The 57,671-nt window shown below is 59.3% G+C and carries 46 protein-coding genes and 1 tRNA gene; 31 read left to right on the top strand and 16 right to left on the bottom strand.

Translation table 11 applies throughout. From position 1 onward, the window contains the following. Window positions 1–28: 28 nt before the first annotated feature. The 9 genes from rsfS (at window position 29) to ABD837_RS15545 (ending at window position 11,076) form a co-directional block, all read left to right on the top strand. On the top strand, window positions 29–409 hold the full coding sequence (rsfS, locus tag ABD837_RS15585) for a ribosome silencing factor (protein ID WP_345056308.1): 381 nt from the start codon (window positions 29–31) through the stop codon (window positions 407–409). Window positions 410–672: 263 nt separating this feature from the next. Next, on the top strand, window positions 673–2,790 hold the full coding sequence (gene ftsH, locus ABD837_RS15580) for an ATP-dependent zinc metalloprotease FtsH (RefSeq protein ID WP_345056306.1): 2,118 nt from the start codon (window positions 673–675) through the stop codon (window positions 2,788–2,790). Window positions 2,791–2,922: 132 nt separating this feature from the next. Continuing rightward, window positions 2,923–3,582, top strand: coding sequence for a LutC/YkgG family protein (locus ABD837_RS15575; protein WP_345056303.1), 660 nt, complete (start codon window positions 2,923–2,925; stop codon window positions 3,580–3,582). 88 nt (window positions 3,583–3,670) lie between these two features. Then, window positions 3,671–4,453: a UDP-2,3-diacylglucosamine diphosphatase gene (locus ABD837_RS15570; protein WP_345056301.1), complete on the top strand. Its 783-nt coding sequence runs from the start codon at window positions 3,671–3,673 to the stop codon at window positions 4,451–4,453. A gap of 97 nt (window positions 4,454–4,550) precedes the next feature. Then, the gene (locus tag ABD837_RS15565) at window positions 4,551–5,450 is read left to right on the top strand and encodes a hypothetical protein (protein WP_345056299.1); all 900 of its coding nucleotides are present in this window, start codon (window positions 4,551–4,553) and stop codon (window positions 5,448–5,450) included. 107 nt (window positions 5,451–5,557) lie between these two features. Continuing rightward, complete coding sequence (locus tag ABD837_RS15560; protein WP_345056297.1) at window positions 5,558–6,724, top strand: zinc-dependent alcohol dehydrogenase; 1,167 nt, start codon at window positions 5,558–5,560, stop codon at window positions 6,722–6,724. A gap of 410 nt (window positions 6,725–7,134) precedes the next feature. Beyond that, window positions 7,135–7,518: a hypothetical protein gene (locus tag ABD837_RS15555; RefSeq protein WP_345056295.1), complete on the top strand. Its 384-nt coding sequence runs from the start codon at window positions 7,135–7,137 to the stop codon at window positions 7,516–7,518. 127 nt (window positions 7,519–7,645) lie between these two features. Further along, a complete protein-coding gene (locus ABD837_RS15550) occupies window positions 7,646–8,293 on the top strand; it encodes an NHL repeat-containing protein (RefSeq protein WP_345056293.1) in 648 nt (215 codons plus the stop codon). 161 nt (window positions 8,294–8,454) lie between these two features. Beyond that, a complete protein-coding gene (locus tag ABD837_RS15545; RefSeq protein ID WP_345056291.1) occupies window positions 8,455–11,076 on the top strand; it encodes a S8 family peptidase in 2,622 nt (873 codons plus the stop codon). Window positions 11,077–11,569: 493 nt separating this feature from the next. On the opposite strand, the gene ABD837_RS15540 is transcribed toward ABD837_RS15545, so the two are convergent. Continuing rightward, window positions 11,570–12,376 (bottom strand): M57 family metalloprotease, encoded by an 807-nt coding sequence (locus tag ABD837_RS15540; protein ID WP_345056289.1) that lies wholly within the window; start codon window positions 12,374–12,376, stop codon window positions 11,570–11,572. Window positions 12,377–12,904: 528 nt separating this feature from the next. Here ABD837_RS15540 and ABD837_RS15535 point away from each other — a divergent pair. Both ABD837_RS15535 and ABD837_RS15530 read left to right on the top strand, forming a co-directional pair. Further along, complete coding sequence (locus tag ABD837_RS15535; protein WP_345056286.1) at window positions 12,905–14,563, top strand: PSP1 domain-containing protein; 1,659 nt, start codon at window positions 12,905–12,907, stop codon at window positions 14,561–14,563. A gap of 37 nt (window positions 14,564–14,600) precedes the next feature. Next, window positions 14,601–15,098, top strand: coding sequence for a gliding motility lipoprotein GldH (locus ABD837_RS15530; protein WP_345056284.1), 498 nt, complete (start codon window positions 14,601–14,603; stop codon window positions 15,096–15,098). A gap of 141 nt (window positions 15,099–15,239) precedes the next feature. On the opposite strand, the gene ABD837_RS15525 is transcribed toward ABD837_RS15530, so the two are convergent. Next, window positions 15,240–15,434 (bottom strand): cold-shock protein, encoded by a 195-nt coding sequence (locus tag ABD837_RS15525; RefSeq protein WP_345056282.1) that lies wholly within the window; start codon window positions 15,432–15,434, stop codon window positions 15,240–15,242. Window positions 15,435–15,668: 234 nt separating this feature from the next. Between ABD837_RS15525 and ABD837_RS15520 the strand changes: the two genes are divergently transcribed. Continuing rightward, on the top strand, window positions 15,669–16,928 hold the full coding sequence (locus ABD837_RS15520) for a hypothetical protein (protein ID WP_345056280.1): 1,260 nt from the start codon (window positions 15,669–15,671) through the stop codon (window positions 16,926–16,928). A 287-nt stretch (window positions 16,929–17,215) separates the two neighbouring features. Here the strand turns inward: ABD837_RS15520 and ABD837_RS15515 are convergent, their stop codons facing one another. Both ABD837_RS15515 and ABD837_RS15510 read right to left on the bottom strand, forming a co-directional pair. After that, window positions 17,216–17,641 carry a hypothetical protein gene (locus ABD837_RS15515; RefSeq protein ID WP_345056278.1) on the bottom strand — a complete coding sequence of 142 codons (426 nt, stop codon included), beginning with the start codon at window positions 17,639–17,641 and terminating at the stop codon, window positions 17,216–17,218. 129 nt (window positions 17,642–17,770) lie between these two features. Then, window positions 17,771–17,989, bottom strand: coding sequence for a hypothetical protein (locus ABD837_RS15510; protein WP_345056276.1), 219 nt, complete (start codon window positions 17,987–17,989; stop codon window positions 17,771–17,773). 107 nt (window positions 17,990–18,096) lie between these two features. On the opposite strand from ABD837_RS15510, the gene ABD837_RS15505 reads away from it, so the two are divergent. Continuing rightward, entirely contained in the window at window positions 18,097–18,699 is a 603-nt protein-coding gene (locus ABD837_RS15505) for a DinB family protein (protein WP_345056274.1), read from the top strand. 97 nt (window positions 18,700–18,796) lie between these two features. Here the strand turns inward: ABD837_RS15505 and ABD837_RS15500 are convergent, their stop codons facing one another. Continuing rightward, window positions 18,797–19,543, bottom strand: coding sequence for a porin family protein (locus tag ABD837_RS15500; protein WP_345056272.1), 747 nt, complete (start codon window positions 19,541–19,543; stop codon window positions 18,797–18,799). A 165-nt stretch (window positions 19,544–19,708) separates the two neighbouring features. Here ABD837_RS15500 and ABD837_RS15495 point away from each other — a divergent pair, with 165 nt between their 5' ends. Together ABD837_RS15495 and ABD837_RS15490 are read left to right on the top strand one after the other, a co-directional pair. Further along, complete coding sequence (locus ABD837_RS15495) at window positions 19,709–25,948, top strand: alpha-2-macroglobulin family protein (protein ID WP_345056270.1); 6,240 nt, start codon at window positions 19,709–19,711, stop codon at window positions 25,946–25,948. 138 nt (window positions 25,949–26,086) lie between these two features. Continuing rightward, window positions 26,087–26,761 (top strand): hypothetical protein, encoded by a 675-nt coding sequence (locus tag ABD837_RS15490; RefSeq protein ID WP_345056268.1) that lies wholly within the window; start codon window positions 26,087–26,089, stop codon window positions 26,759–26,761. 243 nt (window positions 26,762–27,004) lie between these two features. On the opposite strand, the gene ABD837_RS15485 is transcribed toward ABD837_RS15490, so the two are convergent. Then, complete coding sequence (locus tag ABD837_RS15485; protein WP_345056266.1) at window positions 27,005–28,546, bottom strand: family 43 glycosylhydrolase; 1,542 nt, start codon at window positions 28,544–28,546, stop codon at window positions 27,005–27,007. A gap of 578 nt (window positions 28,547–29,124) precedes the next feature. Further along, complete coding sequence (locus ABD837_RS15480) at window positions 29,125–29,619, bottom strand: SixA phosphatase family protein (protein ID WP_345056264.1); 495 nt, start codon at window positions 29,617–29,619, stop codon at window positions 29,125–29,127. Between the two features lie 145 nt (window positions 29,620–29,764). Here ABD837_RS15480 and ABD837_RS15475 point away from each other — a divergent pair, with 145 nt between their 5' ends. Then, window positions 29,765–30,760: an HNH endonuclease gene (locus ABD837_RS15475; protein ID WP_345056262.1), complete on the top strand. Its 996-nt coding sequence runs from the start codon at window positions 29,765–29,767 to the stop codon at window positions 30,758–30,760. An 85-nt stretch (window positions 30,761–30,845) separates the two neighbouring features. On the opposite strand, the gene ABD837_RS15470 is transcribed toward ABD837_RS15475, so the two are convergent. Continuing rightward, window positions 30,846–31,379 (bottom strand): hypothetical protein, encoded by a 534-nt coding sequence (locus tag ABD837_RS15470; RefSeq protein WP_345056260.1) that lies wholly within the window; start codon window positions 31,377–31,379, stop codon window positions 30,846–30,848. A 203-nt stretch (window positions 31,380–31,582) separates the two neighbouring features. Here ABD837_RS15470 and ABD837_RS15465 point away from each other — a divergent pair, with 203 nt between their 5' ends. The 3 genes from ABD837_RS15465 to ABD837_RS15455 all read left to right on the top strand — a co-directional run bounded on the left by ABD837_RS15465 (window position 31,583) and on the right by ABD837_RS15455 (window position 34,258). After that, on the top strand, window positions 31,583–32,122 hold the full coding sequence (locus tag ABD837_RS15465; protein ID WP_345056259.1) for a hypothetical protein: 540 nt from the start codon (window positions 31,583–31,585) through the stop codon (window positions 32,120–32,122). A gap of 1,032 nt (window positions 32,123–33,154) precedes the next feature. Beyond that, complete coding sequence (locus ABD837_RS15460) at window positions 33,155–33,748, top strand: hypothetical protein (protein WP_345056258.1); 594 nt, start codon at window positions 33,155–33,157, stop codon at window positions 33,746–33,748. A 96-nt stretch (window positions 33,749–33,844) separates the two neighbouring features. Then, window positions 33,845–34,258 (top strand): hypothetical protein, encoded by a 414-nt coding sequence (locus tag ABD837_RS15455; protein ID WP_345056256.1) that lies wholly within the window; start codon window positions 33,845–33,847, stop codon window positions 34,256–34,258. Window positions 34,259–34,655: 397 nt separating this feature from the next. Here the strand turns inward: ABD837_RS15455 and ABD837_RS15450 are convergent, their stop codons facing one another. From ABD837_RS15450 to ABD837_RS15440, 3 genes are all read right to left on the bottom strand, one after another. Then, window positions 34,656–36,407, bottom strand: coding sequence for a GEVED domain-containing protein (locus tag ABD837_RS15450; protein ID WP_345056254.1), 1,752 nt, complete (start codon window positions 36,405–36,407; stop codon window positions 34,656–34,658). Window positions 36,408–36,869: 462 nt separating this feature from the next. After that, the gene (locus tag ABD837_RS15445) at window positions 36,870–38,147 is read right to left on the bottom strand and encodes a M43 family zinc metalloprotease (protein WP_345056252.1); all 1,278 of its coding nucleotides are present in this window, start codon (window positions 38,145–38,147) and stop codon (window positions 36,870–36,872) included. A gap of 318 nt (window positions 38,148–38,465) precedes the next feature. Continuing rightward, entirely contained in the window at window positions 38,466–42,437 is a 3,972-nt protein-coding gene (locus ABD837_RS15440) for a metallophosphoesterase (RefSeq protein WP_345056250.1), read from the bottom strand. A 198-nt stretch (window positions 42,438–42,635) separates the two neighbouring features. Here ABD837_RS15440 and ABD837_RS15435 point away from each other — a divergent pair, with 198 nt between their 5' ends. Continuing rightward, window positions 42,636–44,129, top strand: a complete 1,494-nt coding sequence (locus ABD837_RS15435) for a Pycsar system effector family protein (protein WP_345056248.1) — start codon at window positions 42,636–42,638, stop codon at window positions 44,127–44,129. Window positions 44,130–44,184: 55 nt separating this feature from the next. Continuing rightward, a tRNA-Arg gene (locus ABD837_RS15430) sits at window positions 44,185–44,258 on the top strand. Window positions 44,259–44,284: 26 nt separating this feature from the next. Here ABD837_RS15430 and ABD837_RS15425 read toward each other — a convergent pair. Beyond that, window positions 44,285–44,773: an HNH endonuclease gene (locus ABD837_RS15425; RefSeq protein WP_345056246.1), complete on the bottom strand. Its 489-nt coding sequence runs from the start codon at window positions 44,771–44,773 to the stop codon at window positions 44,285–44,287. Between the two features lie 47 nt (window positions 44,774–44,820). Here ABD837_RS15425 and ABD837_RS15420 point away from each other — a divergent pair, with 47 nt between their 5' ends. The 5 genes from ABD837_RS15420 (at window position 44,821) to ABD837_RS15400 (ending at window position 49,842) form a co-directional block, all read left to right on the top strand. Continuing rightward, window positions 44,821–45,408, top strand: a complete 588-nt coding sequence (locus ABD837_RS15420; RefSeq protein ID WP_345056244.1) for a hypothetical protein — start codon at window positions 44,821–44,823, stop codon at window positions 45,406–45,408. A gap of 50 nt (window positions 45,409–45,458) precedes the next feature. Then, window positions 45,459–46,592 (top strand): WG repeat-containing protein, encoded by a 1,134-nt coding sequence (locus tag ABD837_RS15415; protein ID WP_345056242.1) that lies wholly within the window; start codon window positions 45,459–45,461, stop codon window positions 46,590–46,592. A 43-nt stretch (window positions 46,593–46,635) separates the two neighbouring features. After that, window positions 46,636–48,981 carry a GH92 family glycosyl hydrolase gene (locus tag ABD837_RS15410; protein WP_345056240.1) on the top strand — a complete coding sequence of 782 codons (2,346 nt, stop codon included), beginning with the start codon at window positions 46,636–46,638 and terminating at the stop codon, window positions 48,979–48,981. A gap of 26 nt (window positions 48,982–49,007) precedes the next feature. Continuing rightward, entirely contained in the window at window positions 49,008–49,451 is a 444-nt protein-coding gene (locus ABD837_RS15405) for a hypothetical protein (RefSeq protein ID WP_345056238.1), read from the top strand. Between the two features lie 82 nt (window positions 49,452–49,533). Continuing rightward, window positions 49,534–49,842, top strand: a complete 309-nt coding sequence (locus tag ABD837_RS15400; protein WP_345056236.1) for a hypothetical protein — start codon at window positions 49,534–49,536, stop codon at window positions 49,840–49,842. Window positions 49,843–50,163: 321 nt separating this feature from the next. Here ABD837_RS15400 and ABD837_RS15395 read toward each other — a convergent pair whose 3' ends face one another. Continuing rightward, the gene (locus ABD837_RS15395; RefSeq protein ID WP_345056234.1) at window positions 50,164–50,853 is read right to left on the bottom strand and encodes a PA2169 family four-helix-bundle protein; all 690 of its coding nucleotides are present in this window, start codon (window positions 50,851–50,853) and stop codon (window positions 50,164–50,166) included. 259 nt (window positions 50,854–51,112) lie between these two features. Between ABD837_RS15395 and ABD837_RS15390 the strand changes: the two genes are divergently transcribed. From ABD837_RS15390 to ABD837_RS15370, 5 genes are all read left to right on the top strand, one after another. After that, the gene (locus ABD837_RS15390; RefSeq protein WP_345056232.1) at window positions 51,113–52,324 is read left to right on the top strand and encodes a helix-turn-helix domain-containing protein; all 1,212 of its coding nucleotides are present in this window, start codon (window positions 51,113–51,115) and stop codon (window positions 52,322–52,324) included. 128 nt (window positions 52,325–52,452) lie between these two features. Next, the gene (locus ABD837_RS15385; protein WP_345056229.1) at window positions 52,453–53,661 is read left to right on the top strand and encodes an acyltransferase family protein; all 1,209 of its coding nucleotides are present in this window, start codon (window positions 52,453–52,455) and stop codon (window positions 53,659–53,661) included. Between the two features lie 456 nt (window positions 53,662–54,117). After that, on the top strand, window positions 54,118–54,279 hold the full coding sequence (locus ABD837_RS25120) for a hypothetical protein (RefSeq protein WP_345056227.1): 162 nt from the start codon (window positions 54,118–54,120) through the stop codon (window positions 54,277–54,279). 183 nt (window positions 54,280–54,462) lie between these two features. Further along, window positions 54,463–54,978, top strand: coding sequence for a hypothetical protein (locus ABD837_RS15375; RefSeq protein WP_345056224.1), 516 nt, complete (start codon window positions 54,463–54,465; stop codon window positions 54,976–54,978). 33 nt (window positions 54,979–55,011) lie between these two features. Next, window positions 55,012–55,617: a hypothetical protein gene (locus ABD837_RS15370; RefSeq protein ID WP_345056221.1), complete on the top strand. Its 606-nt coding sequence runs from the start codon at window positions 55,012–55,014 to the stop codon at window positions 55,615–55,617. Window positions 55,618–55,815: 198 nt separating this feature from the next. Here ABD837_RS15370 and ABD837_RS15365 read toward each other — a convergent pair whose 3' ends face one another. The 3 genes from ABD837_RS15365 to ABD837_RS25015 all read right to left on the bottom strand — a co-directional run bounded on the left by ABD837_RS15365 (window position 55,816) and on the right by ABD837_RS25015 (window position 57,615). After that, window positions 55,816–56,319, bottom strand: a complete 504-nt coding sequence (locus ABD837_RS15365) for a DUF6896 domain-containing protein (protein WP_345056219.1) — start codon at window positions 56,317–56,319, stop codon at window positions 55,816–55,818. 168 nt (window positions 56,320–56,487) lie between these two features. Beyond that, on the bottom strand, window positions 56,488–57,219 hold the full coding sequence (bla, locus tag ABD837_RS15360) for a BlaB/IND/MUS family subclass B1 metallo-beta-lactamase (protein WP_425554350.1): 732 nt from the start codon (window positions 57,217–57,219) through the stop codon (window positions 56,488–56,490). Window positions 57,220–57,357: 138 nt separating this feature from the next. Next, entirely contained in the window at window positions 57,358–57,615 is a 258-nt protein-coding gene (locus ABD837_RS25015) for a DUF6000 family protein (protein WP_425554355.1), read from the bottom strand. Window positions 57,616–57,671: the final 56 nt, after the last annotated feature.

Genomic DNA, 57,671 nt, shown 5'->3' with positions numbered 1-57,671 from the left:
CTGTAAAGCTCACACATAACAAGACAATATGAAAAGTACGTTGGTCCGTCAGGATTCGGACACATTGGCAGATTTGGTCGTTCGCGGCATGCAGGACAAAAAGGCGTCCGACATCGTGGTCCTGAATCTGAAGGAATTAAAAAATGCGGTTGCCGATTATTTCATCATCTGCTCGGCTAACTCCGACACGCAGCTTGATGCCGTAGCCCGCTCGGTAGAAGAGGAAATCGAAAAAGTAACCGGCGAAAGCCCTTGGCAAACCGAAGGCCGCACCAACCGTGAGTGGGTGCTGCTCGACTATGTCGACGTAGTGGTACACGTTTTTCTGCGCGACCGCCGCAAGTTCTACGCCCTCGAAGAGCTGTGGGGCGATGCTGATATCAGCTACATCGAATCGGAGCCGGCATAGTTAGCGGCGCCCTGATGCATCGTACTGATTAAAGAACGTCATGCAGAGCGCAGCGAAGCATCTCGCGTGTCGCAGTAATCAAAATCGCTGAACGATTGAGTTACTTCCACCAGCGAGATGCTTCGCTGCGCTCTGCATGACGTTCTTTTTACTGCCACAAAGTAAAATAAACCCGTACCCATTGCGTCTTCGTTTTTGCCGAACATTTGTTTTCGGCGCGGTGTTTTGCTTCTACCTATCCTCGGTTTTAAGTAACTATTTTCATGTCGGATAAAAATCTGAATAACAACAAAAAGAAGAAGCCCCTGGCCCCGGTGCCCAACCCGCGTCCGGGTTTGCAGTTGTGGGTGCTGGCCGGCTTGCTGATATTCCTTTTCGGAGTGATGGTGGTCAACAACATGAACTCACCCGCCAAAATCAACCAGCAACGCTTCGAAGGCATGCTGGCGGCTGGCGAAGTGCAGGCCGTTACCATCATCAGCAACCAGAAAGTGGTGGAGGTAACGCTAAAAGAAGCGGGCCGCGCCAAATACAAACAGGAACTTACCCGTCGCTCGCCCTTTGGCGGCGATGGCGTTGGCTCGCAGTTCTACTTCCCGGTAGTGGACGCCAAGCTGTTCCAGGAAAACCTGGATGCGCTGCAAAAAGACGTGCCTGCCGCGCAACGCCTGCCCCTCAACATTGAGGAGCGGTCGAGTCCCGGCGATTACATCGGTACCTACGGCTTCATTGTGTTGATGATTGTCGGATTCTGGTTCCTGATGCGCCGCATGGGTAGCGCCAGTGGCCCCGGTGGCCAGATTTTCAGCATCGGCAAGAGTAAAGCGGCGCTGTTTGAGGGCGGCGATAAGGTGAAAATCACCTTTAAAGACGTGGCCGGGCTCGAAGAGGCCAAGGAGGAAGTGCAGGAGATTGTGGAATTCCTCAAGAACCCCGGCAAATTCACCATCCTCGGCGGCAAAATTCCCAAGGGTGCGCTGCTGGTGGGTCCTCCCGGTACCGGTAAGACCTTGTTGGCTAAAGCGGTAGCTGGCGAAGCTGACGTGCCGTTCTTCTCGCTTTCGGGTTCCGATTTCGTCGAGATGTTTGTGGGCGTCGGCGCGGCGCGGGTACGGGACCTGTTCAAGCAGGCCAAGGCTAAAGCTCCGTGCATCATCTTCATTGACGAGATTGACGCCGTGGGCCGCTCGCGTAGCAAGGGCTCGATGCCCGGCGGTAACGACGAGCGCGAAAACACCCTGAACTCGCTGCTGGTGGAAATGGACGGTTTCGGTACCGACTCCGGCGTTATTATTCTAGCCGCTACCAACCGTCCCGATACCCTTGACTCGGCCCTGCTGCGTCCCGGCCGTTTCGACCGTCAAATCAGCATCGATAAGCCGGACATCAACGGCCGTACCCAGATTTTTAATGTGCACCTGAAGCCGCTGACGCTGGGCCCCGATGTGGATGCCAAGCGCCTTTCGGCCCAGACTCCCGGCTTTGCCGGCGCAGAAATTGCCAACGTCTGCAACGAGGCGGCCCTTATTGCCGCCCGCCGCGACAAGAAATTCATCACCGACCAAGACTTCACCGATGCCATCGACCGCGTGATTGGCGGTTTGGAGAAGAAGAACAAAATCATCTCGCCCGGCGAGAAGCGCATAGTGGCCTACCACGAGGCCGGCCATGCCATCGCGGGCTGGTTCCTCGAGCACGTCGACCCGCTGGTGAAGGTGAGCATTGTACCCCGTGGGGTGGCGGCTCTGGGTTACGCCCAGTACCTGCCCAAGGAGCAATTCCTCTACAATACCGAGCAGTTGACCGACGAAATGTGCATGGCTCTGGGTGGCCGCGCCGCCGAGGAACTGGTGTTCGGAAAGATTTCGACCGGCGCGTTGAGCGACCTGGAGCGCATCACCAAGATGGCCTATTCCATGGTGACGATGTATGGCATGAATGCCAAGCTCGGCAACGTGTCGTTCTACGATTCGAAAGGACAGAACGAATACGGCTTCTCGAAGCCTTACTCGGAAGCAACCTCGCAGGTAATTGACGAGGAAGTCCGCACCATTATCGAAAATGCCTACACTCGTACCAAGGAACTCCTGACCGAGCGCCGCCACGAACTGGAGGTAGTAGCCAAAGAGCTACTGGAGAAAGAGGTGCTGCAACAGGAAGACCTGACCCGCCTCGTAGGAAAGCGCCCCTTCGACAACCAGACCAACTACCAGGCCCACATGGCGGGCACCGACCGTAGCGAAACCGCTTCGGAGGTGAAAGGCGAACAGGCCGCGGGCGGTAAACTCGGCAGCGACCTGCCCGACCTGAACCTGCCCGGCCTCGACGATAACCGCAACAACGAAGCGCCCACTGCCAGCGGCAGCGCAGTTGCCGGCTAGTAGCGCGACTTTCAGTTCACGTCTCCCGCCGCCTCCACGATTATCGTTCTGAGACGCGAACTGGAAAGTTCGCGCTACGAGAAGCCAGCCCTTTCGCGGGGCTGGCTTTTTTTATGTCCTTACTTTTGTGTTATGTCTGAATCTTCCCGCGATGCCGTGCTGGCCCGCATCCGCCAGGGCCTGGCGGCTGGCCCGGCTCCGCTGCCGCCCCGTCCTGACTTTGCGGCCCCCGTGCACCCGCCCCTAAGCAACTCCGACGTGGTGGTAGCCTTTGCCGAGCGGTTCCAGCAGATTGGGGGCGAGTTTCATTACTGCGAAACCCTGGTGGATTTGGCTACACAGCTGGCGGCTTTCCGCGAGCGGCAGCAGGTGGGTGCGCCTTACGTGTGGGAGCCCGATTTGCAGGCCGTGCTGCAGGCCGCCGGCGTAGCCTTTCGCGCCCAAGAAGATGATTTCATTGCCAACGCCGACCTCAGCCTGACTTCGTGCGAGGTGCTGGTGGCCCGCACCGGCAGCGTGCTGGTTTCGGCCGCCACCGGCAGCGGGCGGCGGCTGAGCATCTACCCCGACCAGCACCTGGTGCTGGCTCGACCCAGCCAGGTGGTGGCCGAAATCGGCGATGCCCTGCGCGTGATGCAGGAGCGCTACGGTGCTGCTATGCCCTCAATGGTGTCGCTCACCAGTGGCCCCAGCCGCACGGCCGACATCGAAAAAACCCTCGTGCTGGGCGCGCACGGCCCACGCCGCATTGCGCTGTTCTTGCTGGAAGAAGAAGACGCTACGCTTAATTAAGAATGAAGAATGAGGAATGAAAAATGAGTGGTTAACGCTCACCCTTTCAAATCTTCATTCTTCATTCTTCATTCCTCTATTAAACTGAATGAAGTCGCCCCATTTGCTTTCCGATGTTATTCTGCCGCCTGGTAAGCGGGTCTATTTTGCCTCTGACTTCCACCTCGGAGCACCGGATGCCGCGTCCTCACTGGCGCGGGAAAAGCGCATTGTGCGCTGGCTGGATGAGGCCGCCAAGGACGCGGCCGCCATTTACCTGCTGGGCGACATCTTCGATTTTTGGTTTGAGTACAAGCACGCCATACCACGGGGTTTCAGCCGCTTGCAGGGCAAGCTGGCCGAGCTGACCGATGGCGGCCTGCCCATTACCATCTTCACCGGCAACCACGACATGTGGATGTTCGGCTACTTCACCCAGGAAATGGGGATTCCGGTGCTGCGGCAGGAGGTGAGCCAGCGCATCGGCGACAAGATGTTCCATATCGGGCACGGCGACGGCCTGGGGCCGAAAGACTACAGCTACAAAGCCCTGAAGCAGGTGTTCACCTCCGGCGTGGCGCAGTGGCTCTTTGCGCGGCTGCACCCCAACTTCGGCATTGGCCTGGCCAACACATGGAGCCGCCGCAGCCGCATGCAGTCTGGCAAAGAAGACAGCAAGTATTTCGGCGACGAGGAGTGGCTGCTGCAATACTGCCGCGAGGTGGAAGCCCAGCACCACCACGACTACTACGTATTTGGCCACCGCCACCTGCCGCTGGATGTGGAGGTGCGCCCCGGCAGCCGCTACGTGAACCTGGGGGAGTGGGTCAATTATTGCAGCTACGGCGTGTATGATGGCAACGAGCTGGCCTTGCGGCATTTTGAGCAGTAGGGAAAGTGTAGAGACGCGACCCATCGCGTCTCCGGGACCGCTCCAGAGGCACCGTACGGTGCGGTCCCGGAGACGCGATGGGTCGCGTCTCTACATCATGCTCTTCCTGCTGCTTGCTGCCCACGCCCGGGCCCAAACCACCGTGCCATCCGCCGCCTCATCGGCGCCGGCTTCTAAGCAAACGGTAGCTCCTGTGCAGCCGGCTCTTCAACCGCCGCTTGATGCAACGGGTGCGCCCACGGTGGCTGCCTGGAAACTGCTGCGTGTCATCAAGCTGCCCAATTCCGGCGCGGCATCGCTCGACCGGCGCGGGGCGCTGTACGTAGCCGATGCAGACAACAACCTGCGCCAGTACGGCCCCGAGGGCCTTCTGCTGAATACGTACGCGCCCGCTCAACCCGGCCACGCGGCGCAGGTAGAGGCGTGGAACGTGACCAGCACGCTCATTTTCAACGACGACCGGCAGCAGCTGGTACTGCTCGACAGGTTCCTAACGCCCATCAGCGAGGTGCGGCTGGGCGATGTGCTCGACGGCACGGTGCGCGTGGCCACGCTGGCCCCCGACAACAACATCTGGCTGCTCGATGAGAGCACGCTCACGTTGCGCGAGTTCGACCCCAATACCTTGCGCGCGGTGCAGAATACGCCGTTGGATTTGCTTATTGGCCGCTCACGGCCCGACTTTCGGTTCATTCGGCAGTACCAGAACAACATCTACCTCGTAGACCGCAGCACGGGTGTGTACGTGTTCGACAACCTCGGAAATTATAAGAAGAAACTGCCCTTCCCGGGGCTGAGCATGGTTGGGTTTCGGGGCGACGAGCTGTACTTCCTCGAAGCTGGCGCTATTCGCTTCTTCCACCTCTACAACCTGACCGAGCGGCGTGTAGCCTTACCCGCCGGCGTTGAACCCGGCGCGGTGCGTCAAGTATTGGTGGGCGAAAGCCACGCGTATATTTTTACACCAATGGGAGTAACAGTATATCAGCTACAATAATAGCAGTACGGACGAGGCTCGTTAGCTGAGCAATTGCTCCCAGGTAACCTGCCGGAAAATGGGGCCGTTAGGAAAGGAAGTCATTTCCACTGCTTCACCCCAGCCTTATGAAAGCTCTCCGAATTCACGGCCCCCGTGATGTCCGGGTCGATACCGTTGACGACCCCGAAATCCACGAGTCGCGCGATGCCATCATCCGCGTCACCAGCACGGCCATTTGCGGGTCCGACCTGCACATTTACAACGGCAGCATTCCGCAGCCCACGCCCCAAACGCTGGGCCACGAGTTCATGGGCATTGTGGAAGAAGTGGGCAAAGGCGTCACCAACCTCAAGCGCGGCGACCGGGTAGTGGTGCCCTTTCCGGTGGCGTGCGGCCACTGCCTGTTTTGCAACCACGAATTGCCGGGCCACTGCGAAAACTCCAACCCCGACCACTACGGCCCCGAGGGCGGCCTGATGACCGAAAAAGGCGGGGCCCTGTTCGGCTACACCAGCCTCTACGGGGGCTACGACGGCGGCCAGGCGGAGTACGTGCGCGTGCCCTACGCCAACAACGGCCCCCGCAAAGTGCCCGATAACCTGACCGATGAGCAGGTCCTGTTTCTCACCGACATCTTCCCCACCGGTTACTCCGGCATCGACTGGGCCGGGGTGAAGGGCGGCGAAACGGTGGCCATTTTCGGGGCGGGCCCGGTGGGCATTATGGCGGCCAAATCGGCGTGGTTGCGCGGCGCCAAGCGCGTCATCATCGTCGATACCCAGCAGTACCGCCTCGACATGGCGAAGAAAGCGGCCAAGGCCGAAGGCATTCTCTGGGAAAGCAACAAGCAGGTAGTCGACGAAATTCGGAGCATGAGCGGCGGCTACGGCGCCGATGTGTGCGTGGAGGCCGTGGGCTTTGAGCCCGACCGCAACCTGCTCGACCGCGCCAAGGCCGTGGCCAACCTCGAAAAAGGCTCCGACAAAGTGCTGCTGGCTTGCATGAGCGCCGTGCGCCGCGGCGGCTTCGTTTCGGTGCTGGGCGTATATTCTTCGCCGTTCGACAACTTCCCCATCCACCAGCTCTTCGACAAGGGCATCATCATGCAGGCCGGGCAGGCACCCGCCCACAAGCACATCGACAAGCTGCTGCAGCACGTGGCGAACGGCGATGTGAAGCTCGACGACATCATTACCCACCGCCTGCCGCTTTCGCAGGCCCCGCACGGCTACGACATCTTCCGCCACAAAAAGGACGGCTGCGTGAAGGTGGTGCTGAAGCCCGGCGAGTAAGTCCCGCCCGGCTCGCCGGAGCTCCGGTTTACTTTGCGGTAACCAGATTTCGGCAAAGCTGAATTAAAGTTTGACGAATTCAAGTTTCGGGTTGGCGCATGTGAGCTCATTTCTGGCAAATCAGGGTTTCATTCTGGCACATTAACGCTCGATTCTGCTGAATCGGAGTTCCATTCGGGCACATTGGAGTTCCATTCCGGCACATTGGCGCTCAATTATGCTGAATCGGGTTCCTTTTTGGCGAATCCGGATTCAATTACAACAAGTTGGAGTTCGATTTTCCCAAAAAGGAATCCATTTTGGGAAAATTGGACTCTCAAAATGGTTTTGGCAACCCGCATAATAGGATGATAGAAGCGCGTTACTATTTAGGTGCTTGAGTTTCACATTCCCTTAAGCTCCTATCTATCATGGCTCGCAAACCGCGCGTTGTTATTCCCACCAATCCCGGCGAGCTGATGAAGCTCACCGGCCTCGTCTACGCCCAGCACCAGAAACTGGGGAACAAGTCGCCGCTCGTCATCCTCGATTCGCCCACCTGGGACGAGCTGGGGCCCGACGTAGAAGCAGCCGCGGCCACCCAGGCCCGCATCGAAACCCTGGAGAAGGAGCTGAAAAGCCTCTATGGCCAGCGCGACCCGCACCTGGCCACTTTCACCGACCTCGACCGCCGCTCGCGCGACGTTCTGCTGGCCAAGCACAGCGCCAACCCCGCCATCCTCGGCGACTATGGCTTCGACGTGATTGAGGCCGCCGCTCCCGGCACGGCCGGCACGAAACCGCCGAAGCTGTAGCGGCTTGGAACTGCTGAATGAAACGCCCCGGCCGGTTTGGTCGGGGCGTTTTGCGTTGGCGCGTGCGTATGACTCAGGGACGGAAGGGTAGCTATATTTGAACAGGCCTTGCCGTTACTTGTCCATCATGCAAAGAATACCCGCCCTCCTTTTGCTGGGCTTTGCCGGGGTAGCCGGTACCAGCGGAGCCATCATTTCCGAGATTTTTATGGGTATCGGAACTTGGCAGTCCCGCATTGCCATTGCCGACAGCACCTACGATACTGGAAAAAAAGCCAGATTCTATGGCCCCGCCGGGGTGGCCGTGGATGCTGCGGGCACTGTGTATGTAGCCGATACGGGCGACAATACCATCCGTAAGATTAGCCCGGCGGGAAGAGTCGGTACCCTGGCTGGTTATAAAGGCATCTCCGGTAATGACGACGGGATTGGGGCAGCAGCATACTTCGTTGGCCCCACGGATGTAGCCGTTGATGCCGCTGGTACGGTGTATGTAGCCGATACGGGAAATAACACCATCCGTCGGATTAGTCCAGCCGGTGAGGTAAGCACGTGGGCCGGCATTGCGCACACCGAAGGCAACCGCAATGGGACTGGCGCGGCGGCGCGTTTCAACAGTCCGGTTGGCATCGCAGTAGATGTGACCGGTACCGTGTACGTAGCCGATGCCGGAAATCATCGCATCCGTAGAATTACGCCGGCAGGCGTGGTGGGCACGTTGGCTGGTGCGGGCCCCGGAAGCAATGAGCCCCGCACGTATAAGCATCGTGACTAACAGGTGCTTGGTGACTTCGCCAGGCAAACCAAGCAGCCCGGCGTGGCGAGGACAGCCACACATTGTTTTACCTTTGACCAGGGCGTTCGAGGCGGATTTCCCATCCGCATAATATGAAGTGCATGATGCAAAGTCGGCGTAAGGCAATAGCTAATTCAAAGATGCCAAACCATAACATTTGTGCCTTGCTGCTGGGGCTCTTGCTGCCGCAGCTACTCCAGGCACAAGCCCCGGCTGCTCGCTCGGCAGTAACGAAAATGGCCCCCGCATTGCAAGCTGCGGCAGACCAGCAGGCCCGCCCGCTACGCGTGCGCGTGGCCGACGGCCCGGCCTTCCGGCAGTGGGCTAGGCAGCACCAGCCCGCCGCGCAGCTAACCCAGCCGGGGGCCGATGCCCGCACCCTCTCCGTGACCGGCTTCACGGCGGCGCAGCTGGCCGCCGCGCCGGGCGTAGAATTCGTGGATGTGGCCGAGCGCCGCGCTCACGATGAAAGCCGCCTCGGCAATTCCGACCTCTCGGTGAATGCCATCTCAACGGTGCACGCCCGCTTTCCCGAACTCACCGGACAGGGCCTCACTGCCTCTGTAAGAGAGAATCCTTTCGACCCCGACGACATTGACTTTAAAGGCCGCGTGGTAAACCCGGGTGCGTTTGCCAAGCCTTATTCCAGCCACGCCATGGTTACGGCTACGCTGTTGGGCGGGGCCGGCAACTCCGACCCGTTAGGGCGGGGCGTGGCCCGGGCCGTGCGGCTGACAACTATCGGCTATCCTGACTTCTTCCCCAACAATGGCACGCAACTCACCCAAGCGGGCGTGTCGGTGCAAAACCACTCGTATGGTCCCGGAAGCATAGAGAACTATTATGGTCTTGAAGCGCAGGCGTATGACCAGCACACGCAGCAGTTTCCGCTGCTGCTGCACGTGTTTTCGGCCGGCAACGTAGGCACGCAGGCCAGCTCCAGCGGTAGTTACAAAGGCATTGCCCGGTTTGCCAACGTCACCGGGCAATTCAAAATGTCGAAGAACACGCTCACGGTAGGTGCGACCGACCCGAATGGGCAAGTGGGCGCGCTCAGCTCGCGCGGGCCCGCTTACGACGGTCGCGTCAAGCCCGAGCTGGTGGCCTACGGCGAGGGTGGCACTTCCGAATCGACTGCGCTGGTGTCGGGCACCGGCATCCTGCTGCAGCAACAATACCGCGACCAGCACGCGGGCACCTTGCCACCCGCTGCCCTTGTGAAAGCCGTGCTCCTGAACAGCGCCGACGACCTGGGTACACCCGAAGTCGACTTCCTCAGCGGTTTCGGGCAGCTTGATGCGCTCGGAGCCGTGAATACCATGCGCGCTGGTCGCTTCTTCGGCGGCACCGCTTCACAGGGGGGCGACCAGGTTTTCCGCATCACGATGCCCGCCGGCCAGCAGCAGCTGAAAGCCACGCTGGTTTGGAGCGACCCTGCTGCCGCTGCCAATGCGGCCACTGCCCTCGTAAACGACCTCGACCTGGAACTGGTGGCCGTGGGCACGGGCCAGCGCTGGCTGCCCTGGGCCCTGAGCGCCTACCCGAACGCCGACTCGCTGGCTCGCCCCGCTCGCCGCCGTCCCGACCACCTCAACAACGCCGAGCAAATTACCCTGGCGCTGCCCGCCGCCGGCACTTACGAGTTGCACGTGCGGGGTTTCGCCGTGCCGCAGGGAGCTCAGGCGTTCAGCCTGGTCTACGAATACAGCCCGCCGGGCCTCACCTGGACTTACCCGGCTCGGCCCGATAACCTGCGGCCCGGCACGACTGCCACCCTGCGCTGGCAGTGGAGCGGCCCCGCCACTGCTACTGCCCGCCTCGATTACCGCCCCGTGGGCCGCTCCAGCTGGCGCGTGCTGAGTGCGTCGGTTCCCTTAGCCACCAACCGCACCACCTGGGTTGTACCCGATACTGCTACGCTGGCGCAGCTACGGCTGGTAAGTACTGGCAGCGAGTATGCCTCCGATACGTTTGCCATTGTGCGTGCTCCCGGGCTACAGGTCGGCTACGCCTGTCCCGATGAGGCTCTGCTGTACTGGCCGCGCATTCCGGGGGTGGCCCGCTACCAGGTGTACCAGTTGGGCGCCACTTACCTGGAGCCCCTCACGCAAACGGCCGATACGTCCCTGGTACTTGGGCGCGCCCAATTGCCGACAATCTACTACGCCGTGGCTCCCATAGTGGGCGGGCGCGTGGGCCAGCCGGGCACCACCATCAACTACACCACGCAGGGCACCGCGTGCTACTTTCGCTCTTTTCTGCCCCGCCAGCTGGTCGATGAAACCATCCGGTTCGATGTGATTTTGGGTACGGTATACCGACTGAAATCGGCTACCCTGGAGCGTCAGCGGCCCGATGGCACCTTTGAGGCTGTCCAAACAATCAGCCCGGTTAGCAGCACCCGCTTTATGTTTACCGATGAGCCGCCTGCTGCTGCTCGCTACCTCTACCGCGTACGCCTCGAGAACCTTGCCGGCCAACAATTCTATAGCGGTACAGAAGAGGTTTTCCTGCTGCGGGCCGGCCTCACGCAGGCGTACCCCAACCCGGTAACGGCCGGGCAACCCCTGCAGCTGGTAGCCAATACGGCCGGTTCGGTTAGGGTGCAGCTCTACGATATGCTGGGCCGGTTCCAACGTGCGACCACATTTGATGGCCAAATCAATCAGCTTGAAACAACTGGCCTTCGCCCCGGCGTGTATTTGCTGCGGGTGCAAGCCGAAGGCCAAGCACAGCAGGTTATTCGGGTTGTGATACAGTAACTAATTATCTGCATGGCGTTTAGCTTCCCGACGCTTGCAAAGGGCTTTACCGTGTTTGCACCGGTCTGTTTCGACTCGCGCAAACGAGGTAAGGCCCTTTTAAGTAATCGAGCAGAAGTAATCAGGTCATCGTCCGGCCCGGTCCGACCGCCCTAGGCGGTCCGACCGGTTGTCGTCAGCGCAAAACTCGAGGTGCTTCAACCGGTCAGACCGCCTAGGGCGGTCGGACCGCGCCGATGCCGAATTACTTTTGCTCGACTACTTAGTCTGCTGGCTATTGCCGTTTGCTGCAGGCAGTGTCGGAGTAGCCGCACAGCAATGTTCAGCAGCGCGGACTGTGCACCCACCCCGAAAATTCGCTGCTATAACTTACGGTCCTTCGCTGCTAACGCCAAGGCCAGTTAGCAGCGAAGCACCGTGGCAGGGGGTAAGCACAAACAAAAAGCCCCGGCTCGTGAGAGCCGGGGCTTTTTGTTTGTGCTACTAGCGAAAGCTAGTAGATGTAGTTCAGGGCAGTGCGGTCGTTGGTGGTGAAGGGACGGTTTACGCCGTTGCCTACGCAAGCCAGCATCCAGGAGCTCGGCTCGGCCGACGAAGGCGTGCCGGGGATGAGGATAGCGCCTACGCTGCTAGCACCTTCGTTGGAGTAGCTACCACCGCAGCTATAAGCACGGTTGTAGTAGTCGGTGTGGCGCATGCCGATGCAGTGACCCATCTCGTGAGCCATGATGGTAGCGATGTAGTTCACGTTCGTGCTGTTGATGACGTTTGGAACCAGCGTGAAGCCAGGAGCAGGGTTGCCGCCGCTGGGGAAGCCACCCGACTGGCCGAGTACGCCCGGGCCAAGGTCAGATGAATACTTAACGGGCATCTGGGCGCCACTGCTAACGCGGCGGAAATTAAGCCGCAGGCCTTCTGCGTTGTAGCGACGGATTGCCTCGTCGATAGCCGACACGTAATATGAGTTGAACGAGCTGCTGATGCTCACTGTGAGCGTACGCGGCAGGTAGCCTACCAGGTTAGTGGTGCGGTACTGCTCATCTTGGCCGATGCGGAGGGTAGCGTAGCCGGGGGCGCTGGCCAGTAGCTCGTCGGTCAGCAGCATGTCGCCTTCCACTACGTAGCCGCCGTCAACTTTTTTAGCATCCTGGGTGCTGAAACCCAAGGCTTTGATTTGAGCCATTGCATCCTGCGAAACAGGTGCAGCAGCAACGGGGGTTTCTTCTTTTTTGCTGCACGACGAGAGGGATAGAGTCGCGGCGGCGAGGGCAAGGAAAGGGAGGAGTTTGAAATTTTTCATAGGGTTTTTCTGGTATTTGTTTGGTGAGGAATGCACGAATATAGCGGCAGTAAAATTGCAAACAAGCACTGTAAATAGCCCGATATTTTGCGAATTGTATAAAAAAGAGGCTGCTTGGCATTAAAAACAGCATTTTTTGAGCTTAAAATTTATCATAAATGCCAAAATTTTGTAAGTGGCAGTATAATAAACTATTAGAATAATGAAATCGGTTTAAGGATGGAGCACTAGCCTATCGCATAGGTTAGCTGCCAGGACCCAATTAGCAATGATGGTTGTTTCCTTAAACGCAGGTTGCATGTGCGCTCGAAGAGCCGCGCGCGGCGAGGACCCCCGATGGCCTGAAGCTCCCTGTCCTTATTGTGTATCTTTGCTAATAACCGAATTTTCGCGAAAATCTGCTTTTCGCTCAACTATATAAGTATCTGACTAGTGGCTTGTTCAACCTGTTCTTCCAGCGGCGGCTGCGGCACTAAGCCGGGCGGCTGCAAATCAAACGGTGGCTGTAGCACCGGCGGTTGCAACCGCATGAACGTCTTCGATTGGCTCCAGGATGTGGAGATACCCGACTCGTTTGCCGGTTTCGACCTAGTAGAGGTGCGCTTTAAGGGTGGCCGCAAGGAGTTTATGCGCAACGACTTGCGCCTGCCCCTCGTGACGGGCGATGCCGTGGTGGTGGATGCCGCCGGTAGCGGCTGGCACCTGGGCCATGTTTCGCTCAAGGGCGAACTCGTGCGGCTGCAAATGCGCAAAAAGAAAATCCCGACCGACTCGAAGGAAATCCGCAACATCCTCCGCGTGGCCACGCCCGACGACGAGGAGCGGTGGCAGGCCGTGCGCGACCTCGAAACCGGCACTATGTTCCGGGCCCGGGCCATGGTAAACGAGCTGCGCCTGCGCATGAAACTCTCGGACGTGGAGTACCAGGCCGACCGCACCCGCGCGCTATTCTATTATTCAGCCGACGACCGCGTGGATTTTCGCGAGCTTATTCGCCGCTTGGCCGATGAGTTTCGGGTGCGCGTGGAAATGCGCCAGATTTCGTTGCGGCAGGAGGCGGGCCGCATTGGCGGTATCGGCATCTGCGGGCGTGAACTGTGCTGCTCGACCTGGCTCACGGACTTCAAAACCGTAAGCACCACGGCCGCCCGCTACCAGAATCTGAGCTTGAACCCGCAGAAGCTGGCCGGCCAGTGCGGCCGTCTCAAGTGCTGCCTCAACTATGAGCTGGATGCGTACCTGGATGCGCTGAAAGACATTCCGCAGGTGCAGCGTCCGCTGAAAACCAGCAAGGGCGAAGCCTTTCTGCAGAAAACCGACATTTTCCGCCGCCGCATGTGGTTTGCCTTCAAAGGCGACAACAACTGGGTGATGCTTGACACGGCTCGCGTGCGCGAGCTGCTGGAGATGAACAAGCGCGGCGAGGTAATTGAAAGCCTACTGCCCCCTCGTGAGGAAGCGCCCGAGCCTGAAGTATCGGCCATCGTGGAAGGCTCGCTCGACCGCCTCGACGACAAAATCAAGTCGAGCGCCAAACGCAGCAAGCGCAAAAAGGGCCGCGCCGAGGGCGAAGCCGCTCCTGCCGAAGCCCGCGCCCCGCGTGAGGGCCGCGAGCCCCGTACCCCCCGCGAGCCCGGGGCTGCTCCTGCCGAAGCGCGTGCCCCGCGTGAGTCCCGCGAAGGCCGCCCGGCCCGCGAGCCCCGCGCTCCGCGCGACGGTCGCCGCCCCGTTGGCGCTGCCCCTGGCGGCCCCCGCCCACCCGAGCAAATGACCAGTCCCGGCCCCGGCGACCCCGACAACCCGGTGCCCGCCCTGGGCGATTTGCCGGAGCAGCGCGGCCGTCGGGGGGCTGCTGCCCGCCCCTTAAACCGCCGGGGTGGTCGTAGCCGCAGCGATGCCCCGCGCGATGGTGCCGCCCCTGCTCCGGAAGCAGGTGGCGAAGGCCGCCCCGAAGGAGGCCGTAATCGCCGGAGCGATGCCCCCCGCCGGGCCGATGACGGCAGTGCCACTCCGCGCCCTGCAGCCGAAGGCGGCGAAGCCCGCCCACGTCGTGGTGAGGGCGGCGAGCGCCGGCCCGAGGCTGGCACCCCACGCGAAGGCCGTGGCGGCCGCAACCGGCGCAGTGGCCGTGGCCCGGCTGGCGAGGGTGGCGCCCCTGCTGGAGCTCCGCCCGCAGCGGGGGCCTAGGCCCATCAGCTCGTTTGTTGCTTATTAGAATAACCGCATGAATCAGCGCATTGCTTCTTGTTTGACCATTGGCCTGGTGTTCGCGGGCCTGCTCACGGCCTGCGACCCCAACCAGGTATTTGAGCAAAACACCGACTTCCCCAACTACTCCTGGGACGTGCAGCAGAAGCCAGCTTTTACTTTCGCTATTGCCGATACAACCGCCCGGTACGATGTGTATTTCAGCGTGCGGTATGCTTCGGCCTATAGTTACTACAACCTGTATCTGCAGGCTTCGCTGAATGGGCCGGGCGGACCGGTGGGACGGCCCATGCTGCACCAGATGCTGCTGCTCGACCCCAAAACCGGCGAGCCCAAGGGCAAAGGAACCGGCGACATCTACGACCTGCAGGCTTTGGCCATGCCCAACCAGCGCTTTGCCAAGGCTGGCAGCTACACCCTTACCCTGGAGCAGTACATGCGCCAAGACCAGCTACCCGGCCTGATGGCTGTGGGGGTACGCGTGGCCAAACATGTTGATGCTAACAAGAAGTAGCGAGCAGTAAGGTTTTTGATAAAAAGCAACCGGCCGGTTCCGCACACTGCGGAACCGGCCGGTTGCTTTTTGGAGCCGTTCATTAATAACAAAGCGAAACGAAGCAATTCTGGCAGTGCTACCAATAGGTAGTGAGCCTTGCTATTGGATGCGCGTGACTTTGACGGCATTCGGGCCTTTTTTGCCCTCTTTGATGTCGAATTCCACCCGGTCGCCTTCCTGAATTTCGTGGATAAGGCCGGTTTGGTGGACGAATATTTCTTCCTGATTATCGTCGGCAACGATGAAGCCGAAGCCTTTAGAGTCGTTGTAGAACTTAACGGTACCGGTGAGCATAGTGGGGAGAGTGTTGATAATGAAACGCCGCCACACCTACTTAATAACAGCCCGACAGGGCTATTGAGAGCGGGAATAATTAGTTGCGGCGCAGCAAAGGTAAAATCTGGGCGGCGAACCAGCGGCATTGGGTAGCCAGACGCCCGCGCCCGGCCAACCAGCCAGCCAGGGGCGCGTATAGCCAAAAGGCAGTTAGCCTGCCAACTTACCCCTTACGCAGCCTTATCCTTCGCCATGCAGCACGAGCCCGAAAACCTGAACACTGAATCGAACGACATTGCCGGTAACCGCATCGACGGGCCGGTGGGCAACACGGCTACCCAGCATACAGCACCCGGCGCCGGGGTTGGCCAGCCCGGCGGTGCTCCCAACCAGCCCGGCAGTGCCGGCCAGGCAGCGGCACCCGTATCGAGCGAGTCGCTGGCTGCTTCCGAAACCAGCCCGGGCGAGGGCGGAATTGATGGGGAGGGCCAGGTCCAGGAGAATAAAGAAGTTAACCCTGCCGATGTGGACCCGGCCAGTGCTGCGCCCGGCGCAACTTATGGCGGCAACTTCAGCAACAGCACCCAGGGCAGCTACAACGACCAGCGCCGCCGCGACAACCAGGACAGCGACGCTGACCGCGGCGAATTCGGCGTAGAAAGCACAAATGGGACCACTCATGGTGGTTTCGGCAACCAGAACCGAATAGCCGACTACGAGCCCCGCAACTCGGCCGAAGACCAGTACTACGGCGGCCCCGGTGCCCCGGGCGTGCAGGACAATGCTTACCGGGCCTACGATGGCCACGACGAGCGGCCCGACCCGCGCACCCAATACGGCTTTGAGCGGGGCACCGCGCCGCTGCCCGATGGTGGCGAACCAGCAGCTGCTCCTGCAGCCCAACGCGGCGCGCTTGGCAGCCCAACCGGCGACAACCGCAACCAGCCCGACCGGGCCGACGCTGCCAGCGCCCATCAGGTTGATAATGGCTCGCGCAAAGGCCCCGATAGTGGCTTCGCGGACGATTACGGCCACACTTCACTACCTGGTGCCGGTGGCGGCTCATCGGCCCAGCCGGTGGCCGAGCAGCGCAACCAAACCGAGGACTACCTGCCCACGCCCAGCAACACCGACAGCCAAGGCCGGGCTACGGCGCCTGCCGCCACTACCGAAGTGCGCCCCACCGAGCCCGCTGACAGCGAAGGCTATAGCAACCTGCCCAATGAGGCTCCTGATTTCCAGACCGGCGACGACCGCAACGGCTACACCCAGCGGGAGGCCAACAACGGCGATGTCGCCCAAGGCATTGGCTCGCGTGGAGGCTCATATAATGATGCCTACGATGACAGCAAGCCCGGTAGCAACGTCGGCTCGCCCGCTGCCGGCGACCAGCGCCGCGAAGACCGGGATGCTAACTACGGCGAAGCTGCTCGCGAAGAAAACCGCGCATCCAGCGAAGACAACACGGCCGACCACGGTGCGCCCCGACGCAACGAAGGGCGGGATGAGTAGCAGGAGCAATGTACTCTAATGAAACATCCCGCTGAATGCAGCCTTAGGCTGCATTCAGCGGGATGTTTCGTGTATTACGCCATATAAAACTAGCGGTGGATTTTTACCCCGATATCATATTGGTAACGGGGGCGGCCGCCTAGCGGAATGGCGAAGAAGGGGAGGGCCGTATCATACTGGTCGGTCACGTAGAAAACCAGGTCGTTGGGTGCAGACTTGGTAGAGGTAAGGCGGAAATCGAGGCTGAGGCCATGCTCTTTGTTGGCAATAGGGAAAACGCTGCTGGTTCATTCACCGTCGCCGCTCATGGCTCCGGGCTGGCCATTTTTGGCAACGCTGAACACGTTGAGCGTCGCCGCATTGTCCACGTCAAAATTGCTTTGCTTGATGCTCAGTACTTTGTCGTTCACAAAAGGGTAGAGGTGCACGGTGGTTTTGCTGGCCGTGGCCGGCAGCCGGAAGCAGTACTCGTAAGTGAAGGCGTTGCTGCCCTCAACCGACACATTTTCGGTGGGGCTGGTACTGAAAAAATAACGGTAGAGGTTGCCGTCGTTACCCGTAAGGCCGCGGGCAACCAGCTTAAATACGCGCCCCTTAAATTCGTCCACCGGCTCGCCTTCGAGCGGGTTGAGCGGGCCGAAGGTGTACCACTTGCCATCGTACTGCGGCTCGTTGCCAAAGGCCTGGCTTTTGAGCAGGCGGCCGGTGGGCACGGGGTTGGTAGGGCGCGGGTCGCGGGCCTGCGGGCCACTAAAGGTGCCGGGCCCGCCGTAAAGGCTGAACGAGGTGGTGGTGGTGGCAGCGCCTTTTAGGTCGTCGTTTTTGCCGCCGCAGTCGGGGCCTCACACGCGGATGTACACCGGGGAGCGCTGCCGCTCCGGAACGAGAAAGAAGAAAGTTTGGGTGAAGTCGTCGTCGCCCCACTGCTTGTCCGACTGGGCCCCAAACGTAACCAGGCTTTCGACTCGCTCGCCGGGGTTGGGTACCGCCTGCCCGTGAGCCGGCACCGTCATCAACAGGGCTAGTGCGGCACTCGCGTACCAAAAACTGTGTTTCACCATACCGGCAAGATACCTTCCTTCGGGTGATTAGACGGTTCTTCTGACTTCGATGGCGCGCAACATTGGCCGCTTCGGTGTATGTTTATCATCCGTTAGCCTTAGCAGATATGCCCACCGCCGTCCGTGCCACCTCCGACTTCTTCGACCAGCTCACCTTCGACCTGCTGAAGTTGCGCGTGGTGGCCCAGCAGCGTTTCCGGCCGCTAAGCGCCGATGAATTGAACCGCCGCCCGGGCACGGGCCGCTGGAGCGCCGGCCAATGCCTGGAGCATCTCAACATTGTGGGCGGGCATTATCTGCCCACCATTGCGGCCCGCATCAAGCGGGCCCAGGCGCGCGGCTCGAAGCCCGCCGCCGAAGCCAAGCAGGGATTTATTGGGCGGAAATTTATTGAAGCCATGCGCACCCCGGCCAGCGAGAAGCCGCGCACCTCGCCCCGGCGCTACGCCCCCACCGGTACGCGCCTGCCGCGCACCGTGGCGGAAGTGTTTAGCCGGCAGATTGACGAGTTGCTGCGCCTGGTGCTGCTAGCCCGGCAGGTGAACGCCAACGCCGTGCGCATTCCCAACCCGTTGTTTCCGCTGATTTTGCTGCGCCTGACCGACCAGCTGGAGTTTCTGGTGGTGCACATTCAGCGGCACGTGGCGCAGGCCGAAGCCGTGCTGGCCGGCATCAGCTCCCGCACAGCAGCATCGGCCTCAGCCGCATAGCTGCCGACGACCCAATTGGTAGGGGGGGGGAACAAAAAACGCGCAGCCACTGGGCCGCGCGTTTTTGCTGATTGCGCCGGATAACCGGTAACAAGTATTACTTAGCGCCGAAAAAGTAGTTGGCCGATACCTGAAACACCCGATTTTGGGCTTTATAGCCGCTTTCTTTGCCATCCGAGTCGAGTGGGATGATGTTGCCAAAGCCAAAGGCGTACGCAACCTGGACCTGTACTGGGCCTTGGCGGTAGCCAACACCAAGGTTAACGCCCCCATCGAAGCGGCGCAAGGTAATATCGTTGTTGTTGGAGCCGGAATTTGAATTGTCTGGTTCCCGGTCGCTAAACTTTATCGACCCGGTGCCGGACTCGTGCTCATCGAGGTAGCCTGGGATTACGACATCGGTTTTATAGGGTGAATTACCCCCTACACCCAGGGCCAGGTACGGGCCTGCCAGCACCTGGAAGCCATGGTCGCCACCGGTGGTGTACACGAAGTTTAGGGGCATCTCAACGTAGTTGATGTGCAGGGTACGCTCACTAGAGTACGTCGCCGTTACCCCACCGAAGGATTCGGAACCGCTCTCGGTCACCTTGAAGCCCTTTTGCGTGAACAACAGCGAGGGCTGAAAGGCGAATGAACCAAACTGGATGTCGGCCGTGACCCCTACTTGCGCACCGAAAATAGATTTTGGCTTGACGTCGCCGGTATCGGTGCCGGTAAGAACGATGTTCGATAGGTTGACACCTACGCGGGGGCCGAAGCTAACGGACTTTTGCGCCTGGGCGGAGGTAGCCGCACCGGCCAAACCAGCCGTCAGTACGATTGCAGAAAATAAGGTCTTCATGGAAAGGGAAAAGTGGAAAAAGAAAAATAGAATTGCTGGCTGGATTTTCCAGTCAACTTAATGACTACAAATATAGAGGCCCTGCTTCACCATATATTCATGCGAAGCCGTGGTATGCAATAAATAAGGGCCGGGCATCTTTATAGCATCAACCCTTCGTTGCCTATGCGTTTGTTCCTGCTTGCCTGCCTGTTCCTGACCATGCTGATTAGTGCCGACTCGGCTACGCCCCTACCTCCCGGCACCTATGCGGCCCGCTGGAAAAAAATCGATGCCCTGCTGCAGAAAGACCAGACGGCCACGGCCGCCCCGCTGGTGCAGGCCATCTATGAGCAGGCCAGGAAAGCTGGCGACGCCCCCGCCTACGTGCGGGCGCTGCTCTACAAAATCCGGTTGCTACATGCCAAGCAGGACGATGCCGACGAAAAGGCCATTGCGCTGCTCGAAGCCGAAGTGAAGACGGCCACTTTCCCGGCGCGGCCCATGCTGCACTCGCTGCTGGCCGGGCTATATACCAGCTACCTCAACCAGCACCGCTACGCCCTTTACCAGCGCACGCGCGGAGCCGAAGCGACTACGGACAAGCGACCGGCCGATGGCGACGCGGCTGCCGATGGGGGCACCGGCCTGGCCACCTGGGACATGGCCCGGCTGGGCGGCGCCATTGTGCGACATTACTATCAGTCGGTAGAAGACGAACCGCAGCGCCAGCTGAAAACAACCCTGGCCAGCCTCGGCGAACTGGTTGTGGACGGCGATGACGAAGGCCAGGCCCTACGCCCCACGCTCTACGACCTGTTGGCCCAGCGTGCCATTGAGGGGCTGAAGAACCAGGAGCTGTACGTGACGAAACCCGAACAGCAGTTCCAGCCGACGGAGCCGCAGCTGTTCGGGACGGCTGCCGAGTTTGCCGCCCTGCGCCTGCTGGCCCCCGAAGCTGACTCGCTGAACGGTCAGCTGCACGCGCTGCACCTGTTGCAGCGCCTCACGGCCTCGCGCCAGCAGCTGGTGCCCCAGAACCTGGCTGCTTTGGCCGATGTAGACCTGAGCCGGGTGGATTACCTACACGGCCTCACCCAGGATACTGACTTAGCCGCACAGTACGAGCCGGCGTTGGTGCGAATGGCCGAGACATACAAGCGCCTGCCCATCAGCACGGAGTTTATGGCCCGCAAGGCCGAGGCTGTGCACGAAGCCGGCGACAACGTAGCCGCTGTGCGCCTGGCTCACGAGGCCGAAGTGCGGTTTCCGGAGTCGCGCGGCGCGGCGCGGGCCCGGCAGCTGCGTGAGCAGATTGAGCAGCGGGAAGTGGCATTTTTGGCGGCCGACGTTGTGGTGCCCAACCAACCCTGGCGGCTCGATGTGACGACCCGCAACGTGGGCGAATTGCACGCCTGGGCCTACCGCATTTCGCTGAAGGAGTGGGAAAAATCGGGGGAGTACGACGAGAAAAACCGCACCGTGGCCCAGCGCTACGCCCGGGCCTTGCGGGCCGCGCCGGTCGCCATCTGGGCCGTGCCGGTGCCTGCGCACCCGCAAGATTATAAGGAGCTCAAGTTTGGGGCGGCGGGGGCGGCGCTGCCTTTTGGCTATTATCTGGTCATTATTAGCAACCAAGCCACGAAGCCGACAGCGCAACGGGCCGGAGCAGTGACGAGTTACGGCTTCGTGGGAGCCAGCCAGCTGAGCGCCGTGCGGCGCACCAATCCGAATACCGGCACCACGTCGCTGCTGCTGCTGGACCGCAAACTTGGCGGGCCGTTGGCCGGCATGAATAGTCAGGCCACGTTCAGCGTGTACAACCGCGCGAAGCAGCGTGATGAAAAGCACCTGGGAGCGGTGCTGCAAACCAACGCCGTGGGCGAGGTGGAAATACCCGGCCCGAATGGTACCAATGATGCCCTTGGGCGCGAGCAACTTACCAATGTGCGTACGTGGAAGGGCCGTGATACGCTGCTGGTTCCCATTAATGCCTACTATTTCCCCGGCGACGAGAATGCTATTGAGCAAGCGCAGCGCCGCACCTTTCTCTTCACCGACCGCGCCATTTACCGACCGGGCCAGACGCTCTACTTTAAAGGCATTCTGACCGAAACGCTGCGCTCAAAATCCAGCCTTGTAACCAACCAGCCAGTGAGCGTGCGGCTCGTGGACGTGAACGGCCAACCCGTGCAAACGCTCCCCTTAACCACGTCGGATTTTGGCTCGTTCAATGGCTCGCTGGTACTACCCACGGGCCTGCTGAACGGCGAAATGAGCCTGCAGACCGACCACGGCAGCATCAGCTTCGCGGTGGAAGACTACAAGCGGCCCACTTTTCTTGTCTCGATGGACTCGGTGCCCGGCCGACCGCAGCTGGGCCAACCTCTGACCATGACGGGCCGCGCCCGCGCCTACGCCGGACAGGCCACCGACGGCGCTACCGTGCGTTATCGCATCACGCGCCGCGAGCTTTTTCCGATGTACGATTATGGCTTCCGGGGGCGCGGTGTGTATGCGCCGGGCCGGGGGCAGGGCAACCAGGAAATTGCCCACGGCACCACCACGACCGATGCCGAGGGCCGCTTCACCCTCACCTTCACGCCGCCGGTGGGAACCAAGCCCGCTGGCCGCCGGTGGGAACCGGGCTATCTATTTGAGGTAGTTGCCGACGTGACTGACGCGGCCGGCGAAACCCGCACCGGCACGCGCAGCTTCCCTATTGGGCGCAACCCGCTTAGCCTGCAGCTGGTGGGGCCCGATGCCATCGACAAGCAGCACCTGCCGGTTATCACGCTGCTCGGCACCAATGCTACCGGCGAACCGCTGCCGGCCACGGGCACGCTGCGCCTACTGGCCCGCCGCTACCGTCCTAACCCGGCCGGCGTGCCCGGCCCTGCGCCCGAAACCACCGAAAACGAAGCCGCGCCGGAACTCGTCAAAACCCTGCCCTTCGACACCAAAGCCAGTGCGCAACTAGTAGTAGCCGCGCTGCTGGCCGATGTGCCCACCGGCCGCTATCGGCTCGAAGCCCTTGCCGCCGGAACCGATACCGCGAAAGCGAAGCTTGATTTCACGCTCTACGACTCGCAGACGGCTACCGTGCCTTTCGCAACGCCCGATTGGTTTGTAACCCTGGCCGATACCGTGGCTCCCGGCCAACCCGCCGGCATTTTGCTGGGTAGCAGCGAAGCCGGCGCGCGCATCCTGCTGGAAGTGGAGCGTGAAGGCAAATTGCTGCGCCAGGAATGGCTGACGCTGTCTGCCAACGAGCAGCGCCGCGTAAGCGTCGAGAGCGGTGTTGCTGCTGCGCTTGGCCCTCTCTATATCCACACCACGCAGGTGCGCGATGGCCGGTTGTATACCCACACGGCTACGGTGCAGGTGGCCGAGAAGCCACAGCCGCTACGCGTGTCCATCGCCACGTTTCGCGACAAGCTCCAGCCTGGCCAGAAGGAAACCTGGCGCGTCACCATCCATCAAACCAACGGCAAAGCTGCCGAGGCCGAGCTGCTGGCCACGCTCTACGACCAAAGTCTGGATATTTTCCGACCGCACAGCTTCATGGGGCTGGAATTTGGTCAGTCCGACTATCCGGCGAGGTTTGGCTGGGAAGGACATTTTGGGGAGGTGAGTTCGGATGAGCTTTTTAATAATGATACTTCAGGCTCTGCTTCTGATGTGCGCTATCCGGAGTTGAGAACCTGGGAGAGCTATGCGGAAGAGGTTCCCGATATGAATGAGTTGAAAAGTAAATTTGGGAAGCAGTCGCGGGCTGCTATTCGGTTCACAAAACCGGTTGTCAGAAACGATGCGGAAGTTGCTATGAACGCGGCGGCTCCCATGGCTCCTGCTCCAGTTGTTTCAGCAGCAATGGCCGATTCCGCGCCAGCTGGGGCTGGTTACTTTGACCCCCGGCAACTCAGCAAACAGCAAAATGGACCTAAGCCCGCCGCCCCCGACCTCACCAGCGTGCCTACCCGTTCCGATTTCCGCGAAACGGCCTTCTGGCAGCCGGCCTTGCATACCGATAAGAACGGCGACGTGGTGCTCGAATTCCAGATGCCCGAGGCCGTTACGCGCTGGCAGCTGCTGGCCCTGGCCCACGACAAAGCCCTGCACACCGGCCAGTTGGCCCGGCAGCTTGTCACCCAAAAGGAAATTCAGATTACGCCCAACGCGCCGCGCTTCCTGCGGCCAGGCGACACCTTCACCTTCCCCGCCAAGTTCTCGAACCTCACCGACCACGCCACCAGCGGCACTGCGCAGCTCTTCCTGCTCGACGCCACCACCGGCCAGGACATCACCACCCAGCTGCTGAAAGGGCCGGCGCAGCAGGTTGTAGTAGCCGCCGCGCACCAGAGCGCCGCGCTGGGCTGGGAGCTGAGCATCCCCGCCGATTTTGCGCCGGTGGCCGTGACCTACCGGGTAGTTGTCAGTTCTTCGTTGTCAGTTGTTAGTGAAGGAAACAGTAAGAAGCCGAAAGCCAAAAAAAGCAGAAAAGGACTGACAACTGACAACCAACAACTATCAACTAGCTTCTCCGATGGAGAGGAAAATACCCTGCCCGTGTTGCCCAACCGCATTCTCATCACCGAGAGCCTGCCGCTGCCCATCGTGGGGCCGGGCACGCGCGAATTTGAACTGACGAAACTGACGAGCACCAGCAGCCCCACCCGGCGCAATTACTCCCTCACGCTGGAAATGACGGCTAACCCGGCGTGGTACGCCGTGCAAAGCCTGCCTTATCTGATGGAGTACCCCTATGAGTGCTCCGAGCAAACCTTCAGCCGCCTCTACGCCAACCTGCTCGCCGCCCGGATTCTGAAGTCGAACCCGCGCTTCAAAACCGTGCTGGCCGAGTGGACGCGCCAGGCGCAAAACGGTACTGCTGCCCAGCGCAACGCCCTCGAAAGCAAGCTGGCCCAGAACCAGGAGCTGAAAAACCTGCTGCTCCAGGAAACGCCCTGGGTGCGCGACGCGCAAGGCGAAACCGCGCGCCTAGCCCGTCTGGTCGAGCTGTTCGACGAAACCCGCCTGCAAGCCGAAACCCGCCGGGCGCTGGCTAAGCTCCAGCGCCAACAATTGCCGAATGGCGCTTTCCCGTGGTTCGACCAGATGCCTCCCAACCGCTACATCACCCAGCTCATCGTGGCCGGCTTCGGTAAGCTGAAGAAGCTGGGTGCGTTCGATGCCAGCCAGGACGCTGCCGCGCAGGCTATGCTGCAGCAGGCCCTGCGCTACCTCGATGCCGAGCTGGCTGACGACTACCGCCAGCTGCGCCGCGAGAAAGATGTGAAACTGGCCGAGAACCACCTCGACGACCTGCACATTCAGGCGCTCTACGCCCGCAGCTTCTGGTTGCAACAGGCCGAGGCGCCTGCCGCCAAAACAGCCTTTGCCTACTATCGCGGGCAGGCCGCTAAATACTGGCCCGCTCAAACCCGCTACCTGCAGGCGCAAATTGCGCTGGCCCTGCACCGCACCAACACGAAATCCCCCGCCGCCACGGAGATACTGCGCGCCCTCAGCGAAAACGCCCTGCACGCCTCCGAGCTGGGCATGTATTGGAAGGAAGTGCGCGGCGGCTACTACTGGCGCGAGGCTCCCACCGAAACCCAGGCCACGCTCATCGAAGCCTTCGACGAAGTGAAGAACGACCAAAAGTCGGTGGATGAGATGAAGCTTTGGCTACTCAAGCAGAAGCAGACCCACAACTGGGAAAGTACCCGCGCCACCGCCGATGCCTGCTACGCCCTACTGCTGCGCGGCTCCGACTGGCTCGCGCCCGCCCAGCCGCTACTCGTGAGTGTGGGCGGCCAGCGCGTGCAGCCCGAAGCTGCGCAGGCCGGCACCGGCTACTTCAAAACCAGCTGGCCTGCCGCCGAAGTCAAACCCGCCCAAGGCAAAGTCACCCTTACCAAGCCCGACGCGGGCGTGGCCTGGGGCGCGCTCTACTGGCAGTACTTCGAAGACCTTGATAAGGTGACGGCCGCGGCTACCTCGCTCAGCCTCGAGCGCCAGCTCTACCGCGAAGTGCAAACCGCCGGCGGCCCCGTCCTCGAAAAGCTCACGCCGGTTACGCCGCTGAAAATCGGTGATGCGCTGGTGGTACGCCTCGTGCTGCGCACCGACCGCGCCCTCGAATACGTGCATCTGAAAGACCAGCGCGCCGCCGGCCTCGAACCGATTAGCCAAACCAGCGGCTACCGCTACCAAAACGGGCTGGGCTACTACGAGAGCCCGCGTGATGCCGCCACCAACTTTTTCCTGAGCGAGGTACCACGCGGCACTCACGTGTTCGAATACCGGTTGCGGGCCAGCCAGGCCGGCGATTTTTCGGGCGGCCTCAGCCAGGCGCAGTGCCTGTACGCTCCCGAATTTGGAACCCAGTCGGCCGGCGTGCGGTTGCGCGTGAATCCGTAGCACGGTTTTGGCAGAGTAGGATAAAAAAGGCCGTTAGTAGGCGTAAACGGTCATTCCATCGTTTAAATGCAGTTAGAGCTTGCATTTAACCGGGGAAGGGTGTAGCTTTGTTTTCTGTTGAATTTACTTTATTCCTCTATGAAGCATCTAGTTGTTCTCTTTTCGTTGCTCCTCGCATGGAGCAGTGCTCAGGCCCAAACTGAGAAAGCCGTACCCGTAACCAAGCTGCCAGGCGAAGAAAACCTGAGCTTGCGCGAACGCGCCGAACGAGACTTCCTGATGCCGGTGCGCCGGAAAAAGATGGTGACCGAGGCTCCCAAAGCCGTTGCCGAGGAAAGCACTGCCGCCCCCGAAACCGACGCTACCGCCCACTACTCCGAAGCCACCGACGAAGCCGCCAATTCGGCCCGCACCGCCCGTGCCTACGAGATTCGCCACGCCGAGGCCGTGGCCTCCCGCCGGGCCGCCGCCCGCCGCGAAGAGGCTCGCCTGGAAGCCCGGGCCGAGGCTCGCGCCGAAGCCCGCCGGGTTGCTCGCTACGCTGCCCGCCACCATAGCAGCAGCAAATCGAAATCGAAGGCCAGCAAAGCCCACAGCAGCAAGTCGAGCAAAGCCAAATCGAGCAAGTCGAAAACCAAAACGAAGTCGGCTGCTCACACCAGCAAAAGCAAAACGAAGTCGAAAGCCAGCAAAGCCAAAGCCAGCCACACCGCCAAAAAGGTGAGCGTGAAAAAGAAGGCCGTTGCACACAAAACCACCAAGAAGGCTACCGCTTCGAAGTCGAAAACCAAAACCAAGAAGCACCGCCGCTAAGCTGCCATTGCCACTCAACAAAAAGGCCCGACACTCACAGTGTCGGGCCTTTTTGTTTGCCGAAGTTTTATAGCAGTCATGCCGAGCGCAGCCGAGGCATCTCGCGTGGGGTTACTAACTAAAGCATTGTTGGATTATTGATTAGTGGTAGCACGCGAGATGCCTCGACTACGCTCGGCATGACTGCTTGTATATCCTAACGTGTGCTGCTGGCGATTGCGCCCGCGTACCGCCGCCCAAACCTTACCGCTTGTTGCGCACCACAAAGTTGTTGAACGTGGCCACGTTGCCAGTTGCGCCTTGGGCCACCAGGGCTACACGCACACCGCGGTCCCAGGGTGGGAGGTAGGTGCCGTTCAGGCTGAAGCTTTCGGTGGGCAGCGGCAGCCAGGTGGCGCCGTCGGTGCTGTAGGCGAAGCGGTAGCGCTGGCCACCCCACACTTCGAGGCGCAGGCTCAGCGTATCGCAGGGTTCGATAAATACCTGGGCCAGCGTTTGGTGCTTGCCGCTGCGCAGGTGCCAGATGTGCAACTGGCCATTGCCGGCCATTAGGGCCAGGGCGTTGTAGGGGTCGCCTACAGCGGCCAGGCCGGCGTAGGTATCAACGGGTAGGTTAGCGAAGTCGATGGTCGTCGCGGCCTTGTAGGTGGCGGCGTGGGTGCGACGGGCTACCACCGCGCCGAGGCGCGAATTGTCTGCCGTGAGGTGCAGCTGGCCCGTGCGCACGGTGGCGGCGGGCAACTGGCCCAACGGCCACTGCCACTCCAAGCCCAGCTGGTCGCCTTCGAATTCGTCGAGGATGTTGAAGCGGCTCATGTCGGTAAGCGCGGGCGCCTGGGGGCTGCGGTTCACAAACTCGGGCCAGCCTTCGGCGTTCCAGGTAAACTCGCTCAGGAGGCCCTGGCGGCCAACAAACTCGTGGCTTTCGGCGGCGTAGGCGTGGTGCAGCAGAAACCAGCGGCCGTCGAGCTCGCATACCGTGCCGTGGCCGGGGCATTTCCAGGTTTCGTTGCGGTCGAGGATGGGGTTTTGCTCGTACTTCTCCCACGGGCCGAGCAGGGCGCGCGAGCGGGCCACGCCGGTGGCGTAGTTGCAGCCCTTGCCGCAGCAGGAGTTGCCGGCGTAGAACATGTAGAACCACCCATCGTGGTGCACCAGGGCCGAGCCTTCCACGAGCGGGCCTTCCCACTTCACGTCGTTGCCGAACAGCTCGGTGGCTTCGCCGATAAGGGCGGTGCGGTCGTCGTTCAGGCGTTGCGCCCAGATGGGGGTGTCCTGCATGCAGGAATTGCCGTCCTCTTTCCAGATGAGGTATAGGTCGCCGTTTTCATCGGGCATGGCGAAGCCATCGATGGAACCCGCCTCCTGCGCCACCAGGGGGCCGTGGTCGGTGTAAGGGCCGGCGGGGTGGTCGGCGCTGGCTACGGCCACGCTCAGCACGCCGCCCTTTTTGCGGGCGGTGTAGTACAGGTAGGTGCGGCCGTTTTCCTGGTGGAACTCGGGCGCCCAGAAGTTGGAGCCGGCCCAGTCGGGCGCTTTCTCGGGAAACACGTGGCTCACCAGCTCCCAGTCGAGCAGGTTCTTCGACGAGAAAATGGGGAAGATGGCCCCCCACTCGGCCGACGTGGCACTGGCCCAGTAGGTGTCGCCAATTTTAATAATGGTGGGGTCGGGGAAGTCGCCGGGCAGCACCACGTGGTCGTAGCTGATGCGGGCGGGGGCAATTTCGGGTTGGAAGCCAGGGGCCGGGGCCAGCTGGATAGCCACTTCTAGTTCAATCGACACGGGTGGGAGGGTGCAAGAGGAATAGAAAAGAGAGCCGAGCGAAATAAAATCGCAAGGGATATGCGGAGCAAGTTAAGAATTTGTAATAAATAGTGATGTCGGATTACCTGAAAATAGGACCAACCATCGAAAATAATCGCCGAGTGGATGCTCAGGCAGGTTGAAATAGTGCGGACTTTAAATATAGACACCTAATTACTCTTCAACCTTCGTAAAGCATATTTTGGGCCAATTGAAGATTTTGTAGAAGTGCAGCATGTAGGAGAATTGATTTTTCCGAAGACGAACACTTCAGCTTTTCTTGGGCCTCGCCTGTAGTTGGAAGGGGAACATTGGTAAAATGAAGTGGTTTCCCAGCCCGGACCTTGTATGAATAGGGGAGTCGCGGCAGGAAACGCCGATTTTTCCAAAGTCAGCTTTTTCATGCGCCTCAGCTTTTAGCAATTACTTATAAAAAAGAGCGTGCCTCCAGTCGGCGGGTCCCGTTCATCATGGCACAACTCTTTTCAGAATCGCTCGATGATGAACGGGACCCGCCGACTGGAGGCACGCTCGTTCTATACACAGTGGGCTTTGAGCTAGCCCTCGTTGCGGGGGTAGTCGTAGAAATAGAACTCGGCGTTCACCTTGCTTACTTCTTCCCATTTGTCGCACTCGAAGTGCAGGCAGACCACGGCGGCGGTGGGCATCTCGTTCACCGCCGAAGGCGAAAGCGCGTTGGCCGTTTCGGTGATGGTGGGATTGTGACCCACCAGCAAAATTGAGGCGGCCGAATCGGGCAGGGCGCGGATGATGGCGAGCAAATCGTCCATATCCGCCCCGTAGATGCCGGCATCGACGCTGATTTTGTTGGCGGGGTACTGCAGCTCGCGGGCTACGAGCACGGCCGTGCTCATGGCGCGCACGGCGGGCGAGCTCACGATGAGGTCGGGGCAGATGCGGCGCTTGGCCAGCGCCTGACCCATGACGGGGGCATCGTCGCGGCCGCGGTCGTTAAGGGGGCGTTCCTGGTCGCTCAGGTCATCGAAGCTCCAGCTGGATTTGGCGTGGCGGAGGAGGTACAGGGTTTTCATAAGGGCGAAGCTAACGGCGTTTGGCTTACCGACGCGGTTAGGAAAAGGTTATGCGAACCCCACCCCCAACCCCTCCCCGGTGGGGAGGGGAGTCTGACGTATCTTTTCCGGCTCATCCAATCATCGTTTTAACCGCCTGTACCTCGTGGCTCCCCTCCCCACTGGGGAGGGGCCGGGGGTGGGGTTCCACTTCATGCTCCCCACCTACCTCCGCCGCTTTCAGCACCTGCGCGTGGCCACCAGCCGCCAGCACGGCGAAGCGCCCTACAAGCCCGCCCTGCTGCTGGCGGTGCTCGAAGGCATTGCCGACGGCTCCATTGTGGATAACCGCATTGAAATTACGCCCGAGCTCATTGCGGCCTTCAAAGCCATTTGCACCGATTTGGGCACTTCCGCGCTGTTCACGGGCGCCAACTTTGCGCTGCCCTTCTACCACCTGCGCTCCGATGGCTTCTGGCACCTGCACACCTGGCCCGGCCTCGAAATCCTGCTCACCCGCTCAGGCTCTATCCGCAGCTTCCGCCACTTGCGCGACGTGGTGGCCTACGCCGCCCTCGATGCCGACCTCTGGCTGCTGTTGCAAGTGCCCGCCCACCGGGCCGCCCTCACGCAGGTCCTGCTTGCGCGCTACTTTCCGCAAACGCAGGGCCGCTATCGCGCTCGCGCCGGCGCGCAGGCCCTGGCCGACATTCGCCGCCAGATGCTGGAGGAGCCAGCTGCTATCTATAGCCGCCACGTTGTGCCCGCCGATGAGCTCGACCTCACGGTGCGCAGCGGCGTGTTCAAGCGCGTGGTGCTCGAAGCATACGACTACACCTGCGCCGTGTCGGGCCTGAAGCTGCTCAGCACCCGCAGCAGCCCCGTGCCATTGCTCGACGCCTGCCACATTGTGCCCTGGGCCGTGAGCCACGATGACACCCTGCCGAATGGACTTGCGCTGTGCCCCAACCTGCACCGCGCCTTCGACCGCCACCTGTTCTGGATTGACGCCGACTACCGCGTGCGCCTGGCCACCGATTTCGGCGAGCTCAGCGGCGGCGACTACGGCGTGCGCCGCTTCGAGGGGCAGGAGCTACGGCTGCCCCAGCGGCTGGAGTGGCGGCCGGAGCGGGAGAATCTGAAGGCGCAGGCGGGGCACTAAATTGCTGTTTGTTGTTTTTACCGTTTCGCCAAACTGTCGCGGTTGCTGAACCGGGCCTTTAAGGAGATGCGGCGAATTAGTTAATTTACTGAGCTACCCATGGCTGCACTTCCCCGTTACCCCATTGCTGAACGACTCCATTCGTAAACACAACAAAGCGCGCACTATCGACGCGTTCGCCTATCCGCCAACTGTGTACAAGCGTTTGGCCGATAATTGTTGGTGTCGCTTGCTTTACAATGGCCAAGTAGTAGTTTTTCATGAGCTTGCAATGCGCAACTGCGGTATCATTTGCTTGTACTAGGTGCGCCAACTCTGCTCCCTCTACCCGTGCTTGGTGCGCTCTGTCAACTTCTTTTCCGACCACCATCCTTACCTCTTCTAATTGGTCGTAGAGGTGTGCGTATTGTTCAAGCACCGGCTGCAGCGAATCGGCCCGGCTAAAGGGCTGTGGCGGGCCAAACCGCAAGGAAACATAGCGTGCGGAGTCGGGCCCAAGGTACTGGTGCTGCGCATAGCGGCTGACCGAGGCGTGTAGCGGCGAGAGGGCGGGCGGGCGAGTACAGCCAACGGCTAGTACGGTCAGCACTGCCGTTATACTCCCTATAGTTGTTTTCATGCCGCCAAGCTACGACGATAGCCGGATTGACTCCACCACGGTGCTGGGCTGGCGGTTCTCTCATTGCTCACATTTAGCGGCGTAGGAAAAAGACCGTTTGGCTGAACTGCTACAAGCCTGGTGTTAGCTTTAACCAAGGTTAAAAAAATAGCTTTCCGACTTTACCCTTGCCAACGTATCCATTGGTCCCGAATCTCTTGCTTATGAACAGCTATTGCGTGCTATTCTTTTTGGTGATGCTTTTAGCTGCTTGTGGCACCCACGACCAGTCGAAAAACACGTCTGGCGCTGAAAAGGGAGCACCTCAGCTAGGCATATATGTGGTGCAAGGAGACTCGGTGGTCGTGCCGCCGTTTGCCGTGGAAGTTCGGCTCAGTGACAAGGCTAATCAAGAGCTGGCAGCTCGCAAGGAAACAATTATCGTAGCGGCCTACTTGGAAGGCGTGCCAGCCCGTAACAACCCCAGCTTAGTCAACCGCACCAAGGAGGGGGGACTGCGCATAGGCGAAGCCCGTGTGGAACTGCGAACCGGCCGCACGGCGAAATTCGCAGGCATCCGGTTCGCCCGGCCGCTATATGACCAGTTGGGCGATAAGGACCTTAACGTACTGGTTAATGTCTTTAGCGGGCGTAAGTCGACAGAAAACAACTTGTTAAGCTGTACCATCATTCAAGAGAAAATAGGCGCGCTGGCTGGTCAGACGCGATTGGTTACGGGCCACTTGATTGAAGGCGACGACTAAACCGAACCCTCCTTCAATCAAACGGTGTGCGTTTACGGCACGACCGTTTTTGTATACAGTGTCAAGGTGATGCTCTCGCATGGAAGCATGCAATCTTTGCCTTATGTTCGAGCGTGTCCCTTATCTGCTGTGTTTCCTTCTATGCTTGTTCTTTACAACCGTGTTTTCGTTGGGGTTGCCCAACAAGCTGGAAGAAGCGGCTGTGGCAGAAAGGGGCCGCTTGGTCACGGTTGAATTACTGCGAGGCTCCAGAACCCTCTTCAGTAAGCTACCCAGCTGCGAGTTGTACTTCCGCTACAACGGCAGGGAGTATTCCACACGTGTAAGCGTTGACTACTTCCAGCAGGTGAAGAATCAACCAACTGCGCAACTGCTTCACCTCCCTATCTACCCCCGTATCTTCTTTGCCCCTGGGCATAGTGAGCAGGGTCAAGTTCTTTCATGCGTCTTACTTATTGTCTTTTCAGCGGTTGGAACGCTCTGGAGCCTTTTTAAGCTCGTAAAGGGAGCGTAAACAAAGAACGAATAAAGGCTGCTTTTCGTGAACTACTACTTGGTCTCACTTGCAGAGATGCGAAAATAGCCTTGCACCCTAGATGAAGTTCAAAAAACTCGTTTACTAATCAAAGTTCACGAAACACTCGATTGAGATGAGTTTCGTTAACTCCCTCCATCCAATAAATGGCCAAATTCCGGAGAGCTTTTAGAGTAGCCAAACGGCCCTTAAACGCGGGTTTTCCGAGTCGTTTTTTGACCTGCTTTATTAGAGCTCTACTTGTCGAGAAGCTTCGGCTTAACCATCATCGTCAGGACAGTTGCGCTGCCTACGATGGCAGGTGTCATCCATCATTTATGCTCAGCCTCTTGTTTACAAAAAGAAGCCCCAGCCGCCCCCGCAGCTGGGGCTTCTTCGTGCTCCTCACGCCCGCCTCGCCCCAACTTGTTACACGCCTCCCAAAAAATAAAAGCGATGTAACGTCCGTTGTTACATCGCGCCGGATTTTTCCCGGCGATGTAACAAAAAGGCCCGCTATGCCGCGTACGCTCCCTTCTGACTCGCTGGCGGCGGCCGTGCGGGCGCATTTCGGCCTCACGCAGGCCGAGCTGGGGCAGTACCTGGGCGTGGCGCGCGAGCAGGTCGCCTTCGTGGAAGCGGGCCAGCGTCCGTTTTCGCTCGCGGCCGAGCGGCGGCTGCGCCCGCTGAGTCTGTTGCTGCCCGGTGTGCTACTCGCCGAGGTTCCCGCGCCGCCGCTGGCCGCCCCCGACGAGCCGGCCGAAGCGCCCGACACGGCTGCGCTGCGCAAGCGGCTGCGGCGGTGCCGGCACGAAGCCGCGCGGCTGCGCTACGAGCAGGAAAACCACGCCACCCGCGCGCTGGCCCAGGCGCAGCGGCAGCGCGGGCTGGCGCAGCTTCGGGCGGCGTTGCTGCCCGCGTCGGCTGCGGCCACCGCGGCCACGGCCGAAACGGAGCGCCTGCGCCGCTGGCTGGACGCACTGCCCCCCGAAGTGCTGCCCGTGCCGATGAGCGCCACGGCTCGGGCCCTGGGCGCCGCCCGCCTGCGGGGCCTAATCGCCGAAGCCGAGGCGCTGGAGCAACAGCTGGCGGCCGGTGAGGGCCATTCCTGATGATAGAAAAAATAAAATGCTGCCATGGGACAATTCGGAAGAGAAGTGTGGCGTTCTGCCGACGAACCCTTTTTCCACTTAACCATTTACCCTACCATGGCATACTCAGTGAATTTGTTGACCACCGTGGCCGAGTGCGACGCCGCCCTCGCCGCTGCCGACTCCGAGCTGCGCGACCTCCAACACCGGGAGGAGAACCTCGACTACGCGAGAGAGAATACCACCGAAAGCGCTACCGAGGTGCAGGCCGAGATGGCCAGCCTCACCGCCGAAATCTCCGCGCTGAACAGCATCATCCCCACGCTGGCGGATGGCACCAGAGCCCGCAAAAACAACGAGATAAACCTGCGCCGCGCCAACAACCGCCAGGCCATCCTCAACGACAAGCAGGACCTGCGCGGCCCCGTAGCCCTGCTCATCCGCGAGCTCGGTTTGGCGAAGGTGCAGGCCCAAATCACCGAAACAAATGCGTTTAAGGCGGCCGTCACGGCCCGCAAGGCGGCGCTCTAAGGATTCTGAAAGGAACGTCCAAGTAGTGCGTCATGCCGAGCTCAGCCGAGGTATCTCGCGTGCCACCACTACATAATGACGACTTCACGATTGAATTACTACCACACGCGAGATGCCTCGGCTGCGCTCGGCATGACGCACTACTTATTAAGTAGTCGAGCAAAAGTAATTCGGCATCGGCCCGGTCCGACCGCCCTAGGCGGTCTGACCGGTTGAAGCACCTCCGGTTTTGCGCTGACGATAACCGGTCGGACCGCCTAGGGCGGTCGGACCGGGCCGGACGATGACCTGATTACTTCTGCTCGATTACTTAGGTGGCCTGTGTAACTAGTCGGCAACCCACAAAAAAGCCCCGACCTTGCGGCCGGGGCTTTTTCGTTTTCAGGAGCTCGGAGATTTATTCTTTCACGAACCGCTGGTGCGAAGTGCCGGTTCCATCGGTCACGTTTAGCAGGTAGGTGCCGGCGCGCAGGGCCGATACATCTACCTGGCCATCAGTCAGCGACAGGCCGCGCACTTCGGCGCCGCGCAGGTCGTACACCCGCACCGAGAAAGCAGCCTCGGGGTCGGCGTTGGCCGGGCGGGCAATGTTCAGCACCTGCGTAGCCGGGTTGGGGTACAGGGTGTACTGGTCGGCCAGGGCGTTGGGGTTGCTGGTACGGGCCGTGCTGCCATCGGTGCGGGTGCCACCCGAAACGGTGATGGTGTAGTCTTCGGTTTCGCCGTAGCTGTAGCTGCCGCAGCTGGTGGTGGCCGAGTTGTCGCTCATCACCACGCGCATGCGGGTGTTGCCGCTTTTGGCCGTGGCGGGCACCGTGAAGCCAAAGGCGCGGGTGGTAGCCGAAGTGCTGCCCGCGGCATTCACTGCCAGCTCGCCGGCATCAGTGAACACGCCGTTCTGGTTGTAGTCGATGTACACTTTGAAGTACTCGGTGTAAGCGCTCGAAACGAAGCCCGCCGACAGGCTGATGGTCTGGGCCGAGCCGGCGGTTACCGTCGTGCTCAGAGCCGTGCCGTCGTAGTAGCCGGCGTTGGCCCCCGAAGTGCGGTTGATGCTGCCGAGCTGCACGAGGTCGATGTACTCGTAGGCTACGCTGGTGCCTTTGCTGGCGCAATACGTAACCGTGGGGGGAGGCGTGGTGCCGCCGGGGGCCGTGCCGCCGGCCGAGGTGAGCAGGCCCACGCGGGCCCCGCCGCTGGCAAACAGTGCGTTCATGCGTGAGCTCTGGCCGGTCGAGAACATGAACATGGCGGCGTCGTCAACATAGTCCATGTAATTCATGAACATGTCGCCGTTCGGGCCGTTCGAGCACGATACCTGCGGGAAGGCGGGCTTGCCGTAGTTTTCATCGGCCTGGTTAGGGGTGTCGCTCACGTTGTCGGTGCCGGTGCAAGCCGTTCCGTCATCGCCCCAGATGTGGTTCAGGTTCAGCCAGTGGCCCACTTCGTGGCTGCCGGTGCGGCCCAGGTTGAAGGGAGCGGTTACCGAGCCGGTGCGGCCGAAGTACACGGGCGAAATCACGACGCCGTCGGTGGCCAACGCGCCGCCGGGGAACTGGGCGTAGCCCAGGATGCCGCCGCCGATGGTGCCCACCCACAGGTTCAGGTACTGGCTGGCGTTCCAGGCGTCGAGGCCCCCGGTGCTGGCTTTTTTGATTTTGTCGGCCGTGCCCCAGCTGGTGATGGTACTGCTTTTGCGCTCGATGCCGGTGGTGGCAACGCCGCCTGGCGTACGCTTGGCCAGCACGAACTGAATGCCCGCGTCGGCCACCTGGCCAGCAAAGGCGCTGGGGGTTTTGGTGTAGTCGGCGTTCAGCTTGTGGAAGTCCTCATTCAATACCGCAATCTGCGAGGCAATCTGGGCATCCGAAATGTTTTCGGAAGCAGTGCTGTACAGCACGTGCACTACCACCGGGATGGTCACGGTTATAGCAGCTGTGCCCCGCTGGGCGGTGCCGGCCTGCTTGGCGGCAAACATCACCGCTTGGTTGTTGATGTCGGCCATGCGGGCAGCCAGGCTGGGGTCGGCGGCGAGTTGCTGTTGCAGCACATCGTCGGTTGCGCAGGAGCGCTTCTGGGCTTGGGCGGAAGTGGTAGTGAGTGCCAGACCCAGCAGGCCCAGCGCGGCAGCGTAAAAAGTTTGTTTCATGAAAAGATGGTGGGGTGTGAAGTGAAAAACGTAATTCAGAGTGCCAAACTAGGTATTAAATTACAAGTATTTCAACAGAATTATGGCATTATTAGCAATTTGATATTAACGTGGTACTATTGGTTGGTTTCATTTGAAGTTTTCAAATAATTTTCATTCGGTGTTCATAAGAAGTAGATGAGCAAAAGTAAACGAGTGAAAGAACGTCATGCAGAGCGCAGTGAAGCATCTCGCGTGTGGCAGTAAATCAATCGTTTAACGATGAGAGCGAGATGCTTCGCTGCGCTCTGCATGACGGTTACTTTTGCGTGACTACTTAAATGAAGTGTCCACGCTACTAGTCCGTGTATGTGCCTGGAGCCCGGCGTATTGCGCAGCGACTGGCTGCTCTGGAAACAACAACGCCCTGCCCCGGTAAGGGGCAGGGCGTTGTATTCTGCGGCTGAATGAAAAGCCGGAAGCTTATTCTTTCTCGAAGCGCTGACGGGTTACGTCGGTGCCGGTGCCAACGGTGATGTAGTACAGGCCGCGGGGCAGGCTGCTTACACGCACCTGGCCCTGGCCGTTGTAGCCAACTTGCTTCATTTCGTGGCCAGTCAGGTCAAACACGTGCACTGCTGCGCGGGAAGCATCGGCACCGGTAGGCAACGACAGGTTCAGCACGTCGCTGGCAGGGTTGGGGTAAGCCGTGGCCAGCGTGGGGGCAGCTGCGCGCGGGGCCGTGCCGCCGAGCGAAGTGAGCAAGCTTGCACGGGCGCCGCCGCTGGCGAACAAGGCGTTCATGCGGGTGCTTTGGCCGGTCGAGAACATGTACATGCACTTGTCGTCGGTGTAGTCCATGTAGTTCATGCTCATGTCGCCCGAGTTCGAGCAGGTCACGTGCGGGAAAGCGGGGCAGCCGTAGTTGCTGGTTTGCTGGGTAGGGGTGTCGCTCACCTGGTCGGTACCGCAGGAGGCATCGCCCCAGATGTGGCGCAGGTTCAGCCAGTGGCCTACTTCGTGGGTGGCAGTGCGGCCCAGGTCGTAGGTAGTGGTGTAGGTGCCGCCCGAAAACTTGGCGCGGCTACCGAACGCCGAGTATAGAATCACAACGCCATCGGTGCTGGCCGAGCCGCCGGGGAACTGCGCGTAGCCCAGCAGGCCCTGGCCCAGGTTGCAAGCCCACAGGTTAAGGTACTTGCTGGTGTCCCAGGCATTGTCGCCGCCGCGCTTCGAATTCTTCATGGCGTCGTTAGTGCCCCACGAATTGACTTTGGTCAGCTTATGGATGACGCCCGTAGTGGCCGCGCCGTTGGGGTCGCGCTTGGCCAATACAAACTGCACGTTCGCGTCGGCTACCAGGCCGGCAAACTGAGCCGGCGTATTGTTGGCGTCGGCGTTCAGCTTACGGAAGTCCTCGTTCAGCACGTCAATCTGCGACTGCACCTGGGCATCGGAAATGTTCTGGGCTGCCGTGTTGTAAAGCACGTGTACAACTACGGGGATGATAACCGTGCCAGCAGTCGTGCGCTGCAGCGACGGGTTGGAGAGCACACGCTGGGCGTGGGCCTCAATGGCCGCCATGCGCTGGGCTTGGGTAGGGTCGGCGGCAAGTTGAGCCTCCAGCACTTCCATCGAGCCGCAGGCGCGGCGGGTGATGGCGCGGTCCAGACCGTTATTGTTGAGTACGCGCACGTCTTGAGCCATTGCGGAAGAGGCCAAGCCTAAAACGGCAAGAGCGGACAGGTAAAGTTTGTTCATTTGATGAAGTATTGGGGTGAGGTAATAACGTAATTAAGTCGCAATGTAAGAAAATTTGCAAAAAACACAAGTTCAAATTGCGAAATTGCCAATATCCTGTTTGGGAAGCCGTATAACGGTCGCCGCCGAATTTGGTTGCCAACTGCCGGTAGTTAGAAGAGAAAATCGGCTAGCGGCGTCGTTAGAGCGGTTTCGGGGGGTAATGGATGTAGGGGCGGGGCTTGCCCCCGCCCGTCGTTGACCGATTCCGTTCAACGACGGGCGGGGGCAAGCCCCGCCCCTACATCGTTCAGCCCGTACGCTGACCCCGAAACCGCGCTAGAAGAGGAAATCAAACCCTACGAAGACGAGTTTTTCTTCGCCTGCCGTGTAGGTAACGTTGATAATGGCCTGCTTGAGAATGTCGACGTACACCCCGCCCCCGAAGCCGCTGTGCAGCGAGCTGAATCCCGTGCGCGTGTCTTGCTCGGAGTACACGCGGCCCGCGTCGGCCAGGCCCATAATACCCAGCTTGCCGGGGAAGAGGTAGGCGTTGAACGAGAGCAGCTGCACGCGGGCCTCGAAGTTGGCGTAGAGGCTGCTACGGCCCGCAAAGCGGGTGCGGCGGTAGCCGCGCAGGTTGGTGGTGCCGCCCAGCGTGTTGGCCTGGTAGAAGCGGTAGTCGCCCAGGTTGCGGGCCACGCCAATGCGGCCGGCGTAGGTTATCTGGAAGGGCAGGTTGGGGGTGAGGTAGGCCCGAATTTCGGAGGTGAGGCGGCCGTACTGCAGGTTTTCGCCGTTGAGCTGGTAGTTATACTGCGCCTCGTTGTACCAGCGAATGCCAATGCGCGGGTTCTTGGGCGAGGAGCTGGCGTCCAGGTTCAGGTACACCAGGCCGCCAATGTACTGGTTCACCTGAAAGTCGCTGGACCGAATGCCGAAGTGCCGGTTATCAAAATCGGCGCCGATGCTGTCCTTAATCACGGAGCCGATGGGCGACTGCTCGACGCGAAACTGTTCGTAGCGCGGCCCGACGCCGAGTTTCATGAAGCTGAACAGGTTGCGCTCGAGGGTGGGGGCTATCATGAGGCTGTTGAAACGCACGCGGTATGCCGAGTTCACGCTGCGGTTGGTGACCACGCCACGGTTGGCGTCTTCGGTGGCTAGGTTGGCGGTGTTGTTGCCAATGCCGAAGAAGTTGTACAGCAGCTGCGGGCCGTAATACTGGGCCGCCACACGCAAATCGTACTTGCCAAACACCCGGGTAAACTGCCCGGTGTACTTGATGTTGAACGCGCCGTTGCGGGCCGGGGCGAAGTTGGCCACTACGCTTTGCTCCGAAGAGAACGGGTCGCGGCGGAACCCGTAGCGGCGGTGCGTTACGCCGCCCCCAATCAAAAAGCCGTCGTCGATGTTGAAGCCGAAAAACAGGGCCGGGCCGGTGTAGTTCAGGCGGTAGTCTTTCAGGTCGAAGCGCTTGGGGTGGTCGTAGCGGCTCACGTCCACGCCGGGCTCCAGCCGCAGGCGGGCGTCGGGGCCAGCCTTGATGACGTTACCGGTGTCGGCGTCGTACACCTGCAGCTTGTGGCGAATGCCGCTGATGTTGCTGTTGTCCATGATGGAATCGCGACCGGTACCGGCCACCAGCCGGATTTTAATGCCCTTGCTGGCCTTGCCTTTCAGGTCGTACACGTCCTGCCCGCTGATGCCGTAGATGCGCAGCTCGTCGGTGATGCCGTACTCCAGGGTGCGGTCGTACACCGTCTGCTCCAGCTTGCCTTTTTTGTTGATTTTCTGCACCGTGAGGTGGGCGTTGCCGTTGGGCAGGCGCTCCACCGTGAACTTCTCGTTCTTCTCGGTACCGCGCACCTCCACGATGTCGGCTACCAGGTTGGCGTACTTGCCTGCCACGTCGGGCAGCAAATCGCGGCGGCTTTTCAGCTTGGCGATGATTTCGGGGCCGTGCAGGTCGTAGATTTCCTTGGGCCAGTTGTCGCGGAAGGCCTTTTCGATGATGGCATCGGTGAGGTGCTCCTTCATGTACTGGCCCTGGGCCACCCACTGCTCGCGCGTAACGCCGCCCATAAACGTGCGGTCGTTGCTCAGGCCGGTCAGGTTCAGGCCCTTGTAGTCGCCGAAATCCTTGCCGAAGTTCTGGAAGTTGCGCACCGCAAACTTGCGGCTGATGAGGAAGGGCAGCACGCCGTCGCCTTTAAAGAAAGCAATGTCGCGGTCTTTCGGCACGGCCGTAAAGGTGCGGTTGCCGTTTTTGTCCTTCGCCTCGGCCCAGCGCCACTGGTCCTCGTGGCGGTCCCAGTCGCCAATCCACATGTCGAACAGGCGCGTGCGGGCGAAAGCCACCTGGTCAATCTTGTTGTCGTTGTCCTCCAGCAGGCGCTCGAGCATTTTGTCGGTGCTCACCAGGTTCTTGGCGTAGTTCAGGCTGGCCACGTTGCTCTGGTCGTCCTTGGCATCTTCCTCCAGCGCGGCAGCCTGGTTCGAAAACGCGCCGTAGTACTGCCCCAGCAGGGGGTCCTGCGGAATGTAAACGCGCACCGGGTTGGTGTGCAGAATGCCGGCTGCCGCCGCCAGCGGCGGCAGCGCAAACGAGGCGTACGGATGCTGGGCCGAAATCTGGTCCTGCAGAATGTCTTTGGCAAAGCCCGTGCGCAAGGCCTCGGGCAGCACGGCGGCGGGGTCTTTGTCGATGCCGCGCAGCGAGAAGTTGTGGCCTTCTTCGTTGCGCAGTTTCAGGGAGGCCGTTTGCTTGCCGCCGCCGGTTTTGTAGGGCACCAGGCCCCCTTGGTTGTTGGCCAGGTCGAGCACCGGGAATTTCACGGGCGTAGCCCATTCCTTGCGGTAATGCTCGCCGAGCAGCCAGTTGTGGAATTTGCCGTGTTGGTTATACCCAGCGTTTACCGCAACCACTACGCTGCTATCGCGGAAGTTGGGGCGGCGGGTGGGCAGCACTTGCGCGATAACGGCATCCTTGTCCTTTTTCTTCTGCTTGTCGAGGGGCGTAACCGGGGCTGCTGGCGTAGAGGCCACGCCAGTGGTGGTTTTGGCGTAGAGCGGGGTGCGGAATACGAGGCGGGCGTTGTCGCCTTTGCCCTCCGGAATGTAGTATTCCGTCCACACCTGGCCGTCGTCGTAGTAGTTCACGCGGGCCCAACCCTTTTCCTTGTCCGAAAACAAGGCGCCGCCGCCGTCGCCGGGCTTCACGTGCTGGGTTTTGCAGCCCGAACCGCTCACAATGAAGTGCGTGGCGCCCTCTTTAAAGTATTGCAGGTTGTGCTCGTGCCCGGCCGCGTAAATGACGTTGGGGTACTTGTTGAAAATATCCATCAGCCCCTGCTTGTAAGCCTTGTAGGCCGGGTAGGCCAAGTCCTGGCTGATGCCGCCATATTTGCGGGCAAAGGGGTAGATGGACCCGATGACGGGCAAGGGCAGAAACGCGTACTTGTACACGATGCTGAGCGGAAAAATGTGGTCGCCGAGGGTGAAGTAGCCGCCGTGCACGCCGTCGGTAAACAGCGGGTGGTGGCCCACCACCATGATGTTCTTATTCTGGTTGCGGGCAATAATGTCCTCCAGCTGGGTCATGAAGTCGGTTTCGTCTTCCACGCCGCAGCCGCCGCCCGCGCCGTAGGGCCGCTCGTTGCGGTTGGTCAGAAACCACTGCGAGTTAATGGTAATCAGCACCAAGTCGTCCTGAAGGCGCACTTCGTAGGGTCCGGGGCAACCGTTGCTGGGCGTAATGAAGTCGCCGGTGTAGGAGAACGCGGCCGAGTCGCTGGCCATGTAGTTCTCGGCGAAGCGCTGCTCGCGCATCACCTGTTCGAAGCCGCCCTTCAGGCCCTGTTTCCAGTCGTGGTTGCCGGGCACCATGTACTTCTCGCCCTGGTAGCCGCGCAACACGTCAATCTGGTCGCGCAGGCGTTCCTCCGAAGCTTTGCGGTCGTAGGCTCCCTCTTCAGGCATGCCGAATTCGTACACGTTGTCGCCGAGGAAAACGGTGGTGCTTTTCGCGCCGGCTTCCATGATTTTCTTGCGCAGGAAGTTCAGCGAGGGCTCGCCGCCGTTGGCCTTGGAAATGGGCTTGCCCACGTCGCCAATCAGGAAAACGCTGTAGCGGATGCGGGTGCTGTCGGGGGGCAGCTTTTTATCCCAGCCCAGGCCGCCGCGGCGGTAGTTGGGCCGTGATACGTGCGGGTTCTGGCTCGATTCGCCCTGGGCCAGGGCATGAAAGGGCAGCGCTAGTACCGCGCAAAGCAGCAAAAATGCAAAGTGAAAGCGAAAATTTCGGGGCATAAGCGAGGGAAATGAGCCGGTGCAGAAACCAGCCGCGGGCAGGAGGGGGCAAACGTACAACCGCCGCCGGGGCGGCAGGTTAGGCCCGTTACGCAAAGCACGGCAGTGCGGTTAGAGCGGGTTTTCTAACTTACGTCCCGGGCTTCGCGTTGAAAGCAGGCAAGTCTGCTGCCCGAACCGCAGTAGCTTCGCTTACTTATGGAAGAAATTACGCCCGAATCCGCCGAAACGGGGGCCGCTTCGGCGGCATCCGAGCCGGTGCAACCCACCGAACACCTGCCGCCTGCTGCTGCTGACCGCCCCGTCCCACCCACCGCCGAAATAGCGGCGGCGCCCGTGCTGTCGGTGCACCCGGGCCACGGCTCAAACCCAGCCGAGGACCCGTTGGCCGTCGAAGAGAAGGCTCCCGATAAAAAGGACAAGCAGGAATCCGCTAAAAAGGATAAGCAGGACTCCGCCGAAGACGACAAGCCCGCCAAAGCCAAGCCCTCCGCCCTCACCAAAGCCGCCCAGGTGTACGTGAGCGAGCTGTTCACCCGCGAGCTTTCGCCCAAGCTCACGTACCATTCCCTGGCCCACACCGAAACGGTGGTGAAGGAATGCCGTGCCCTGGCCCCCGCCGCCCAACTCAGCGCCGACGATACCGAGGCCCTGCTGCTGGCCGCTTGGTTTCACGACACTGGCTACCTCGACGTGTACGACGGCCACGAGTTCCGCAGCGCGGAGCGGGCCGCCGCTTGGCTGCAGGAGCAGGGCGTGCCGGCCGGCCGCGTGCAACTCGTTGAAACCCTCATCAAGGCCACGCACCGCGACTCGAAAACCGAAACGGAGCTGGAGAAACTGCTGGTGGATGCCGACATGAGCAACCTGGCCCGCGACGACTACCGCTCGCGCGCCGAGCTGCTGCGCACCGAGTGGGAGCTGGTGCTCGACAAAACCTACTCAACCCAGGAGTGGGCCGAGCTGCAGCTCAACTTCATGCTGGCGCATAAGTACCTCTCCGAAGCGGGCAAGGAGCGGTATAAGAAAACGCTGAAGAAAAACCTGGAAGACCAGCGCGACTATCTCAAAAAGAAGGAGAAGAAGGACAAGAAAAAAACGAAGGAAAAGAGCGACACCTTCGCCGAGCCCAAGCGCGGCATCGAAACGATGTTTCGCACTATGTATTCGAACCACATGAAGCTGAGCGACATGGCCGATAAAAAAGCCAGCATGATGATTCAGCTCAATGCCGTGCTTATTTCGGTTATCATCACCTACCTGGGCGCCAAAATGGGCAAGGCCGGGGCCCTGAGCCCACTGATGGGCAACAACCCCGTGCTGGCCATCCCGGTGACTATTCTGCTGATAACGGCCTTGGGCTCGGTCACCACGGCCATTCTCTCGGCGCAGCCCGACGTGACCAGCTTTGCCTGGCTGAAAAAGAGCCCCGAAATTGCCACCAACCGCCGCGTTAACCTGCTGTTCTTTGGGCAGTTTACCAGGCTCAATCTCGATAATTTCCAGAATGGGATGCGCGACCTGATGCGCCAGAAAGACCTGCTGTACACCAACATGGTGACCGACATTTACTACCTGGGCGAGGTGCTCAACCGCAAGTATGGCCTGCTGCGCACCAGCTACACCATTTTTCTGGTCGGTATCATTCTCACGGCGCTTTCGTTCGGCATTGCGCTGCTGTACAAGTCGTAGGTTGAAGCAGGTATTAGCAGACTTGCGTTATCTTTGTGGAGCACGTTTGCCACCTGGGCCTGTAGCTTAACTGCATAAAGCAAGCCTCTCCTAAGGGCTAGAGTACAGGTTGGATTCCTGTCAGGCTCACTTAGTTAGCCCCGTACGTTCGGCCTTCAGCGGCCGAGCAGTGCGGGGCTTTCTGTTAGTAGGCCGTGGTCGTATTCCCAATGGCAATTGGGGCAGAGCACCAGAATATTCTCTGGTCCGGATACCTTCTGAACAGTCGTGGAAGCCGGAAATGCCTTGATGGGTTGCTTGTGGCAATACTCCACATGCTTGTCGTAGCCGCAGGCTTGGCAAACCCGCGGCCGGTGGGCGTTCAACAGCCGGGTAATGCTGTTGAGGTAGCCCCGGTAGTAACTGGGATGCTTAATGGCATCTTTCGCTTTCAGTTGGGCTACGGTTAGTAACCGGTAATCTGCTTTGCGCTTACCGTGCACCGCGCAAAACTGTCTGTCTCCCGGAATGAGGGTGTCGCACTCAGCACACTTGCGCGTCAGATGGCGCTTGGGAGCCTGCTGATTGGTATGAATAGCTGCGTGGGAGCGAGAGCAATACTTGGGGTTCGAGGTTTGGGCGCCGCAGTGCAGGCAGTTATTCATAGCCCAAGCTAATGCATATTGCCGTCCCATTCCTTTCTGCTTCACTTATGAAAACGCTTTCTCTACCCTTGCTGCTGGTCAGTGGCCTGCTGTTCGCCCAATGCTCCAGAACTTCGGAGCCAGCACCCAAAGTTGATTACGACCAGAAAAGTGCCAAAATCGTGCAGGCCGTGAGCCCAGTGGTGGTGGGCGACTGGACGCTGCGGCGGGTACACATCACCGCCCAACCCCACAATTCCGGGCAAAGGGAGCTGGGCATCGTGCGTGACACTACTTTTGAAAACCTGGCCACGCTGTCCATTCAGTCGGCCCCTTCACGCCATTCGTCCGGGGACCCGCGCTATGCCCACTTTACTGGCTTGCTACGTTTCCGGACGAAAACTTACCCGATTCAATTTGAGCTTAGTGCCAGCCCCCAGCACCTTTTTCATGACGAAGGGCCACAGGCAGTTTTCCTGTTCGAGTATAATTTCCCCGTTGGTTCTCACCTCACCGAGCCCGAAGAGCATTTGTTGCAATACAACTTGGGGTTGATAGGAGACCACTTCTCGCTGGAAGTGGTGCCCGGGCAGTTCAACGCAATGACCTGGCGGGGCTTAAGCCGCGGCATCGATAAAATTGAGCTGGTGAAATAGCCACCTGCGTGCGCAAACTGCCGGATATTGCGCCTCATTTGCGCCCTTTTATGAAGAAGCTGCTGCCCTTGCTGCTGCTGCTCGGTGTAGCGGCCCATGCCCAGCGGCCTGTAGCACCGCAGTCCGCCGCAATTTGGCAGCAGTTTGCCGTGGAAGGAAAGGAGGGGTATAGGTATGGTTATAAGGATGCCAGCGGCAAGGTCCGCATCCCCGCCAAATTCGGCAATTTTACCAATACGCAGAGCTTTCGGCACATCATGGCCGTGAGCGAAAGCGCGACCTTGAAGCAGTACTACCTCCTGAAAAGCGGCCGGCAGGTGGGCCGCGACAGCGTGTACATGTTCGACTACACGTTTGATTGCGAGAGCGAGGGCAAAATCCGGTTTAAAGATTACCGGAAGGACCGGGTTGGCTTCCTGGATAGGTCGGGCAGGGCCATTATTCCGGCCATGTACAACTACGTTTCGCCGTTCCACAATGGATTAGCGGCAGCGCTGATTGGTGCCCGTCGAACCTGCTGGGGAGAAGCCGGCGCTGATACCCTGACGTGTGAGCACCCGACGTGGGAGGGTGGCCGGGAACTGCTGATTAATGAGCGCAACGAAATCGTTGTAAGCGACCCGGCACTGGCCCGGCCGGCGTTCCTCAACTGGTATTCGCTCCAAGTGAACCAAGCCGCCCCCGATACGTCCATCACCACCACTTTCCGCGCTGTAAACGGCGACCGGTACACCTTCACGGACTACCAGAAGGAATTCACCTGCTGGTTCTACGACGTATTTGTGCCCGCTGTGCGCTCGGGTGAGGCGGCAAAAGTGGAGCCGCTCTGCTTCTTGGAACTGGCCGTAGCCAGCCAGCCATTCCGGGGCTGGCCACACTTCGAGCGGGCGGCCTTCATAAAGAAGTTCTACCAGCCCACACTGTTGCCAAAATTACGTGGCCTTCGCTACGGAGCAAAAAATGTCGATGTATTCTCTGAAACCTTGAACACATTGATTTTTGACAGCCAAAATTTTCGCCCTTTTCTTACCGACTGCGGTGAGGCTTTCCAAGCAAAATATCCAACGTTTAGCTTGGTCATTACGGAGATAGGCGCATCGGGAAAAAGAAATTACGGGCACCAGCAGCATTTCGCTTTTATCCGCACCGCTAAGGGCTACCGGCTGTACTGCCTGTCGCTGTAATTCGCCCCGCGCTGCTATTTCCTCTGCCGGCCGCGCGCCTACCTTGCGCCACATGAAGACCCTGTTGCCGCTCTGGCTGCTAGCCGCCGCCCTGCCAGCCCTCGCCCAAAAGCCCACTCAACCCGAAAACCTCGTGCAATACGCGCACCCCATGGTGGGCACGCAGAAAATGGGCCACACCTACCCCGGCGCCACCGTGCCCTTCGGCATGGTGCAGCTCTCGCCCGATACCGACACGCTGAGCTACGAGCAGAACGGCAAGTATAACCCCGACATCTACAAGTACTGCGCGGGCTACAACTACGACGACCGAACCATCGTCGGCTTCAGCCACACGCACTTCAGCGGCACGGGGCACTCCGATTTGGGCGATTTCCTGCTCATGCCCACCACCGGCCCGCTGCAGCTTAACCCCGGCACCGCCGACCGGCCCCAGAGCGGCTACCGCTCCGCCTTCTCGCACCAGAACGAGGTAGCCGAGCCCGCCTACTACAAGGTGAAGCTCGACGACCACAACATCACCGCCGAGCTCACGGCCACCACCCGCGTGGGCTTCCACCAATACACGTTTCCGGGCACCGAGCCGGCCCACGTCATCCTGGATATGATGGCCGGCATCTATAACTACCCGGACAAGAATGTGTGGAGCTACGTGCGCATCGAAAACGACTCGCTTGTGACTGGCTACCGCCAAACCACTGGCTGGGGCCGCACCCGCACCGAGTACTTCGCCATGCAGTTCTCGAAGCCCTTTAAAACCTACGGCGCGAAGAAGTACGACGCCAAGGAAACTTACCGGGGCTTCTGGGGCCGCTTCGACCAAACGAAAGGCTGGCCCGAGCAGGCCGGCCGCCAGCTGCGCATCTACTTCGATTTCGCCACCGTGGCCGGCGAGAAAATCAAGGTGAAATTTGCGCTTTCGTCCGTGAGCAGCGCCGGGGCGCTGGCCAACATGCGCTCCGAGATATCCGACTGGAATTTCGACCATACCCGCCGCGCCAGCCAGCAGCTCTGGCAGCAGGAGCTGGCCAAAGTCACCATCCAAACGCCCAACCGGGCCGATAAGGAGAACTTCTACACGGCCCTCTACCACGCCTGCCTCAGCCCCACTATTTACGAGGATGTCATTAATCGTGGACAGTATCGGGGGCTCGACCAAAAAACCCACTACAGTTATTCTGATTTTCATTCCAGAAACGGCTACGTCAACTACACTACCTTCTCGCTCTGGGATACCTTCCGCGCCCTGCACCCGCTCTTCAACCTCATCCAGCCCAGCCGCAACGCCGACATGGTGAAGTCCATGTTGGCCCACTACGACCAAAGCGCTGAGCACATGCTGCCCGTCTGGAGCCATCACGGCAACGAAAACTGGTGCATGAGCGGCTACCATAGCGTCTCAGTGATTGCTGATGCTGCTATTAACGGAGGGGTGCTAACAGCCGACGATGCCGAGCGGGCGCTGGCTGCCTGCGTCACCACTGCCCGCCACCGCTGGTACGACGGCCTCGGCGAATACATCGACCACGGTTACGTGCCCAGCGAGCGTAGCGGCACCTCCGTTTCCAACACGCTCGAATTCGCATACGATGACTGGTGCATTGCTCAACTCGCCAAGTACATGGGCAAAGACACCATCTACCAGGAGTTCAGTAAGCGCGCCACCAACTGGCAAAACGTGTTTGATGCCCACACCAACGCCATGCGCCCGCGCCTGGCCGACGGCAGCTTTCGCCCCAAGTTTGATGTGCTGAGCACCAATGGCCAGGGCTTCATCGAGGGCAACGCCTGGAACTACACCCTCGCCGTGCCCCAGGACCCCGCCGGCCTGATTGCCAAAATGGGCGGCAACCGCCGCTTCGTGCCCCACCTCGATTCGCTCTTCACCATGCACCTGCCCGACAGCTTCTTCGCCGAAACCGAGGACATCACCCGCGAGGGCATCATCGGGGGCTACGTGCACGGCAACGAGCCCGCCCACCACGCCGCCTACCTCTACAACTTCACCGACCAGGCCTGGAAAACGCAGGCGCAGGTCCGCAACATCCTCGCCCGCCAGTACCATCCCACCCCCGACGGCCTCGGCGGCAACGACGATTGCGGCCAGATGAGCGCCTGGTACATCTTCTCGGCGCTGGGGTTTTACCCGGTGGCCCCGTCGTCGGGCCAGTACGCGCTGGGCAGCCCGCTCGTCCACGGCGCCACCCTGCATTTGGAAGGCGGCAAGGAGTTCAACATCCAGGTCAAAAACCAAAGCCCCAAAAACGTCTACGTGCAGTCGGCCACGCTCAACGGGCAGCGGCTGGCGCAGCCGTTTCTAGCGCAGGCGGACGTGGCAAAGGGTGGAACGTTGGTGTTTGTGATGGGTGGTAAGCCAATGAAGCAGTAAATACTATTGTAATTATAAACTGGCTCATGGAAGCTAATGGTCAAAAATCCTTCATGAAATTAGAAGTCATCTGGAAAGATGACCACATGTTTGAATTGAGGGTAACAGCTTCTAATGGTCGCTATTCAGGCATTACCGAAGTTTATGACACGACCGAATCATTAGCTGCTTTTGCCAATTCATTGTATGGCTTTCCACAACACGATGGTGTTCTAGTACACGAGGCAGGAGAAATAGATGGTTATGCCTACTTCCAAATGAAATTCTGTCCCTTTGGCAACGCTGGATATATTAGTGTGCAAGTGAGCTTAGAAGAAAATATATTTCCTCCATATCGGGAAATAGAAAAGGTCAAGCTAAAGCTGGAAATAGTTGTTGAGCGGCATGCTATCGACGTCTATCAAAAAGCATTATTACAGCTTGCCAGGAAACAAGAGGGAGCAGTGACTCTTTATGGCCGAGATAATTAAGAAGCAGTCAGTAAGACTGAACGGACAGTGACTGGCGCAGAATGCAGTAAGCAATTCTCCATTTAAAGCAATTATTCGTCCTATGACGCCAGAGCATAGAGTCTACCTCAACGGCCACTATTTCGATACCCTGTACGATTCCGACACCTTCAGCGACCGGCCCGAACCGTACCGCCGACAGGAAAGGTCTTTGTGGACCGTCTACCAACTGCTACTGCTGGGCACGCACGACGTCACCATCACCCTGGCTGCCAAGCAACCCGTGTTTCAGACCCGCAACGCCCTTGAATTCAGTGTCTGGGTCCAGCAGGTGTATCCTGACTATGGCTTCGTTAACCAATTCCAGCAGCCCATTCACACCAGGTTCCCTCACCGAGCCGATTATTTATAGCCGTTAAAAATCGGCAGTGCGCAACGGGCAGCGGCTGGCGCTGGAATTTCTTCAGCAGCGGGCTGGCCCGCGGTGTCTACGTGGTGCGCCTGAGGGCCGGCAGCACCGGGGTAATTAAGCGCCTGACGGTAGAATAAGGCGAACGTATGCCGGGCTGCTAATCGTGCGCATCGGCAAGGGGGCATTGCGCAGCAGGCGCTCCAGCAGTTTGCGCGTTACAGACGCCCTTATCCAGCCCCGGCTGCCGCACAAAAAGCCCCGCCGGCCCGGTCCCTGTCATTGGGCCCGGCCCGGCGGGGCTTTTTGCGGCAGCGAGCACAGCTATTGCTTTGCCACCAGCTCCTTCAGCTTCTTGTACGTCTTCTTAGACTGCGCGAGCTGGCTGCTCACCGCCTCGCGGACATCGCCTTTGAGGGCTTTGCGGCGCAGGGTTTTCTTGTAGGCTTTAATAGCCCACCGCTCGCCGTAAATGTTGGCAGCCAGAATGGCCTTTTCATCGCGGCCCGTCACCACGGCTTGGGCATCCATCAGCTTGCGGTAGAGCTTGCCTTTCAGCGTCGTGCCCGTTTCACGCTCGCCCCCGTCGCGGGTCAGGAACTGGTTCAGCTCCTTGGCAAACTGCCGGCTCTGGTTCACCAGCTGCTGGTAGTAGGCCCGTAGGTCGCCGTCCTTGGTTTCATCCACGGCGCGCTTGTAGCCCTCTATGCGGTCGTTCACGAAAAGCACCAGCTCGTCGAGGGCCGCTGCCTTGCGCTTGGCCTTGCCTTTCTTCTTGGGGGCGATGAGGTAAGCCAAGCCGGCCGCCAGCAACGCACCACCCACTGCTTTTTGCGTAGAGCTGAGCTTCTTAAATGCGCCCAACGCCTTCGTGCTGGCTTCCTGCACAGAATCGGGTACTTGATTGAGCAGGTTCAGGGCTTTGTCCTTGGCCTCGTTGGTGGCCGCCGTAGCCTGTTCAAGCAGGTCTTTGGGCTTGTCGGTCGTATCGGAAGTAGGTGCGGGGGATTTCATTCTATTAAAAAGTAGATGATTACAAAGCGCTTCCTTACGGCAAGCAGCACCGGTGGTTCACATCCCGCCCATAAAAAAGCCGCCCGCTCCCCAACCGGAAGCGGGCGGCTTCATCTTTAACCCTGCCTGCTTGCGGCCCCGCCAAACGGCAGTTTCCCTCCAACGAACCCAAAAAAAGGACTAGCCCTATATTTACCCATTCCACGCAGCCAGCAAACCGGTTTGTTGGTTTCACGCATTGCCTTTACCATCCCTCCCAATGCAGCCCTTTCTTAACTTATGGTCGGTGCTGATTCTGCTGGGTGCGGCGCAGGGCTTGTTCCTGAGCTGGACGTTCTTTTTCTCACCCCAGGGCCAGCCCCTCAGCAACCGCCTGCTGGGCCTGCTGATGCTCAGCCTGGCCCTGCCCGTCATCGAGATTCTGCTGTGCTACTCGGGCTACATTCAGTTCGCGCCGTTTTTCGTGAGCCTGACCGAGCCGCTGAACTTCGCCGTTTCCCCGCTGCTCTACCTCTACACCCGCAGCCTCACCGTAGCTGCGTTTCGCTGGCGCCCGCGCTACCTGCTGCTGTTGCTGCCCGCCGTGGCGCATGCGGTGTACCTGGTGCCCTTCTTCGGCCAAAGCAATGCCTGGAAGCTGCGCACCGTGGCCGAGTCGTTCCACCAGCCGCACCCGGCCGCGCCAGTAGCCGAGCATCCGTTCTGGTGGTTCAGCACTTATGACCAGTTCTACGCCGTGTTCTACCTGGTGCTGGGAGCCTACCTGCTGCTGTACCTGGGCTTGCTGCTGCACACCTTTCTCACCTACCAGCGCCAGCAGGCAGCGCGCCCCGCCGGCCCGGCCCCCGCGCTCAGCTGGCTGCGCCGCCTGGGCTGGGGCTTCGTGGCGGTGCTGCTCGTATACGTCGGCAGCACGGCCTACTTCCACAACGCCCGCACGAGCGAGGGCGCTGACGCCGGCGACGTCTGGCTGGCCTCCCTCATTGCCCTGCTCTTTTACAGCATGAGTGGCCGGGCCATCAGCCGCTCCTCGCTATTGGCCTTGCAGGAAGCCCCCGAAGAGCCGCAGCCGGAGCCTGCCGCCCCGCGCCGGAAATATGAGAAAACCGCGCTAGCCCCCGAGGCCGCTGCCGAAATCCTCACCCGCCTCCGCGCCCTGATGGCCACCGAGCGGCCCTACCAAAACCCCGACCTCTCGCTGGCCGAGCTCGCCACCCAGCTGCGCCTGCCGCTGCACCACCTCTCCCAGGTTATCAACGAGCAGTGCCAGCAAAACTTCTTCGACTTCATCAACACCTACCGCATCGAAGAAGTGAAACGCCAGCTCCTGCTGCCCGAAACGGCCCGCCTCAAGCTGGAAGAAATTGGCTTCGCGGCGGGCTTCAACTCGAAATCGGCTTTCAACGCCGCGTTTAAAAAGAGCACCAACACCACGCCCTCGCAATTTCGAAAAACCGCGTTGGCGCAGTAGAAACAGTATTTGCCCGGGCCCGCCGCGTCCGGATTCGTAAGGTAGTACGCCGGGTTTGCGAGGCGTGTCGTGGTTCGGGAGGGCCGCCGGTAGGTTTGAGCATCGATTCACCTACAATCCCACCGGCCATGAGCCCAACCACCGCCCTCCCGCTCTCCACCACTCGCCGCCACGACCTCGACTGGCTGCGGGTATTAGCCTTCGCGCTGCTCATCCTCTACCACACCGGCCTGGTGTTCGTCGGCTGGAAATTCCACATCACCAGCCGCGTCAGCAGCCCCGCGCTGGAGCTGCCCATGGAGTTTCTCAACCAGTGGCGCATGCCGCTGCTGTTTGTGATATCCGGGGTCGGCGTCACCTTCGCCCTGGGCCGCCGCACCGCCGGCCAGTTTGCCAGCGAACGCCTCCAACGCCTGCTGCTGCCGCTCATTTTCGGCATGGTCGTCGTGGTCGTCCCGCAGGTCTACTACCAGCGCCTGTCGGAAGGCGCCCACTACACCTCCCTGCTCGACTTCTACCCGCACTACTTCAACGGTGCCGCGCCCAAGGGCAATTTCACCTGGAACCACCTCTGGTTTATTGCCTACCTGCTGGTTTTCTCGCTGCTTAGCCTGCCCCTGTTTGTGCAGCTGCGCAAGCCCGCCGCCCAGGCCGCCCTCGCCAGGCTAAGCGGCTGGCTGAGCCGGCCCGGCACCGTGCTGCTGTTCGCCCTGCCCCTCATTCTCATCCAGCTCACGCTGCGCCCCTACTGGCCCGATACCCGCAACTTGGTGCACGACTGGTTTAACTTCGCCTTCTATCTCACGCTGTTCATCTACGGCTACCTGCTCGGGCCGCTGGCCGGTTTCTGGCAGGCCGCCGAGCGGCAGCGCTACCTGTTTCTGGCCCTGGGCCTGGCCGCGTTCTGCTTCTACTATTGGGGCGACGATTACTATTACGCCCTCATCGGCGACGCCATCAAGCGCGGCGTGCAGGCCCTCAACTGCTGGTGCTGGATACTCGTCTGCATCGGGTTCGGCCGCCGCTACCTCAACCGCAACTCGCCCCTGCTCCAGCGCGCCAACGAGGCCGTGTTCTCCTTCTACATCCTGCACCAAACCGTCCTCATCGTCATCGGCTACTACGTGCTGCAATGGCACGCCACCAACGCCGCCAAATTCCTGATTATCGCCCTGGGCACCTTCGGCGGTAGCCTGCTCCTGTACCTGGTCATTCAGCGGTTCACCGTGCTGCGCGTCCTGTTCGGCCTCAAGCCTAAGGCCCGTACCCCGCGCCCCGCGGCCCCCGCGCCCCAGGCCCAGCTGCTCACCCCTGCACCTGTTAGCGTCGGCCAGTAGCTTCCCCGCTCCGCTTTTAACGCCGTAATTCCCTCGCCTAAGCCCAAAAACGGCTACGTGCAGCAAGTCACCCGCAATGGGGGCAGCTCATGTAGCCGTTTCTGGCGCAACGGGACGCGGCGAAGGGCATGGCACCGGTGTTTACGATAAGGGTGCGACCGGCCAGAAATGACAGACTCTATGCGAATCAATGACCGTGAAGTTCGGCTAGTTCAATACAGCACAGATACCAATTGGCTCAAAGAATTACCAAGTCAAAACTGGCTTTGCATTCTCTGCGTGGAGGGAACTCCTAGGCGCTACCTTAATGAGGTAATTCCGAAATTAATAACCCAAGACGTCTGCTACGTGTGCACCATCGGGGCCCAGTGCGAATTTGCGCACGACTTACTAGACGAGGAAATCTGCTATCGGGAAACCGAAGAGCCGCCGCTTTATCTTCCTAAACACGACATCATGACGACCTGGCATCATGAGTTCGACGACGGAATCAGGTTTGCCATTTACGCGGTGAATGATGAAGTTATTGATATAAAAACGGTGGCCATATTGGATATGACGGGCGGGAAAGAAGCAGCAAGGATAGAGGCTGTTTTAAAGAATTTACAGACTGCCTAATAATGACAGGACCTACTTCAGCAGTTCTTTTAGGTTCTATTCCCGGCAAATCGGAATTAGCCGAAATAATACATAATAAACATCAGCAACTGTTATCGGCTCACGGAAAACGGAATACTGCCAAACCGTCAACGTTAGCTGCCATACGATTTGACACAATACTCCTGATATCACATTTGCAACATGTCTTACATTTACAACATGAAAGAAAGATATTTACTCTTTGCAATTGTCCTGACTGCTTCTGTTAGTTGCAACAACCCATCTGCTGACCAGCAAAGGAAACTAGAGCTCAAGGAGAAAGAAGTAACACTGAAAGAACAAAAGCTGAAAGTCAAAGAAAAAGCTAATGCATCACAGAACTACACTACACAAGTTGCTGTAGACAAAAGTAATGAGATTAAAAATGACGAGTTGTCTAATACTGAAAACCTAGTTGGTTATTGGTTTACCCCACATAGTGCGACGATAAATATTCTATTTAGAAATGGACGATTTATCTTCAATGACTATAATGTAACTCTCGATAAAGAGGAAATTCTGCAAGGAGATTACAAATTAGACAAAGGAACATTGATTTTACTCTATGATGACAGGCCCAAACAGGAATTCAAATTCTTTAAAGGCGATGCTGATAATTATTACATTAAAAAAAGTGGATACTATTTTGTAAAAGGCGAAAGTCCCGATTACGACTAACGCAAAGTGATTATAAAGGCCAAAAAGAGCTACATGAGCGACAGTGAATGGCGCGCTTACCAGTCTGCTCGTGCAGCGAGGCCGCCCATACAGGGGTGGAAATGCGCGCAGGCGGAGCGCAGCATCATCTGGTGGAATGCTGGTCTGATAAAAGACCAGAATGGGCGGGTGCAGCCAACCAAGGTGTGGCATATGGTCGGCATCTTTCTCATCATATTCGCGGCCTTGGGAGTGCTTTTTGTGCCGTTTGTAGTGGTTGTTTTTGAGTTCAAGAAGCTGGTATTGCCCCTGCTGGGTACGCTGCTCGTGGCTGCATTCTGGCTCTTCCTGGGCCTCATGAAAGAAGTGTTCCGGGTTGACTTTGATTTGGATGCACAGCACATCGCGCTGCACTATACATGGTTTCCTAGCCGCACAATAATCACGCGTGTATCGTTTTCCGCCATCGAGTACCTTCGCTTGCGCAGATGTAGCTATGGTCCGGCTAACCTGGAACTGCTGTATCTGAATGTGAACCGCAAACCGGTGACCGTGTTGCTGCACACTCAGTTCGATGAGGTGCTGCTCAATACACAGCTTGAGTGGCTGCGGCCTGCGCTGGGGGCAAAAATATTTCCCATGGTTGAAATTGACGACTAAGTACAGAAAACCCGCCGGAGTTGCCCAGGGCGGGTTGTAACATAGCAACTCTTAACAATTCATTAAGCCCTCTATATGCAGTCGGCCACGCTCACCGGGCAGCGGCTGGCGCAGCTGTTTCTACAGCAGCAGGACGTGGCAAAGGGCGGCACACTGGTACTCGTGATGGCAACTAAATGCGATTGAATGCTGCGTTATTCAGTCCAACATGTCGATATCATCCGGCCAATACGGCTTCCATGTTACCGGATTAGCGTTGTGAATATCCGAGGTTAAATAATAGGTCCTTTCCGACGAGGAAAAGGCATCTTTGACCGCCAGCCCATCCTCCGCTAACTCCTGTAATAAGCTCCTCACATGGGTATCGCTTAGCAGCAAAGGGTATTTGTCTCTAATAGATTTATTAGATTCTAAAAAGTCAAATACAAACCACGGGTCAAGGCCATCGCATCTCCTTTCATGGCCAAAGTCAAAATCAACTCTCAATTCCTTCATCGTTACAAAACAACCGATGCCGTGGAACATGTAGCTGTTCTCTTTTGAGTCATCCAAATATTTTTCACTCGAATGAGTGTTTTCAGGTCTTGCGTATTGAAACCCTTTTTCCTTCTCAGACTTGGCGTTTAGGAGACCGACTGCTTTGGCGACAGCTAGTTTGTAGTCTTCAATCAAACCCAATAATTGATGCCGCTCTAAATCCATTTTATAAGAGAATCAGGTGTGGTTTACTGATGTAATATTAAACCTAAATGAAGCCGCCCGCTCCCCAACCGGAAGCGGGCGGCTTCATTTCCAACCCTAAGCGAAACTTAAGCCCCCAGCGCTACGCCCGGTTGCGACTTCGGGGCAGACAGTTCCAGGCAAACTGGGTCAGGGCTTTTGTTGGAGCTGACGAGCCATTGTCAGCGTGTGGCTGACCGATTCTGGATTGGTCCAGTCGTTATGCCCTGGAATTACATAGGTGGGGTTTTTATATGTGCGCTGTACGTTGGCAACGGTCTGGGCGTAATCCTTCACGCTGGCATCGCCCATATTACCCAGGCTGTTGTCTTCCATACTTTTTATCAGGCAGCCTCCGTACAGAACCCGTTCTTTTTTAAACCAGACAACAATATTGTCAGGGGCGTGGCCGTGACCCGGGAAATACGTTTGAAACGAATGTTGGCCAACGGTAAAAGTGGTGTCTTTCGTGAGTAGAAACTGGGCCCTTTTCATGCCGCGTTTTTGGCTAAGCATGTCGGTCTGCCGGGTCGTATACGTGCGAATACCCTGCTGCCGATAGTAAGCCAGCCCCCCGGTACGGTCTTCGTGGAAATGAGTGGCCAGGCACAGCACCACTTTTTGGTGATGTCTGGCCCAGATGCTATCCAGCAGCGGTTGGAATTGGGTGCTGTCCCACGGAGTATCAATAATGACGGCGCCCTTATTGGTTAGCAGATACAAGCCATTCGCTGGGGTTCGATTGCCTTTGTAGTAGTTGTAGGTCGTGTAGATGTAAAAATCCCCAGTCAACCGAGTGATTTTTAAATTAGCGTTGGCCTGTTGCTTAAACAGGCTCCCGGAGAGCAAGAAGCAGGTAAGCATGAGTATAACGGGCCGCATACTTCAAGAAAATCCAGTAAATGAAAAAAGGTGCTCTCGACGCTATTCAAAAAGCCGCCCGCTCCCAATCGGAAGCGGGCGGCAAAACTAAGCGAAACATAAGCCCCGGTGCCGCTCCAAGCTTCTTATGTGAAATAGTTAAGAACTCATAAAATGCACCCGACAATAATCCATTGCTTCCCAGAAACTGCTTTTACATTCCTCTACCTCCCAATACGGAGAGGGACGGCCTGCGCTATATCGCTCCCATAGCCCTCCCGGCTCTAAAAAACGATGTGAATAATGAGTCCCCCGTTGCTCATCCACCCACATCAAAGCAGGCAGGGCCCACTGTTGGTCATAATGTAGGTCGAGTCGAGCTAAGTAGATGTCTAAGTATTCTGTTAAATAACTGATGTTACGCAGTATTTTTCCGATTTAAATACGCTTTTCGATGGCCTGCACGCTGGATT

The sequence above is a fragment of the Hymenobacter glaciei genome (assembly GCF_039539585.1).
Lineage (GTDB): Bacteria > Bacteroidota > Bacteroidia > Cytophagales > Hymenobacteraceae > Hymenobacter > Hymenobacter glaciei.
This window is presented reverse-complemented; position numbering and strand designations above follow the sequence as displayed.

Coding starts and splice junctions, on each gene's coding strand:
- rsfS (WP_345056308.1), top strand. CDS start 29: ATGAAAAGTACGTTGGTCCGTCAGGATTCGGACACATTGGCAGATTTG.
- ftsH (WP_345056306.1), top strand. CDS start 673: ATGTCGGATAAAAATCTGAATAACAACAAAAAGAAGAAGCCCCTGGCC.
- ABD837_RS15575 (WP_345056303.1), top strand. CDS start 2,923: ATGTCTGAATCTTCCCGCGATGCCGTGCTGGCCCGCATCCGCCAGGGC.
- ABD837_RS15570 (WP_345056301.1), top strand. CDS start 3,671: ATGAAGTCGCCCCATTTGCTTTCCGATGTTATTCTGCCGCCTGGTAAG.
- ABD837_RS15565 (WP_345056299.1), top strand. CDS start 4,551: ATGCTCTTCCTGCTGCTTGCTGCCCACGCCCGGGCCCAAACCACCGTG.
- ABD837_RS15560 (WP_345056297.1), top strand. CDS start 5,558: ATGAAAGCTCTCCGAATTCACGGCCCCCGTGATGTCCGGGTCGATACC.
- ABD837_RS15555 (WP_345056295.1), top strand. CDS start 7,135: ATGGCTCGCAAACCGCGCGTTGTTATTCCCACCAATCCCGGCGAGCTG.
- ABD837_RS15550 (WP_345056293.1), top strand. CDS start 7,646: ATGCAAAGAATACCCGCCCTCCTTTTGCTGGGCTTTGCCGGGGTAGCC.
- ABD837_RS15545 (WP_345056291.1), top strand. CDS start 8,455: ATGCCAAACCATAACATTTGTGCCTTGCTGCTGGGGCTCTTGCTGCCG.
- ABD837_RS15540 (WP_345056289.1), bottom strand. CDS start 12,376: ATGAAAAATTTCAAACTCCTCCCTTTCCTTGCCCTCGCCGCCGCGACT.
- ABD837_RS15535 (WP_345056286.1), top strand. CDS start 12,905: ATGAACGTCTTCGATTGGCTCCAGGATGTGGAGATACCCGACTCGTTT.
- ABD837_RS15530 (WP_345056284.1), top strand. CDS start 14,601: ATGAATCAGCGCATTGCTTCTTGTTTGACCATTGGCCTGGTGTTCGCG.
- ABD837_RS15525 (WP_345056282.1), bottom strand. CDS start 15,434: ATGCTCACCGGTACCGTTAAGTTCTACAACGACTCTAAAGGCTTCGGC.
- ABD837_RS15520 (WP_345056280.1), top strand. CDS start 15,669: ATGCAGCACGAGCCCGAAAACCTGAACACTGAATCGAACGACATTGCC.
- ABD837_RS15510 (WP_345056276.1), bottom strand. CDS start 17,989: ATGGTGAAACACAGTTTTTGGTACGCGAGTGCCGCACTAGCCCTGTTG.
- ABD837_RS15505 (WP_345056274.1), top strand. CDS start 18,097: ATGCCCACCGCCGTCCGTGCCACCTCCGACTTCTTCGACCAGCTCACC.
- ABD837_RS15500 (WP_345056272.1), bottom strand. CDS start 19,543: ATGAAGACCTTATTTTCTGCAATCGTACTGACGGCTGGTTTGGCCGGT.
- ABD837_RS15495 (WP_345056270.1), top strand. CDS start 19,709: ATGCGTTTGTTCCTGCTTGCCTGCCTGTTCCTGACCATGCTGATTAGT.
- ABD837_RS15490 (WP_345056268.1), top strand. CDS start 26,087: ATGAAGCATCTAGTTGTTCTCTTTTCGTTGCTCCTCGCATGGAGCAGT.
- ABD837_RS15480 (WP_345056264.1), bottom strand. CDS start 29,619: ATGAAAACCCTGTACCTCCTCCGCCACGCCAAATCCAGCTGGAGCTTC.
- ABD837_RS15470 (WP_345056260.1), bottom strand. CDS start 31,379: ATGAAAACAACTATAGGGAGTATAACGGCAGTGCTGACCGTACTAGCC.
- ABD837_RS15465 (WP_345056259.1), top strand. CDS start 31,583: ATGAACAGCTATTGCGTGCTATTCTTTTTGGTGATGCTTTTAGCTGCT.
- ABD837_RS15460 (WP_345056258.1), top strand. CDS start 33,155: ATGCCGCGTACGCTCCCTTCTGACTCGCTGGCGGCGGCCGTGCGGGCG.
- ABD837_RS15455 (WP_345056256.1), top strand. CDS start 33,845: ATGGCATACTCAGTGAATTTGTTGACCACCGTGGCCGAGTGCGACGCC.
- ABD837_RS15450 (WP_345056254.1), bottom strand. CDS start 36,407: ATGAAACAAACTTTTTACGCTGCCGCGCTGGGCCTGCTGGGTCTGGCA.
- ABD837_RS15445 (WP_345056252.1), bottom strand. CDS start 38,147: ATGAACAAACTTTACCTGTCCGCTCTTGCCGTTTTAGGCTTGGCCTCT.
- ABD837_RS15440 (WP_345056250.1), bottom strand. CDS start 42,437: ATGCCCCGAAATTTTCGCTTTCACTTTGCATTTTTGCTGCTTTGCGCG.
- ABD837_RS15435 (WP_345056248.1), top strand. CDS start 42,636: ATGGAAGAAATTACGCCCGAATCCGCCGAAACGGGGGCCGCTTCGGCG.
- ABD837_RS15425 (WP_345056246.1), bottom strand. CDS start 44,773: ATGAATAACTGCCTGCACTGCGGCGCCCAAACCTCGAACCCCAAGTAT.
- ABD837_RS15420 (WP_345056244.1), top strand. CDS start 44,821: ATGAAAACGCTTTCTCTACCCTTGCTGCTGGTCAGTGGCCTGCTGTTC.
- ABD837_RS15415 (WP_345056242.1), top strand. CDS start 45,459: ATGAAGAAGCTGCTGCCCTTGCTGCTGCTGCTCGGTGTAGCGGCCCAT.
- ABD837_RS15405 (WP_345056238.1), top strand. CDS start 49,008: ATGGAAGCTAATGGTCAAAAATCCTTCATGAAATTAGAAGTCATCTGG.
- ABD837_RS15400 (WP_345056236.1), top strand. CDS start 49,534: ATGACGCCAGAGCATAGAGTCTACCTCAACGGCCACTATTTCGATACC.
- ABD837_RS15395 (WP_345056234.1), bottom strand. CDS start 50,853: ATGAAATCCCCCGCACCTACTTCCGATACGACCGACAAGCCCAAAGAC.
- ABD837_RS15390 (WP_345056232.1), top strand. CDS start 51,113: ATGCAGCCCTTTCTTAACTTATGGTCGGTGCTGATTCTGCTGGGTGCG.
- ABD837_RS15385 (WP_345056229.1), top strand. CDS start 52,453: ATGAGCCCAACCACCGCCCTCCCGCTCTCCACCACTCGCCGCCACGAC.
- ABD837_RS25120 (WP_345056227.1), top strand. CDS start 54,118: ATGACGACCTGGCATCATGAGTTCGACGACGGAATCAGGTTTGCCATT.
- ABD837_RS15375 (WP_345056224.1), top strand. CDS start 54,463: ATGTCTTACATTTACAACATGAAAGAAAGATATTTACTCTTTGCAATT.
- ABD837_RS15370 (WP_345056221.1), top strand. CDS start 55,012: ATGAGCGACAGTGAATGGCGCGCTTACCAGTCTGCTCGTGCAGCGAGG.
- ABD837_RS15365 (WP_345056219.1), bottom strand. CDS start 56,319: ATGGATTTAGAGCGGCATCAATTATTGGGTTTGATTGAAGACTACAAA.
- bla (WP_425554350.1), bottom strand. CDS start 57,219: ATGCGGCCCGTTATACTCATGCTTACCTGCTTCTTGCTCTCCGGGAGC.